Genomic DNA, 55,777 nt, shown 5'->3' with positions numbered 1-55,777 from the left:
AGCGACCGTGCCCTGTACACCCCGCAGCTGCGAGACGTTGACCGCATCGCTGTCGGCCGTGCCCGCGGCCACGCCGCTGATCTGCCGGAACTGGCCGCTGGCTGCATTGCCCACCGATACCGCCGCCAGCGTGCTGGTGGTCGCGCCGATGGCAATGCGCTGCGCGGCAGTGGCGGTGGGCGGGATGTAGCCGGCCACGCCCGCGGCGGTGGAGGCCACCGAGCCCGCGCCCAGCGCCACACCGCCGGCCTGCGTCACGCTGGTGCCCGCGCCCAGCGCCACGCCTTGCACGGCGGCGGCCGACGACTGCGTGCCCAGCGCGATGGAGTCGGCCATGTGCGAGGTCGCGCCCTGGCCGATCGCAATGCCGCCCGGCGCGCTTTGCTGCACCACCGCGCCGTTGCCGATGCCCACGCCGTTGTTGCCGTTGACCACCGTCTGCGGGCCCACGGCCACCGACTCCGCGCCGATGGCCAGCGAGTCCGCCGCGGCGGAGTTGGCGTGGAAGTACAGCGTCGGCGTCACCGCGAAGGACGTCAGCGCGCCCGACAGCTGCCGCACCGTGACCGCGTCCTGCGCTTGCGTGCCGTCGGCCACGTTGGTGATCTGGCGGTAGGTGGTTGCACTGCCGACCGACAGTGCGCCCAGCAGGGTGCGGTCGGTGGTGTTGTAGGAAATCAGCGAACTGCCGGCCGGAATGCTGCCGGTGGAAGGCGCGACCGCCCGGTCGGAGACGGCACCCGAACCGATGGCCACTGCACCGGCAACCGTTGCGCTCGCATCCTTGCCCGACGCGATGGCATCGGCACCCGTCGCACCGAGGTTGTCTTCGTTGCCGCCGCCGGTGGAGTTGACGCTGTAGTACCTGATCTTGTTGGCCGTGACCGTGGTGCTGAGGTTCTCGATCGACTGGTTGGTGGCGAACAGCTGCGAGCCGTTGATGGCATCGGTGCTGGTGCCGGAGATCCGACCGGCCGCCACGTTGGTGATGGTGCGTTCGGCACCGACCGTGCCCACGCTGACCGTGCCCACCGGGGTGGTGCCCTGGAAGTTGTAGGTCGTGCCGTTGATCGTCGTGCTTGCAGTCCCCACGGCAGCGGCCGTGGCCGAACCCGCGCCCAGCGCCACGCTGTTGGCGTCCGCGGCCGTGGCCCCCAGGCCGATGGCCACCGCCGAAGCGCCACCCGCCGCCGCGTTCTTGCCCGACGCGATGGCGTTGGTGCCGGTGGCGCCGAGGTTGTCTTCGTTGGTGCCGCCGGTGGAGTTGACGCTGTAGTACTTGGTCTTGTTGGTCGTGACCGTCGTGCTGAGGTCTTCGATCGACTGGTTGGTGGCGAACAGCTGCGAGCCGTTGATCGCATCGGTGCTGGTGTTGGAGATCCGGCCGGCGGCCACGTTGGTGATCGTGCGCTCTGCGCCCACCGCACCCACGCTCACCGTCGAAGTCGGCGTGGTGCCCTGGAAGTTGTAGGTCTTGCCGTTGATGGTCGCACTGGCCGTGCCGACGGCCGCCGTGGTGATCGAGCCGGAGCCCAGCGCCACATCGCCCGCACTGGCAGTCGCCGTCGCTGCATCGCCGATGGCCACGCTGCCGGCCTTGCCGGCCGTGGAGCCGTTGCCCAGTGCCACCGAGCCCTGGCCGATCGCCTTGTTGCCATTGCCGATGGCGACTGCACCGTTGGCCTGGTTGGCCGCGGTGGCCGAGGCCGTGCCGTCGCTGTTGGCGATGTTGTTGGCACCGCCGGTGAAGGCCCCGGTACCGCTGGCATAGCTCGGATCGCCGATGGCAACCGCCCCGTCGCCGTAGGCCGTGTTGCCCGAGCCGATCGAGATGGCCTTGCCGCCCGTGGCCTTCGCGTTCTTGCCGATGGCCACCGCCTCCGCCGAATCGGCCGTCGCAGTGCTGCCGATGGCGATGGTGTCCGCGGCGCTGGCGCGCGCGCCGTTGCCCATGGCAATACCGCTTGCACCCGCGGCCAGGGCGTTCACGCCGGCAGCCAGGGCATTGATGCCCGTGGCGCCGTCGTTCGCATAGTTCCCCTGCTGCGTGCCGTTGTCGTTCACGCTGTAGTAGTGGATCTTGGACGCATTCACCTGCGTGGTCAGCTGGGTCACGTTCACCGCATCGGTGGGCGCCACGCCGGGCGCCACGTTGGTGATGACCGTGTTGCCGGCATTGATGCCGGTATTGGTCACGCTCGGTCCGCCCGTGATCGTGAGGCCGTTGTTGTTCAGCACCGTGCCGCCGGTGGTCACGCTGGTGAAGTTGGGCGTTGCGCTGGTGGCGATCTGCACCTCCGAGCCGTTCTGCGTGATGGCGACGTTGTCTCCCGCCGTGTAGGTGGCGGTGCCGCCCGGTGCGATGTTCTGCACGCTGGTGCCCGTCGCCGTGCCCGTGCCCGTCCGGGCCGTGGTCATGTTCCAGCCCTTGCTGGCCGTGGAGCCGATGTTGGCCAGCTCGGCGTTGGTGGCGAACAGCTGGCTGCCGTTGATCGCGTCGGTGCTGGTACCGGAGATCCGGCCGGCCGCGACGTTGGTGATCGTGCGCTCGGCGCCCACTGCGCCCACGCTCACAGTGCTCGTCGCGGCGGTGCCCTGGAAGGTGTGGACCGTGCCGTTGACGGTCGCGCTAGGTGTGTTGACCACGGCCGCCGTGACCGAGCCCGAGCCCAGTGCCACGTCGCCCGCGTTGGTGCCCGCCGACGCGCCGGTGCCCAGTGCCACCCCGTTGACGACGCTGGCCGCGGCGCTATTGCCCATGGCCACGCTGCCGGTGGCTGCCTTGGTGGTGCTCGCGCCCACGCCCGCGGCGATGGAGTTGATGCCCAGTGCGCCGTCGTTGTTCACGTTGGCACCGGCCACCCCGTTGTCGTTCACGCTGTAGTACTTGGTCTTGCTGGCTGCCACCGTGCTGGTCAGCTGGGTCACGTTCACCGCATCGGTGGGTGCCACGCCGGGCGCCACGTTGGTGATCACCGTGTTGCCGGCATTGATGCCGGTGTTCGTCACGCTCGGCCCGCCCGTGATCGTGAGGCCGTTGTTGTTCAGCACGGTGCCGCCGGTGGTCACGCTGGTGAAGCTGGGTGTGGCGCTGGTGGCGATCTGCACCTCTGCACCGTTCTGCGTGATGGCGATGTTGTTGCCCGCCGTGTAGGTGGCGGTGCCGCCCGGGGCGATGTTCTGCACGCTGGTGCCGGTGACCGTGCCGGTGCCCGTCTGGCCTGTGGTCACGTTCCAGCCCTTGTTGGCCGTGGTGGCCACGTCGTCGATCGCGGCGTTGGTGGCGAACAGCTGGCTGCCGTTGATCGCGTCGGTGCTGGTGCCGGAGATTCGGCCGGCCGCGACGTTGGTGATGGTGCGCTCGGCGCCCACCGTGCCCACGCTCACCGTCGAAGCCGGCGTGGTGCCCTGGAAGTTGTAGGTCTTGCCGTTGATCACGGTGCTGGCCGTGCCGACCGCAGCGGCCGTCGCGGAGCCGGAGCCCAGTGCCACGCTGTTGGCGTTCGCAGCCGTCGCGCCCAGGCCGATGGCCACTGCCGAGTTCCCCGCCGCCGTCGCGTTCTTGCCCGATGCAATGGCATCGGTGCCCGTGGCGCCGAGGTTGTCCTCGTTGCCGCCGCCGGTGGAGTTCACGCTGTAGTACTTGGTCTTGTTGGCCGCCACCGTGCTGGTCAGCTGGGTCACGTTCACCGCATCGGTGGGCGCCACGCCGGGGGCCACGTTGGTGATGAAAGTGTTGCCGGCATTGATGCCGGTATTGGTCACGCTCGGCCCGCCCGTGATCGTGAGGCCGTTGTTGTTCAGCACCGTGCCGCCGGTGGTCACGCTGGTGAAGTTGGGCGTGGCGCTGGTGGCGATCTGCACCTCCGCACCGTTCTGCGTGATGGCGATGTTGTTGCCCGCCGTGTAGGTGGCGGTACCGCCCGGGGCGATGTTCTGCACGCTGGTGCCCGTGACTGTGCCGGTGCCCGTCTGGCCTGTGGTCACGTTCCAACCCTTGTTGGCCGTGGCGGCCACGTCATCGATCGCGGCGTTGGTGGCGAACAGCTGGCTGCCGTTGATCGCGTCGGTGCTGGTGCCGGAGATCCGGCCGGCCGCAACGTTGGTGATCGTGCGCTCGGCGCCCACCGCGCCCACGCTCACCGTCGAAGCTGGCGTGGTGCCCTGGAAGTTGTACGTCTTGCCGTTGATCACGGCGCTGGCCGTGCCGACGGCCGCAGTCGTGGTCGAGCCGGAGCCCAGTGCCACGTCGCCTGCATTGTTGGCGACCGAATTCGAGCCCAGCGCCACGCTGTCCGCCGCCTTGGCGCTGGCCGTGTCGCCCACGGCGACGCCGCCCGCAGCCGCGACGGACGAGGCATTGCCGAGCGCCGTGGCACGCGCTGCCGCGGCGTTCGCGCCGGGGCCGACGGCCGAGGCGTTCACGCCGGATGCGCTGGCAAATTCGCCGACCGCCAGGCTGTTGGTGGCGCTGGCGGTGGAGAAGGCGCCCACCGCCGTGGAGCCGCTGACGCCCGATGCCACGGCGTTGACGCCAATCGCGGTGCTGCTGACCGCCGACGCCTTGGTGCCGGTGCCGATCGCAATGGCGTCGCCGGCCGATGCGCTCGACTGAAAGCCCTGCGCCACGGACTGATCGCCCGAAGCCGACGCGGCGACGCCCGCTGCCAACGAATTCGCTCCGGTCGCGCCGTTGTTCGTGTAGTTCGCCTGCTGCGTGCCGCCGTCGTTCACGCTGTAGTAGTGGGTGGGCGTGCTGGCCGCGATGGCCTGCACCGCCTGGTTGGTGGCGTAGAGCTGCGAGCCGTTGATGGCATCGGTCGAACTCGACGAGATCCGCCCCGCCGCCACGTTGGTGATGGTCCGCTCGTTGCCCCCGCTGCCCACGCTGATCGTGCTGGTTGGCGTAGTGCCGGCGAAGTTGTAGGTGGTACCGCCGATCACCGCGCTGGCCGTGCCCACCGCAGCGGCCGTCACGGAGCCCGAGCCCAGCGCCACGTCCCTTGCATTGTTGGCAATGGCCGTATCGCCGAGGGCGACGGCGCCCGCCGCCAGCGCCTTGCTGGTGCTGCCGAGCGCGACGCTGCCCTGGCCGACCACGATGTTCTGGAAGCCGATGCCCACCGCGCCGCGCGCCGCCGTGCCGGCAGTGCCGACCGCCTGGCCGCCGCCGCCGACCATGTTGGTGTTGCCCATGGCCACGGAGCCGTCGCCCGTGGCTGTGTTGTCCAGGCCATTCGCAATCGCGCCGTTGCCGGTGGCGGTGTTCGGGTCGCCGATCGCCACGGCGCCATTGCCGTTGGCAACGTTGCCGGCGCCGATGGCCACTGCTCTGCCGCCGGTGGCCGTCGAGCCGGTGCCGATCGAGACTGCATCGCCGGAATTGGCGATCGCGCCGTTGCCCATGGCGATCGCATTGAGCGCCGAGGCCTTGGCGCTGCTGCCGATCGCGATCGCCTGCGCTGCAGTTGCACTGGCGAGCGCGCCCAGTGCGGTGGCGTTCTGGTCGGACGCCAGTGTGCCGAACCCCAACGCGGTTGCGCGTGCGACAGTCGCCGTGGCGTTGTTGCCCATTGCCACGGTGCCGTCGGCCGCGGCATTGGCCCCCGACCCTGCCGCGACCGAACCCACGCCACCCGAAACAGCCTGATTGCCCATGGCCAGCGAGAAGTCGGCCGAGGCATTGGCGAGGTTGCCGAGCGCTGCTGAACTGATGCCTGCCGCGTTGGCCCGTGTGCCGATGGCCGCGGAATCGGTGCCTCCCGCCTGAACTCCCCAGCCGCCGGCGAACGCACGCGCACCGGTGGCCGTCGAGCTGACGCCGACCGCGGTGGAGTTCGTGCCAGCGGCATTGGCGAAGGTGCCCAGGGCGCTGGCGCCGGCAGCAGTAGCTTGCGCGGCGGCGCCAAGCGCGACTGCGTTGGTGTTGCTCGCGACTGTGCCGGAGCCAAGCGCCACTGCTGCGGCGCCCGAAGCCGCGGCGTTCGGGCCGAGAGCTGCCGAATTCGCCGCGGTTGCTCTGCTCTGGAAGCCGAGGGCGGTAGTGTTGGTCTGGGATGCCGTCACGTCGGTGCCGATGGCAACGGCACCGACCCCTGTGGCCCCCGTGCCCGCAACCGTGCGCGAGCCGAGGTAGAGCGAATTCAGCTGGGTCGCGATCGACTGGAAGCCGATGGCAACGGCATTCTGGGCTGTCGCGGTGGCGGAAGTACCTTGGGCGACGGTATCCAATGCGGCCGCGTTCACCTGGTACCCCAGGGCGACGCTGCGCAATCCGGCCGCACTTGAGCCTGCGCCCAAGGAGACGGCGTTGGCCCCGCTGGCAACCGCAAGCGTGCCCATTGCAACGGCATTGCCGCCGCTGGCGGTCACGTCCGTGCCAATTCCGATGGCGCCGCCGGCGAGTGCACCTGTCGTGGGTCCGGTACGAGCGCCCAGATAGATGGAGTTGATGGCCGAGGAATAAGCCTGAAAGCCCAGGGAAATGGAATTCTGTCCGGAGCTCAGGGAGGCATATCCCACTGCGAGCCCGCCGAGCAATTGGGCTTGCGCGCTAGCACCCAGCGCGGTGGCTCCGATCCCCGATGCCGCGGCGCCAAAGCCCATGCATGAGGCGGTGCTGTTGTACGCGTTGTAAGGCGCTGGAGTGCAAGTCACCGACTGTGCCAGCGCCAGCGAAGACCACCCGATCCCGCCTAGCGCCAGCAGCGCGCTCACGATCCCGGCCCTCAAGTGTCCCGATGCGGGCGATGTCAGCGCGCCGGTCGCGCCGGCGGCCGCCACGGAACTCCCGCTGCGCTTGCCACAGGCCCGTGTGTTTTCCGACGCGGCGACCCAGGCGCCAAGGGATTCATTCCAGAGTGAGCGATAAGTTCTATTCATGACCCCATCCATCCAATTAAAAAAACAGTGATCGGTCCTAGGACCTTGTCCCTGCGCACTATTTGTTAGTTATTGCAAACAAATGTTAATTGGAGGGTGGGCGATTGCAATCTGCCTTGTCGCTTTTAGGAGGCAGTTTGTCGAATTGATTTAAATTTTCAAACGCAGATTATTTATTAATAGTAATAACAAGTTACTAAAGAATTGAATGTTTACCATGGAAACTTCCTTTGTCAATCGTAGATTTTGGTGGTAATGAATATCTGTTTCTCGCAGGAGAAAAGGAACCGATAGCTCTTTTTAGTGCATCGTTCTACTTGCGAGATATTTATGGAAACGATGTTCCATGGCAGTCATGCCGCTTGACAAGGCCCGCGATCGGCCTCGTGCGAAATTTGGAAGACCGTTCCGCCCCGGGGAGTCAACCGACCGGCGACCGGCGCGTCACCGCGCTCTGGAACTCTTCGACCGAGGCAAGCAGCGGCGATGCCTTCCAGCACACGAGTTGCACGCCTTCCTCCGGTTGCATGCGCTCCAGGCAGAGGGCGACGGCATGCGCGTTGTCCGGCTGGAGCTGCCAGAACTGCCAGCGCGCAGCTGAATCGTCGAGGTCGTCCTCGAAGCCGATTGCCACCTCATGCGCGCCTTCGAAACCGAAGGAGAACCGGTCCAGCGGAAGCGACAACCCCATGCCGCGCGCCTTGATGTAGCTTTCCTTGAGCGTCCAGAGATCCCAGAACCGGGAGGGCTGAAGCTCGGCCGGAAGCTGCTGCAGCGCCTGCGCCTCGTGGGCGGAAAAGAACTGCTGCGCAACCTCCAGCGGGGCGGCCCTGGCCGTGTGCTCGACGTCCACGCCCACTTCGCGCTCGACCGTCAGCGCCACCACGATGAGCGAGGCGCTGTGCGAAATGTTGAAGCGAAGACGCTGCGCCTGCGGCAGCGCATTGGCGATCCGCGGGCGCCCATAGGCGTTGGTTTCGAACCGCCAGTCGCGCGGCGCGATGGGTGCGTAGCGGGAGAGCAGCGAGCGGATCAGCCACCGCGTCATGAGGTACCGGCGCCTGTCGCGGGCGAAGTGGAAGCGCCCGTGCTTTTCGCGCTCCTCGGGCGTCAGCAGGGCCATGCCTTCTTCGTGGGCGGGGTCGTCCTGTTCGGGAACGTACAGGTGCCACAGGTGGACCTGGCGCGAGTCGATCTGCAGTTGCATTCGCAATTCTTGCTTGATTTTTCAACTCGTCCGGCGGGTTCTTCAGCTGGGCTTAAGGTGGCCCGCCCATACTGGTGTCGACGGTCTGCTGGCGTTGGTAGAGGTCGCTCAGGCACCCACCCATTGGGGGTGGTTCCTCGAGGCCGGCGATCGTCACATTTTCAGGAAAAGGCCCTTGGCACCGCTGGCTGGAACATTGAGCCGCGGCTCCCGGAGAACTATTCTTCGATCTGCCATGGCCCACAAATTCTCCGACTTCGATCTCCCCGAAGGCTGGACTTGCCAAGTGGACCTCAAGAAGGCCCCGGAAGGCACCTGCGCCGGCAAGGCCGAACTCCGCCAGGGGCGGGTGCAGCGCTGCGTGTTCGTGCTGGCGCAGCAGCCTTCGCGCGAAGCCGCGCTCGAACGGGTCAGGTTCCGTGCACGGTTTTTCGTGGACGAATGGATGACCCGCCCTGGGGGGCGTGATCCTCAGGCCTGACACGCCCGCGGAAAGGCGTTGTCCGTCAGCAATCCGCGCCTGCCGCTGGCGCACCCCGCCCGCGCGCGCGAAAAGACTCGGGCTCTTGCCAAAGACCTCCAAGCACCCCTCCGGACGGCTCCATGCCGACCGCCTCATCGGCGACTACGCGCTCATCGGCTCGACCCACAGCGCGGCGCTGGTGCACCGCGGCGGCGACATCGAATGGCTGTGCCTGCCGCGCTTCGATTCCGCGGCCATGTTCGCCAGCCTGCTCGGCGACGAGCGCAACGGGCACTGGACGATGCGTGCCAAGGACCGCAATGCGCGCATCACCCGGCGCTACCTGCCCGGCACCGTGGTGCTCGAGACCACGATCCGCACGGCCAAGGGCGTGGCCATCGTCACCGACTTCATGCCCCGCCCCGCCATCGACGGCACGCACGAGGTGGTGCGCATCGTGCGGGGCGTGCGCGGCATCGTCGCCATGCACACCGAGTTCCGCATCCGCTTCAACTACGGCGAGTGGTGCCCGTGGATGGAGCGGCGTGACGGCGCGGTGTTCGCCACCGCCGGGCCCGACTCGGTGCGCATCAGCTCCGGCGTGCCGCTGACCAACGAGAACTTCGCGAGCTTTGCCGACTTCTCCGTCTCGGCGGGGCAGTCGATCGCGTTCAGCCTCGACTGGTTTCCGTCGCACCTGAAGCCGCCGGTGACGCGCGACGCCAGCGCGCTGCTGGCGCGCACCGTGATCGAGTGGAGCGCATGGACCGGGCGCTGCGGCTACGGCGGCGAATTCCACGAGCCTGTGATGCGCTCGCTGCTCACGCTCAAGGCGCTCACCTACGAGCCCACCGGCGGCATCGTCGCCGCGCCGAGCACTTCGCTGCCCGAGCGGCCCGGCGGCGAGCGCAACTGGGACTACCGCTTCTGCTGGCTGCGCGACGCGGCGCTCACGCTCTACGCGCTGATTGGCTCGGGCTACGTCGAGGAGGCCAGCGCATGGCGCTGGTGGCTGATGCGGGCGGTGGGTGGCTCGCCCGAGGAGCTGCAGGTGATGTACGGCCTGCACGGCGAACGCTCGCTCACCGAGCTCGAGCTCGGCTGGCTGCCGGGCTACGAGAACAGCCGGCCGGTGCGCATCGGCAATGGCGCGCACGGACAGCGGCAGCTCGACGTGTACGGCTCGGTCATCGCGGCCTTCCATGCGGCGCGCAAGGCCGGGCTGGCGGACATGGACAAGGTGTGGCCGCTGGAGCGCGCCGTCGCGAAGCAGCTGACGGCGCTGTGGAAGGAGCCCGACTGCGGCCTCTGGGAAGTGCGCGGCGAGCCGCGCCACTTCGTGCACTCCAAGATCATGTGCTGGCTGGCCTTCGACCGGATGATCGCGAGCGCGACGGAATACGGGCTCGAAGGCCCTGTCGAGCGCTGGCGCGAGGTGCGCGACGAGATCCACGCCGAAGTCTGCGCACGCGGCTACGACGCCGGGCGCAATTCTTTCGTGCAGTTCTACGGCGCTGACACGGTGGACGCGGCGCTGCTGTGGATGCCGCTGATCGGCTTCCTGCCCATTCACGACGAGCGCGTGCAGGGCACCATCGCGCGCATCGAGAAGGAGCTGATCTTCAACGGGCTGGTGTACCGCTACCGCACCGAGAAGGGCGTGGACGGCCTCGAAGGCGGGGAGGGCGCTTTCCTCGCGTGCAGCTTCTGGTTGTCGAACGTGTACGTGGCCATGGGCAGGATGCGCAAGGCGCGGGCGCTGTTCAAGCGCCTGCTGGCGCTGGGCAACGACCTGGGCCTGTTCGCCGAGGAGTACGACCCCGTCGCACAGCGGCAGCTCGGCAATTTTCCGCAGGCGTTCTCGCACATCGGGCTGATCAACAGCGCGCATGCGCTGGTGTCGGCGGCCGGCGGCGTGTGGGAGTTGGCGGACCTCGACGGCAAGGCGCAGCCGAAGAAGCCAAACAAGACGGCGAGGAAGAAGACGCCGCTCAGGCGGCCGCGAGCGCGAACTCCTCGGCGCTGAACACGGTGTGGAAGACCGTGCCGTCGAACATCTCGAAGAGCTTCTTCGAGACCTCGCGGCTCTCGTAGCGCACGGGCGAATCGAGCGCGATGGCGATGTCCTCGCGGCTCGCATAGCGGATCGACAGCACCATTGCCAGTTCGGGATCGCTCACGTCGCTTTCGAGCTGGCGCAGCACGCGCACCTCGAGCGCGCCGGGGAAGCGGGTCCACAGCGGCACGAGCTTTTCGTGCACGTGGCGGTCGAATGCTTCTTCCATGCCGGCCTTGACCCGGCCCCTGAAAAACGCGCAGCGGATGAACATGGGTTTTCTTCTTTCCTGGTTGAAATCCGTGGGTGCGGCCGTTTCAGCCGCGGGCGTAGCCGTCGAACTGCCGCATCATGGCCGCCGTGTCTTCGGCACCGAGCCCGGCCGCAACGAAGCTGCGGTGCAGTTCCGAGACGGCGCCCGCCAGCGGCATCGGCAGGCGCTGGCCCTGCGAGAAGGCCTGCACCGCCTCGAGGTCCTTCAGCATGTTGTCGATGCGCCCGGTAGGCGTGTAGTCGCGCGCGGCCATCTTGGGGCCGAACTCGCGCAGAATCTGGCTGTCGGCGCGGCCGCCGGCCAGCGCGGCGGGCAGCTTCGAGGCATCGACGCCGCCGGCCTCGGCCAGCCGCACCGCCTCGGCCACGGCCTGGAAGCCGATGGCGCAGAGCAGCTGGTTGACGAGCTTGGTGGTCTGGCCCGCGCCGCTGTCGCCCATGCGGGTGTAGTTGGCGCACAGGCTGTCCATCACGGCGCATGCGCGCTGCACGTCTTCGGCGCTGCCGCCGGCCATCACCGTGAGCTGCCCGAGCAGCGCCTTGGGCGCGCCGCCGGAGAGCGGTGCGTCGACGAAGCCCATGCCCGTGCGCTCGCGCAGCGACTGCGCGAGCCGGCGCGTGGACGGCGGGTCGATGGACGACATGTCGATCAGCAGCCGCTTCGCATCGACCGGCGCAGTGGCGATGCCGGCCTCGCCGAAGATCGCGCGCTCCACCACCGCCGCCGAGTTGAGGCTGGTGATCACGAAGTCGCTGGCCGCTGCTGCCGCCTGCGCGGTGCCGGCGGCCTGCGCGCCATGCGCCTGCAGCGCCGCGACCTTGGCCGTATCGAGATCGAACACGTTCACCCGGTGCCCGCATTCGAGCAGCCGGCGCGCGATGGCCGTGCCCATGATGCCCACGCCGATCACGGCGACGCGCTGGCTGGGGGCAGGTGCGGTCGTCATGCGGAGGCTTTCATCATGCAGTGCACGGTGCTACAGGCTCGCGGTGATGCCGCCATCCACATACAGGATGTGGCCGTTGACGAAGCTCGACGCCTCCGAAGCCAGGAAGATGGCCGCGCCGCCCAGCTCTTCCACGTCGCCCCAGCGGCCGGCGGGCGTGCGGCCCGAGAGCCACGCCGTGAAGGCCTCGTCGGCCACCAGCGCCTGCGTGAGTTCGGTCTTGAAGTAGCCCGGCCCGAGGCCGTTGACCTGGATGCCGTGCTTGCCGAGGTCGATCGCCATGCCCTTGGTGAGCATCTTCACTGCGCCCTTGGTGGCGGCGTAGGGCGCAATGCCCGGGCGGCCCAGCTCGCTCTGCACCGAGCACACGTTGATGATCTTGCCGCGCTTGCGCTCGATCATGCGCTGGGCCACGAAGCGGCCGACCAGGAACACGCTGTCGATGTTGGTGGTGACTATCTTGTGCCAGGCATCGACCGGGAATTCGGCGAACGCGCCGCGGTGCTGCATGCCGGCGTTGTTGACGAGGATGTCGATGGCGCCGATGTCGGCCTCGATGGCGGCCACGCCCGCCTCCACCGCGGCGGCGTCGGTCACGTCGAAGGCCATGGCCTCTGCCGCAATGCCCTTGGCGCGCAGGGCGTCGCGGGCGGCGGTGAGCGCCGCTGCGTCGCGTGCATTGAGCACCACGCGCGCCCCGGCGTTGCCCAGCGCCGCGGCCAGCGCGAAGCCGATGCCCTTGCTGGAGCCGGTGATGAGGGCGGTGCGCCCGGAAAGGTCGAACAGTTTCAAGGGAGGCTCCTGGTCCATGACAGCCGGAGAAGTTACCGGTATCTTTTGGAGTCGTCAATGGGTAAAACCTGCGCTGGCGTTATCTCTTGCGGGCGATTAAAGTTACCGGTATCTAATTGAATCGACACCCGCAGGAGAGACCCGTTTGAACGCTACCGCTACATCCCCGCACGTGCTGATGCCCGGCGCCTACCCGGAATGGGACATGGCGCCGATGCAGGCCGCTTACACGCTGCACCGCCTGTGGGAAGCGCCCGACCGGCAGGCTTTCATCGCCGAGCACGCGCCGCACATCCGCGCGGTCGCCACGCGTGGCGAACTGGGCGCGAATGCCGAGCTGATCGCCGCGCTGCCGAAGCTGGAGCTGATCGCCTGCTACGGCGTGGGCACCGACGGCATCGACCTCGCCGCCTGCCGTGCACGCGGCATCCGCGTGAGCAACACGCCCGACGTGCTCAACGGCGACGTGGCCGACCTCGCCGTGGGGCTCACGCTCGCGCTGCAGCGCCGCATTCCGGCGGGCGACCGGTTCGTGCGCAGCGGCGCATGGGCCAACGGCGGCATGCCGCTGACCAGGCGCGTTTTCGGCCAGCGCATCGGCATCGCGGGCTTTGGCCGCATCGGCAGCACCATCGCGCGCCGGCTCTCGGGTTTCGACGTGGAGCTGGGCTACTTCAGCCGCACGCCGAAGCAGGACAGTCAGCATCGTCACTTCGCCAGCTTGCCCGCCATGGCCGACTGGTGCGACGTGCTCATCGTCATCCTGCCGGGCGGCGAAGCCACGCGCGGCATCGTCAATGCCGAGGTGCTGCAGGCGCTGGGCCCCAAGGGCTGGCTGGTGAACGTGTCGCGCGGCACCACCGTCGACGAAGGCGCGCTGCTGCAGGCGCTGGAGGCGCGCGCCATTGCCGGCGCCGCGCTCGACGTGTTCCTCAACGAACCGCGCATCGACCCGCGCTTTGCCGCGCTCGACAACGTGGTGCTGCACCCGCACCATGGCAGCGGCACCGAACAGACGCGCCGCGCCATGGGCGAACTCGTGCGCCGCAACCTCGAGGCCCACTTCGCGGGCCAGCCCCTGGTCACTCCCGTTGCCTGAAGGAAGAAACATCATGCGTTTGCGTTGTATGTGCCTCGTGATCCACGCCCCCGACGACCTGCGCCTGGACGAACAGGACGCCGGCGAGATCGGCCCGGGCCAGGTGCTGGTGAAGGTCGGCATGGGCGGCATCTGCGGCTCCGACCTGCACTACTTTCACAACGGCGGCTTCGGCACCGTGCGCATCAAGGAGCCGATGGTGCTGGGCCATGAAGTGGCCGGCACCGTGGTGGCGGTGGCGCCCGGCGTGGAGAGCGTGCGCATCGGCGACAAGGTGGCCGTCAACCCGAGCCGCCCGTGCGGCGCCTGCAAGTTCTGCCTCGAGGGCCTGCCCAACCAGTGCCTCGACATGCGCTTCTACGGCAGCGCAATGCGCACGCCGCACGTGCAGGGCGCGTTCCGCAACATGCTGCTGTGCGAGGCCACGCAGTGCGTGAAGGTGGCCGAGCACGTGCCGCTGCGCCTGGCTGCGCTGGCCGAGCCGTTCTCGGTCGGGCTGCACGGCGTGTCGCGTGCCGGCCCGCTGCTGGGCAAGCGCGTGCTGGTGTCGGGCTGCGGGCCCATCGGCGTGCTGGCCATCGCGGCGGCGCGCGCGCACGGCGCGGCCGAGATCACCGCCACCGACGTGGTCGACGAGCCGTTGGCCATCGCGCGGGCCATGGGTGCCGACAACGTCATCAACGTCGCGAAGGAAAAGGCCTGGGTGTCGCGCCATTCGGCCGACAAGGGCACCTTCGACGTGATGCTCGAATGCTCGGGCAACGAGCGCGCGCTGCGCGACGGGCTCGAGGTGATGCGCCCGCGCGGCGTGGTCGTGCAGCTGGGGCTGGGCGGCGATGTGAGCATTCCGCAGAACATGGTGGTGGCCAAGGAGCTCAGCATCTGCGGCTCGTTCCGCTTCCATGCGGAGTTCGCACTGGCGGTGCGGCTCATCAACGAAGGGCGCGTCGACCTGTCGCCAGTGGTGACGCACACCTTTCCGATGCTGCAGGCGCGCCAGGCCTTCGAGCTGGCGAGCGATCGGCAGAAGGCGATGAAGGTGCTGATCGATTTCGCGGATGCGGGTGCCGAGGCTGTTGCGGCCTGACGGGGTCTTCCGCTGAAATCCTGAAGGAAGCTGTTTCGGGCATCGCTATTCCTACGTGAACTGGCGCAAGAGGCCGGCGGCGCGGTGCGGGCCACAGGCTCAGGTTGCTGCATATCGACGTTCAACAAAACGGAGGTATACAGATGTCCAGACTCAACGACGAATGGAAGGTCGAGAAGCACGGACCGCTCGAAATGCTTGGCGAAGGCTTGCACACCGTGGCGGGCGAAATCGTCATGCCGCTCGGCCATTTTCCACGCCGGATGACCGTGCTCACATTGCGGGGCCGGCGACTCGCCGTATGGAGCGCCATTCCGCTGAGCGAGCCGCAGATGGCGCAGCTCGAAGCGCTGGGGTCGGTCGACTTTCTGATCGTGCCCGGCGCATCGCACCGCCTCGATCTCAAGGCCTGGAAGCGGCGCTATCCGACCGCGAAGGTTGTCTGCCCGCCCGGCGCGCGCGAAGCCGTGGCCGAGGCCGCGCCGGTGGATGCGACCACGGACGTGCTCGACGACCCGACGGTGGCGTTCCAGACCGTGCCGGGCGTCGGCGACAAGGAGGCCGCCCTGGTCGTCCGGCGCGCGGACGGCACCTCGCTGGTCGTCAACGACATCATCGCCAACGTGCACCATCCCGACGGCCTGGGCGCCAAGGTGATGGCGCGCCTGATGGGCTTTGGCGTCAACGAACCGCAGATGCCCTGGGTGGGCGAAAAGATGTTCGTCAAGGACCATGCGGCGCTGGCGGCTGCACTGCGTGCCTGGGCGGCCGAACCGGCGCTGGCGCGTATCGTGGTGAGCCATGGCGACGTGATCACCGAACGACCGCGCGAGGTGCTGGAGAAAATCGCGGCCGACATTGCACAGTGAGGCGCGAAGTGCCGCGGCGCCCCTTCAAGCCCCGGTCGCCCCTTGACGCGTCATCAACGTATTCGACGGCAGCGTCTCGTCCAGCAGCTTGCGCGCTGTCTCGATGCCCGCCACCGGCAGCAGCTTGGCGTCGAGCAGGCCGACCTGCACCAGCACGCTGGCCTGGTCCCAATAGATGTGCTCGTGATAGAGCTTGTTGCCGCGGAACTTGATGACGGCGAGCAGCGGTATCTCCACGCGCTTTCCGGTCGGTTCGACCCCCGGCAGCATCCACGGGATCTCGGTGGTGTGCGTGAAGCAGAACAGCATCTCGTCGACCACCTGCGTGGCGCCCACCGTGCGCGAGATGGGCACCAGAGAGGTGTCGGGCGGATTGCTGTTGACGAAGTGGTTCGTATAGAACGCATGCAGCGCCTTGTAGCCCACGCCGCCGGTCATCGTGGGAATGTGATTGACGTACGGCTCGGCCACCATGGTGCTCATCGTGTCGTCGACGTTGCGCGTGGCGAACTCGTATTCGCAGTGCTTGTCCCACAGCGCCGAGAGGTCGTAGTGCGGGCCGATGGCGTCCTTCAGCGTGGCGATGCTGCGCTCGTGCGCCATCAGCGCGGAAGGCTTGTGGAAGTGCTCGCCGCCGGCGCGCGCGAAGGCGTGGTCCATGCCCGGATACACGTACAGGGAAACGCCGGGGCGGCCCTTGAGCGTGGCGACGATGCGGTCGCGCGCCTCGGGCGGGCAGAACTTGTCGAGCTCGGCGATGTGCAGCGTGAGCGGCCGCTTGATCCGGTCGGCCTCGTCGAGCGCGGCGTCGATGCCCACGCCGTAGTAGCCGACTGCTGCATCGGCATCGGTGCGGCATGCGGCCAGGTACGCGAGCTTGCCGCCGAGGCAGAAGCCGAGCACGCCGACCTTCTTGCCGGGCACCTCGGCGCGCGTGCGCAGCGCATCGATGGCGGTCTGCATGTCTTCCATGCCCTTGGCTTCGTCGAAGCCGCCGTAGAGCGCGAAGGCGCGCTGCCAGTCGGCTTCGCTGTAGCCAAGCTCCACGTTCGGCTCCTGCCGCCAGAACAGGTCGGGCACGAGCGCCACGTAGCCTTCCTCGGCGTAGTAGTCGGCCACCTCGCGCATGGTGTGGTTGATGCCGAAGATTTCCTGGGCGATCACCAGGCCCGGGCCCGTACCGGCCGCAGGCAGCGCGAGGTAGCCGCGGAAGGTGCCGCTGCCGTCGGCGGCTTTCATTTCGATGTATTGGCCTGAAGCCTGAGCTCTCTCTTGCATGTGGTTCTCCGTGTGCGTTCTATTGCAAACATTCCGGGTGCCGCGTCGTCACCTGGTAGTAGCCCGAGTGAAAGACCAGCGGCTCGCCATCGAAGCGGTCGTACCGCTCTACTTCGCCGATGAAGATGAGGTGGTCGCCTCCATCGTACTGCCGCACGTTGCGGCAGACGAATCGCGCGATGACGTCGTTGAGCAGCGGCACGCCCGCCGTGCCCTCGCAGCAATCCACGCCGCCGAACTTGTCGGCCTGCGGCGTCGAGAACTGGCGCGACAGGTGATGCTGGTGCGCCGCCAGCACGTTGATCGCGAAATGGCTGGCGCCGGTGAAATCCGCCACGCTCGGTGCGTTGCGGGCCAGGCTCCACAGCACGAGCGGCGGGTCGAGCGACACCGACGAGAACGAATTGGCCGTCATGCCCACGCGGCGCCCGTCGATGGCGCGCGTGGTGATGACGGTCACGCCGGTCGAGAACTGGCCCAGCGCCTTGCGGAAGTCGCGGCGGTCGAACCGGTCGACTGCCGCCTCGCGGGCCCTGGCTTCCAGGAAGCGGTCGGCCTCCGCGGCATCGAACCACCAGGGCGCGAAGGTGCGCGGATCGTCGAAGCCGTTGACCAGCGTGCTCGCCACCGGGGGCATGTGCGTCGCGCTCTGCAGCAGCTTGTGCACGTGGGGCAGGGGCGGCGCGAGCAGGCTGTGGGTCCATGCGGTGGCCCAGCGTGCGTAGCCTTCCCAGTAGCGGTCGAAGGTCTGCTGCATCCACGCGGCATCGAATGGCGCGTCGCCGTGCTCGAGGATGCGCTTGAGATAGATGTCGGCGCTCTTGGCCGCGTTGTTCGAGCCCTGCCCGGTGATCGGGTCGTTGAGCACCACCACGTCGGCCAGGCCCAGCACCTTGCGCCCGGAAGGCAGCGTGGCCACCGGCTTGCGCACCGTCGGTGCGAAGCTGCCGACGAGCACGCCGTTGTCGTCGGCCAGCTCGATGTGCCGGCAGCGCTCGGCTTCCCAGGGCAGGAAGGTGTCGAGGATCCACTTGCTGCGCGCGAGGTGCTCCTGCGGCGTCTTCACGTCCGCCCAGCAATCCATCGGACCGCCCGGCACGCCTTCGAACACCATGATCTCGCACGGGCCGGTGGTGGTCAGCGCAGGGAACACGAAGTACTCGCCGACGCCGGGAATCAGGTTGAAGCACACCCGCGCATACGGCTGCGCCGGCAGCATGCCCTTCACGTAGGTGAGGGCCAGCACGCGCTGCGGTGCATCGAACGGGGAGCGCTCGGCATCGCGCTCGAACAGCTTCGAGATCTCGCCCTTGCCGCTGGCCACGACCACGAGGTCGTGCGTCTGCGCGCATGCCTCCAGGTCGCCGAGCCCCACGTCCTGCAGCACGAGGCGGCCGCCTCGCTGCTCGAACGCATTCATCCATGCGGGGATCTTGATGCGCTGGTCGACCGACTGCGCCGGCCCGTCGAGCCTCGCGCTCCATTCGATGGCCTTGCCGCCCTGGGGGTTGCGCACCGTCATGCCGATGCCTTCCACGCACGGGCATTCACCGGCCCAGAAGTCCAGCCCGAGCTCGCGCTCGGTCTGCAGCGCGGTCTCGAACATGCACTGGCTGGACATGACCGGCCCTTCGAAGATCTCCCGCGCCGTGCGGTTCGAGAAAACCGTCACCTCGTGCCCGGCCCGCTGCAGGCCCAGCGCGAGTTGCATGCCGGACTGTCCGGCGCCGACGATGGCCACGCGTCTTGTCATACGCTGTACCCGCGTCAGGCGGCGGCCGCCCAGGTCTCGATGTAGCGGTCCGCCTCCACCGAGTCCGCGAACCACGGGAAGAAGGTGCGCGGATCGTCGAAGCCGTTGGCGATCGCGCTGGCCAGCGGCGGCATCGCACCGGCGCTGCCGAGCAGCTTGAGCACGTGGGGCGGCGGCGGCGCGAGCAGCATGTTGGTCCACTGCGTGACCCACTGCGAGTAGCCGAACCAGTAGCGGTCGAAGGTCTGCTGCATCCACGCCGCATCGCCGGGACCGTCGCCGCGCGCGAGGATGCTCTTCAGGTAAGAGTCGGCGCACTTGGCCGCGTTGTTCGAGCCCTGGCCGGTGATCGGGTCGTTGAGCACCACCACGTCGGCCAGGCCCAGTACCTTGCGCCCCGAGGGCAGGGTGGCCACCGGCTTGCGCACGGTGGGCGCGAAGCGGCCTGCGAGGATGCCGTTGTCGTCGGTCAGCTCGATGTCCCTGCAGCGCGCGGCCTCCCACGGTGTGAAGGTGTCGACGATCCACTTGCTGCGCGCAAGGTGTTCCTGCGGCGTCTTCACGTCCGCCCAGCAGTCCATCGGCCCGCCGGGCACGCCTTCGAACACCATGATCTCGCAGGGCCCCGTGGTGGTCAGTGCGGGGAACACGAAGTACTCGCCGACGCCGGGAATCAGGTTGAAGCAGACGGCCGAGAAAGGCTCGCGCGGCACCATGCCATTCACGTAGGTCAGCGCCAGCGCGCGCTGCGGCTTGTCGTAGGGCGACTTGTGGGCATCGCGCTCGAACAGCTTCGAGATGTCGCCCTTGCCGCTCGCCACCAGCGTGAGGTCGTGGCTTTGCGCGCAGGTCTCGAGCTCGTCGATGCCCGCGTCCTTGAACACCAGTTCGCCGCCCTTGCGCTGGAACTCCGCCATCCACGCGGGGATCTTCACGCGCTGGTCGACCGACTGCGCGCTCGAATTCAGCCGGGCCGCCCAGTCGATGGCCTTGGCTCCCTTCTGCTCGGGATGCGGCACGGCCAGGCCGATGCCGTCCACCGTGGGGCATTCCTTCGCCCAATGGTCCAGCCCCAGGTCGCGCTCGATCTGCAGCGAGGTGTGGAACATGCACTGGCTCGACATCACCTTGCCGTGGCGTATGTCGTCTGCCGTGCGGTTGCTGAACATCGTGACCTCGTAGCCCGCGCCCAGCAGGCCTAGCCCCAGTTGCAGGCCCGACTGGCCCGCGCCGACGATTGCGATTCGCTTCATTGCCTTGCTCCTTGTTGGCTTGCTTGCTAGCTTGCCGGTCAGTCCATCAACCTGGGAATGGCGGGCACGGCCTGCTCCGGGCCCATGGCGGCATAACCGCCGTCCACCGCGTAGTCGGCGCCCGTCACGAAGCTCGCGTGGTCCGAGCACAGGAACAGCACCACCTGCGCCACCTCGTCCGGGTCGCCGACGCGCCCGAGCAGATGAAAGGGCGCGGCCACGCGATCGGTCTTGGCCCGGTCGCCGCCGCTGAGCCGGTCCATCACGGCCGACCACGTCCAGCCCGGCGAGACGCTGTTCACGCGGATGCGGTCGGGCGCAAGGTCCATCGCCATGTTGCGCGTGAGCTGCGCCATCGCGGCCTTGCTGACCGGGTAGAGCCATCGCCCCGTCTGCGCCACGCGCGACGAGATGCTCGTGAAATTGACCACCGCGCCGCCGCCCGCCGCGACCATGTGCGGATGCACCGCCTGCAGCATCGCCACCGCGCTCGCCACATTCACGTTGAACGATGCGAGCCAGTCGGCGCGCGGCGACTTGAAGCCGTCGTCCACGTACGAGCACGCGAGGTTCACGAGAAAGTGCACGCCGCCGTGCCGCTGCACCGCCTGTGCCACGCACGCCGCCACCTGGGCGTCGTCGGTGATGTCGGTGTGCACGAAGCGCGCGCCGGTGCCGAGCGAATCGGCCAGCGCCTGTCCGTTGGCGGCGTCGATGTCCGCGATCACGACCTTCACGCCGGCCGCGTGCAGCGCACGCACCACGCCGGCCCCTATCAATGTGGAGCCACCGGTGACGATGGCGCTCCTGCCTTCGAGTCCCTTGAACATGACGCTTGCTCTCCTTGGTGGATCGACCGGGCCGGGCTGGCCCGTGGGTCGTACCTTAGGAGGCGAGGGGGCGCCGGCGCATCCCGCAAGCGCAGGCCCTGTCCCTGGCGCGCATGTTTTTGCCAAGGGGCGATCCGAATTGTGGGCTGGGATGCTTTTTGCTAGGGTGACCTGGCCCCATGGAAACCGCTGCCATGATCCCCCGGCTGCCGCTGCAGCGCTATCGATTGTTCGAGAGCCACGACATGGACGAGGCGCGCGAAAGCGTGGCCCGCGTGTTCTGCCCGCACGGCCTGACCATGCTGCGGCCCCGCACCGAGCTCGACGCCTGCCACCACAGCGCGCGCCTGCACCGCGACGTGAGCCTGAACTACGTGCAGTACGGCCCGGGCGTGCAGATCGAGCCGGGCTATCTGCAGGATTTCTTCCTGTTGCAGATTCCGTTGCGCGGCGGCGCCGAAATCCGCTGCGGCGCGCAGCAGGTCGACGCAACGCCGAGCCTCGCCTCGCTGCCGTCGCCGACCAAGCCGCTCTCCATGCGCTGGGCCGACGACAGCCCGCACCTAATCGTGCGGCTGGCCCGGGCGGCACTGCTGTCGCGGCTCGAGTCGCTGCTGCAGGCGCCTGTGCGGCAGGCGCTGGTGTTCGACCTCGGCGTGCCGCTCGACAACCCCGCGCTCGCGCCGCTGGTGCACTTCATCGACTACCTGCGGCTCACGCTCGACGCTGGCGGCAATGCGCTACAGGCGGGCAACCGCCTTGCGGAGCACGCCGAGGAATACCTGATGTCCAGCCTGCTGATGTCGGCGGGCCACAACCACTCGCGCGCCCTGGCCAGCGATGCGCAGCGCAGCCTGCTGCCGCGCGTCGTGCGAAGGGCGCAGGAATTCATGGCGGCGCATGCCGAGCAGCCCGTGTCGCTGGCCGACGTGTGCCGCGAAGTCGGCTGCAGCGCGCGTGCGTTGCAGCTGGCGTTTCGCCAGCACGCGGACCAGGGGCCGATGGAATTCCTGCGGGAGCTCAGGCTCGACAGGGTGCGGGCCGAACTGCTCGTGTCGGCGGCAAGCAATGACGGCGGTGTGCGCGAAGCGGCGGAGAAATACGGCTTTCTGCACCTGGGCCATTTCGCTGCGCAGTACCGTGCGCGCTTTGGGGAGCGGCCGTCGGAGACTTTGGCGCGCGGAGCGCTCGCTCGCGACTAATGCCCAACCTGCGCTGCTTATTTCAAACCGCTTCTCCAGCGTGAGCCGTCAACTGCGCCTCGGATCGGAGGAGCCGCTGTTTATGCACACATTTCTGTACCGCTGCGCACCAGTCGGCCGACGGGCGGCCTGGCCTATTCAACGCTGCCGGTAAGCCGGATATTGCCCTGCAGCCTGCCCTTCGGGCGCCTCGTCGAAGCGCTTCTGCGATTCCGCGATGGTCGACTTGTTCTGCTCTGCCCAGACCACCAGCGCCATCACCGGCTCCAGAAGCGTCTCTCCCAGCTCCGTAAGCTGGTAGTCCACGCGCGGCGGAATGGTCGGAAACATCGTCCGGGTGACCAGGCCGTCGCGCTCGAGCCCACGCAATGTCAGCGTCAGCATGCGCTGGGAGATGCCCTCGATCTCGCGTCGCAGTTCATTGAACCGTCGGGTTCCGCTGCGCAGCGTGGCGATGATGTACAGGCTCCACTTGTCGCCGATGCGGTCCAGGATTTCGCGCGTTGTCTCGCATGCGCGATCGGAAGGCTTGGGAATCTCGGAGAGGTCGATGTGACTCGGTGACATATTTGTACCTTCTTGTGGAGCTTCGGTAGGAACCATACCATCCTTTGTACCGATGGGTAATCAAGTTCTTCTTGATTATCTGGTTCCTTTTTTAGCCCTCAAGAAGTTCATGAGTCACATCCTTCTCGTCATCTCCAGCCCCCGCGGCTCGGAGGCCCTGTCCACTCGGTACGCGACCCAATTGGCGAAGCAGCTTGCAGCGCGGCGCCCAGGCACCACGCTCACCGTCCGCGACCTGGCAGCGGCCCCGCTGAACCACATCGGCGAGGCCTACGTGGTGGGCCGCGCCACGCCTCCCGACGCCCGAACGGCGTCGCAGGCTGAGGCCGTCCAGTTGGCCGAAAGCCTGGTCGCCGAACTGGCTGCAGCGGACACCATCGTGATCGGCTCGGCCATGATCAACTTCGGGCCGCCCACGCCCTTGAAGGCCTGGTTCGACTACGTGACCTGGCCCGGTGTCACCTTTCGATACGCGGGCGGTTCGGTCGAAGGCCTGCTCAAGGGCAAGAAGGTCTACCTGGTCACTGCCAGCGGGGGCGACTTCTCCAAAGCGCCACTCGCCGCCTGGGACTACCAATCCGGCTATCTCAAGCACCTGCTCGGCTTCATCGGCTTGACCGACATCGAGCACCTGCGCGTCGAGGGCATGGCCTACGGGCCCGAGGCGGCCCAGGCCGCCCTTGCTTCGGCGGACGACGCCTTGCAATCCCTGCTCAAGCAGGCCGCCTGACCCGGAGCACCCCATGCCGAACGTTCGATTGATCAGCCTGCCCCCCTCCGCATCTCGGGCATGGCGGATCGGACCCTGGACCGCGCAGATGCCCGGCCTGAAAACTAGCGCGACCCTTGGCACCGAACGCGGCTGCCCGTTGACCGCACATCCCGACCGCGTGGAGGCGACGCGATGAGGATCGTCCTCTTTGGCGCGACCGGGCCCACCGGCAAGTTCGTGATCGAGGAAGCGTTGCGACAGGGGCACAGCCTGTCGGTCTACACGCGCGACGGCAGCAAGCTTCAGGCGTTCAACGGGCGAATCGACGTTGTCGTGGGCGATCTGCAAGACAAGGGCGCGATCGCCAGGTGCGTGCACGGTGGCGACGCTGTCATAAGCGCGCTTGGCCCCAACGGCCTCAAGGTGCAGGGCGACCGGCCCGTGATGCACGGCCTGTCCAACATCATCGCGGCCATGAAGCAGTCGAACATCCGCCGCCTGATCCAGATCTCCACCGCGGCCTATCGCGACCCGAAAGACGGATTCGCCTTCAACGTGCGCGCCTTCGCGCTGCTGTTCAAGGTCATCGCCCGCAAAGGCTTCGAGGACATCAGGGCCACGGCCGAACTGATCGCGCAGTCGGACCTCGAATGGACGCTGGTGCGGATCCCGAACCTCAAGGACGGCCCCGAGGCGGGCGCGATCGACATCGGTTGGTACGGCAAGACCAGGCTCGGCATGAAGCTGTCGCGAGGCAACCTGGCCAAGTTCCTGGTCGACCAGGTCGACGACACCCGGTTCATTCGCTCGGCCCCTGGCATCGCGGACCACTGAGAAGGAAAGGCAATCATGCTTCACATCGACCTCTACGCCGAGATCACGTGCCCGTGGTGTTTCGTCGGCCTCCATCGGCTCGACAAGGTACTGCAGGAGCACTTCTGCGATGTCCGCGTGGCCATCCGGCATCGTCCGGTCGTGCTGCTGCCCGACGCACCCGCCACGGGACTCTACATTCCCGAATTGCTTCATTCGCGCTATGGCGTGACCGATCCGAAGACGGCGTTTGCACGACCCGAGGCCGCGGCGCGCGCTTCCGGCTTCGGCCTCGAACTCAGTCGACAGTTGTGGACATATCCGACCCAGCCGGCTCACGCCCTCATCCTTGCCGCCGCTGAGCGGGGGATCCAGCATCAGCTCGCGATCGCCATCACCGACGCCTACTTCCTCGATGCGCGCAACATCGGCGACGTCGATGTCCTCGCGGACGTTGCCGTACACCATGGATTCGATCGCCAGGAAGCCCGTGCGGTCACGCTCGATCCTGCGGCGCGCAAACAGGTCGAAGAAGAAGTCGCCAGGGGCGCCGCTGCGGGCATCCGATCTGTCCCTCACTTTGATTTCGGTTCTGGAGTCGCCATTAGCGGCGGCCGGAGCGAAGAAGAAATAGCGGCGGCAGTTCGCGAAGCCATCTATCGCCGAGCTTCGGGGCGGCCGCATTCTGCCCGTCGGACGCTTCATCCCACATCAACATCGCGGGCGCTCCATGGCGGTCGTTGAAGCGCTGAAGCCTAGCTTCGCGAAGAACTCGGCGGCACCTTCTCTTCCTGCTCGAAGCACCCATGTGATGCTCGGTTCAGACCCGACGAGCCGCTCGACGAGTGCCCGTCCGATGCCTCGCGTGCGATGCGACTCAGCGACCACCACCATAGACAAGTACCCGTTTGAAATTCCATCGGTGATTGCGCGGGCGAAGCCGACAATCTGGTCATCTGCCACCGCAACCAGCGCTCGCTGCGACGCCGATATCAGTCGGCCGAGATCCTCAACGTCACCGACCCGATGGGCCCACCCGTTGCTCACCAGCAAGTGATGGACTGTGTCGAAATCGGCAGGGGTAATGCTGCGAACTAGCATCCCTGCTCCTCGTGAAAACTTGCGCGATTGCGCCGTTGTTGGGACGGTTCGGTCCTGGCCGGAACGAGCCTGTCGACGTCAGGCGCCGATGGGCGAGCAAAGCTCAACAAGTGCACCATCCGGGCAGCGCAAGTAAGACACCACCTGTCCCCAGGGCTTAGTACGAGGCGGGGCCAGTTCTATTGCACCAGCCGCCAGCGCTCGCGAATGCGCAGATTCAACATCGTCGGTGACAAAACCAAGCTCCATCCCCAAAGGCTTTGTCGATTCCGAAGCGGAAACATGACCGCCTTCGAAGTTCGCGGACGCCAACTCGTGTGCGGCAAATGCAAGGGTCGTCCCCCCACTCTCCAACTCACCATACGTTCCGGATTCATGCAGGAAGCGCTTGGAGAAGCCAAATGCCTGCTCAAAGAATTGCAGCGAAGCATCGACGTTTGGCACGTAGATGATGGTGTATCCGAACTTCATTGATGATTTGACTGTTGGTTCGCCTACCAGCCCGATGCTGCGGCGCACAGTTCGATCTTGCCACGTCACTATCGGTAAGGATGCCTCGAACGTCCGGGCGGCCTCCGTCAACACTTCCGCCAGTGACTCCGCCAGCGGCCGGCCTGGCAGCAGGATCTGTTGCAGCGGAACGGCCCCGTCTCGAAGAAGACCGTGCTCAACAGGCGCACTGCCAACGATCTCACTCAGCGCAGTTCAGCATCCACTGAACACCGAAACGATCGGTCAATTTGCCGTAGTAGTCGCCCCAGGGCTGGATGCCCAAGGGGGTCGTGATTGTCCCGCCAGCTCCCAGGGCCAGGAAGAGCTTGTTCGTGGAATCTCGGTCGTCCATCGCGAGCAAGTGCGCGGAGCCCCGCATCGGCTCGGCGTCTTCGTTGTCTGAGGCATAGAAGAGCAGGCCTGGTCCCTCGAACTTCGCGTGCATGACCTTGCCGCGCATGGCCTCGTTCTTCACGGGCATGCCATCGACTCCGTAGCGAAGCACCTCGACGACACGGCCGAGACCGCATTGCGTATAGAAAGACAGGGCCTGATCGCAGGTTGTGGTGAAGAACAGATAGTTCGAGAGTTGCATGATGGCGTAGTTGATGTGAGTGGGGCTACGACACGGTCCGCACCAGTCGGGGAGACCGCGTTGCTGCCCCCCGGATGTGTCAGGCCGAAGCGGCCCCTTCGCCGAGCTGCGCATTGGTGAGGGCCATCCCGGCAATGCCCCAGGCCCCGTCCACCGCGTGCACCACGTTGACCCAAATGCGCTCCTTCGGGTGGTGCGCGCCAGACAGCTCATGAATGATGCCCGTGGCCTCTTCGATGTAGCCGACTTGCACATCCCGACTGGCGAACGCGAAGGATGGGACCTTCCATTCGACGAAGGCCACGGAGGCCTCCTTTGATCCGGAGTACGTTTGCTCCTTCGGCAAGACGTGAATCGAGCCAACGATGTTGGGCGTCAATGCCTTGTTTCCTGCAAGGCCGTGCCACTTGAGCATGGCATCGGACAGGCGGCTGAACGCGACTTTCTCCTGGCCTTTGGGGAGAACGCCCTCGGTGAGGGTGAGCGTAAGTGGCATGGGTACTCCAAGTAGAAGGAACGGCGTCGACTCACACGCTGCGATCTGCAGGGCATTTCAAGTAACGACCGTTATTCGATAATACATAACGATCGTGTTTTGAACAACTACAATCGTCGACTTCACATGTCGAAGGAGTTCCTCGTGTCAAGGTCCGAACAGAAGGTGCAGACGCGGCAACGCATCCTTGAGGGCGCAGGTCGCGGGTTTCGCAAAGCTGGATTCGGCGGGATCGGGGTGGACGGCCTGGCGAAGGAGGCAGGCCTGACATCGGGTGCCTTCTACGTTCATTTCGACTCGAAGGCTGACGCATTTCGAGAATCGGTCGCACAAGGCATGGCCGAATTGCGAGGTGGCGTGCTGTACTTTCAAGAAAAGCACGGACGCGCTTGGTGGGCGGAGTTTGTGCGCTTCTACCTCAGCGCGAAGCGCACCTGTGACTTGTCAGAGAGTTGCACGCTGCAGACGATGCCGGCGGAAGTGGCGCGATCGGACGAAGCCTCCCGTACGACGTTTGAGGAGGCTTTGCGCGACGTTGCGCAGGCGATCGTCGATGGTCCCACCTCACCCAGTGCGCCACGGGACATTGGAGCCGCTTGCGCCGCCCTCTCTTCGCTGGCGGGCGCTGTCACGCTCGCACGTGCCGTTGGAAGCGGCGCCTTCGCGGAACAGATCGCTGCGGGGACGGAACACGCATTGCTCGGCGCGTCAGGCGGAAAGAGTCGGTCAAAGCCAGTTTCTTGAGAGTCGCTTGCTGAGCCTCATTCACCATGAAATATTTTCGCCATCTTCTTGTTCTTTTCGCCGCGGTCGCGTGCAACCACATTGGCGCTCAAACGACGGGCGCCGCGTCGCATGGATCCATTTCTGAATCCAATGCCGCCGTGTTCAAAGCTTGCGCCGTCGCTCCGACAGCGCATGGAGCGTGTCCGCTCGATGCGGTCTTCGGCCTCTTCAAACTCGCGCCGAACAACGACGTGCTGGACTTCAAGGTTTCGAACACCGTCCCTCGGGTCGTCAACCAAAGCTACGGTTGGATCCTGAGACTCAACCAGAAGACTGGCAAGGTCCGCGTTCTCGAACGCATGACATTGCCGGAAACCCCGAAGACGTGGGGCGCCGGTGGCCAGCCTTATGGCATGTCAACGGATCGGAAGACTCTTTCGCTGGACGTGACCCTGACCATCTACGACGGCACCATTTCGAAGTCTTGGGAAGTGGCCAATGGCGACCCTCCCGGCCACTACCTGATCACCGCCTACGTCGAAGACTCCGCCCCGGTGCAGTTCGAGTTCGACGTCATCGATCCAAGATGACCAACAGCCGTAAACCTGTGGGTTGAACTCGTTTCAACTGTCTTCCCGCCCCTTGAGGGCCCTCTTCGATGCCCCACAGATTTCCGACTGGGTCGGGGCCGGGCTACGACGCGGCAATGGCCTGCTTGACGAAGTCGGCGTATTTGCGCAGAGGACGGCCGAGCATGGCCTGCAGGCGATCTGCTGTGCCGTCCGCGCCGTGCATGCCGAACTTCTGAATCCCCGCCATCATCAAGCGCATGTCGTAGGCAAGCCAGGACGGCGCCATCGAGGCCATCTGTCCTTCGAAGGCGGCCACGTCGTCTCCGCCGTAAGTCACTTCGCGACCGAGCGCGGCACTCCAGATCCTGGCCACCGATGCTCCGGTCAGCCGCTCGGGCCCGACCAGCTCCAGCGTCGCGCGTGATAGCGGCGCGGGTGCGCGGTCGCGGCGCAGCAGTTCGGCGACAGCGATGTCCGCGATGTCTCGCGCATCGATCATCGCGACGCCTGTCGAGCCGATCGGCATCGGGTAGACGCCGTAGCCCTGGATCACCTGCTGGACCATGCGCTCGTTCTGCATGAAGTAGGCAGGGCGAAGGATGGTCGCCGGAATGTCGAGGCTCTCGATCATTCGTTCGACCGTGTGCTTGCCGGTGAAGTGCGGCACGTTGGTGAACTTGTCCGCGTGGATGACCGACAGGTAGACGACGCGCTCGATACCGGCCTCGCGAGCCAGGTTCAGCGCGACGAGGGCTTGCGTCACTTCGTCGGGCGTGACGGCGTTCAGCAAGAACAGTGTGCGCACCGACGACAGTGCCGCGCGCAATGAGGCCACGTCGGTCAGGTCGCCGACGATCTCCTTGACGCCCGCCGGAAAGCTTTGCTTTCCGGACGTGCGAACGAACGCACTGACTTCGGCGCCGGCGGCAGCCAAGCCTTGGACAACGAGGGAACCGATGGTGCCGGTGGCACCGGTGACGAGAATGCTCATGGAAGTCTCCAGGGATGGTTGGGGGTAAATCAAAGTGAAAAGTCCGCGACGACCTTGCCGATGCGAGGGTCTGTGCGATTGCGTTCGATGGCCGCGGGGATGTCGTCGAAGCCCACGACTTCGCCGAGCTTCGAGATCAGCGCGCCTTGGGCGATCTCCGCCGCCAGCCGCTCCAGGAGGGCAGCGTCCGACTTGTTCACGAACCACAGTCCGCGGCGGCCGGGAGGCGTGCGTGCAAGGATGTCGGGCGAGGTCGTGCCGACGATCGCGCCGTCCTTCGTCAGCACCTGCCACGAGCGGTCGAGCACTTCGCCGCCGACATAGTCGAGCACCAGATCGATGTCCCGCGCGATCGACTCGAAGCGTTGAGTCCGGTAGTCGATGACGTGGTCCGCGCCCAGGCTGCGCACATATTCGACGTGTGCGGTCGATGCCGTTGCGAAGACTTCGGCGCCGGCCTGCTTGGCGTACTGCACGGCATAGCCGCCCAGCCCGCCCGCCGCACCGTGGATCAGGATCCGCTGGCCTGCGGCGATCGGACCTGCGTGGTGCAGGCTTTGCCAGGCTGCCACGGCCGCCACCGGGACGGCGGCCGCATGGACGTCATCCATGCCCTGCGGCGTGCGCACCAGGTTCGCCTCGTCGACGGCCACGACATCGGCATAGGCACCGAGGCCGCCCAATGGTCCCATGACGCGATCGCCCACCCGAAAGCGCGAGGTGCCCGGGCCGAGCGCCTCGACGGTGCCCGCGAGTTCGATACCCAGCACGGCGGGCAACTGAAGCGGGAAAGCCTCCCGGACGAAGCCTTCACGAACCTTCCAGTCGAGGCCGTTTACACCGGCGGCCCGAACGCGGACCAGGACCTGGCCCGGTCCGGCTGCGGGCCGCGCGATCTCGGCGATCTCGGCGGCGGCAGCACCGCCATAGGCCCGGATCAGCACAGCGCGTTGCGTGGTGGTGGTCATTTCAATTTCCTCATCTCGAAGTTGCGATGAGGAGAAGATAGGCCGTTGCATCGGTAAAACGAAGATGCAAAAATGAAGACACCTCGTCTCAAATCCGGAACACATGGACCTGAACGCATTGACCGACTTCGCACTCGTCGCAGCGAATGGAGGCCTCGGAAAGGCAAGCCGCGCGAGCGGGAGGTCTAAGGCCACCCTGTCCCGGCGCATCGCGGACCTGGAAGAGCAGCTCGGTGTGCGGCTCATCGAGCGCAGCGCCCGCGGGCTCAAGCTCACGGAAGCGGGCCAGATGCTGATGGATCGCACCGAGGGGCCGATGCACGAGGTGGCCGACGCCATGACTTCCGCTCGCGAGGGCTTGTCGGTACCGCGCGGGCGCCTGCGTGTCGCTTCGCCGGTGCTGTTCTCCCAGCTTGCGATGGGGCGCATCTCCGCCGAGTTCTGCGCGGCTTACCCCGACGTCACGTGCGAGGTGGTGGCGGACGATCGCCTCGTCGACCTCGTCGAGGAGCAGTTCGACGCCGCGATCCGGATCAATCCAAGCCCTGACAGCAGCCTCGTAGGTCGGTGCTTCGCCAAGGACCGGCTGGTGGTCGTGGCCGCGCCATCCGTGCCCATGCCCAAGCCAGGCAAGGGCAAGGTCAGCCCGGTTCCCAGCGTCGTTTCAACAAGCTTTCAACCCACGAATTGGACACTCGACGACGGACGCCTTGTCCTGGAGCCGATCCCGAGGCTGAGGCTTTCCTCGTTCCTGATGATTCGCGACGCTGCGATTGCAGGTGCCGGCGCCGCCCTGATGCCGCAGTCCATCGCGTGGAACCAGCTGACCCGCGGAGATCTGGTTCAGTGGGGCACGGTTTCGGGCGTGGAGGTCGCGCTCTGGGTCCTGCATACATCGCGGCGGCTTCCCGCGCCGAAGGTTCGCGCGTTTGTCGAATTCATGTGCGGGCAATATCCGGAGGGGTCTCTCGTACTGAACGGCTAGAAGACCGGTCGGTCGAATTCGCGAGGGAAGTGATGGACCTGGTACAGGTCTGCGCGCTGCGAGAGCGCTGGGCCTACGAACTCTCCCGCTGCTCGATGTGGAACGGAATCAGCACCGTCTCCGCAGGCGGCCGATGTCCTTCGCGCGCACCGTCGATCACGCGCAGCAGCAGCTCTCCGGCCGCCTTGCCGATACCCACGCAATCCACCGCCACGGTGGTGATGCGCGGGTGGCAGGCGCGCGCCACCTCGAAGTCGCCGAAGCCCGCGATCGCGATTCGGCCCGGCACGTCCCAGCCGCGGCGCTGGCATTCCATGAGTGCGCCGAAGGCCGAGAGGTCGGACACGCAGATCACCGCATCCACGTCGGGCCACTGCCGGATCAGTTGCGCCACCGCCTCGCCGCCTTGCGCCATCGAAATGGGCGGCTGGCCGAAGCTGATGACGTGGCCGTCGGGCAGCCCCAGTTCGCGGATCGCCTGCGCGTAACCGCGCTGTCGGTCGGCGCCGCGCGTGTCGCGGTTCGAGGTGCCGCCGATGAAGGCGATGCGCCGGTAGCCCTTGCTGTGCAGATGTCGCACCATCGAGGCCGCGGCCTCTGCGTTCGAGAAGCCGACCGTGTGCTCGATGGGTGTGGCGGGCAGGTCCCAGGTCTCGACCACCGGCACACCGGCGGCCTGCAGCATCGCGCGTGCGGCGGGCGTGTGCGAGCCGCCCGTGAGGATCACACCCTCGGGCCGGCGCGCGAGCATGGCGCGCAGCAGGCGCTCTTCGGTTTCCACACGGTAGTCGGTGTAGCCCAGCAGCACCTGGAGGCCGCGCGCTTCGACGGCCGCGGTAATGCCCTGCGCGGTTTCCGAAAAGTTGGAGTTGTTGAGCGAGGGGATCAGCACCGCGATGAAGCCCGAGCGCTTGCTGGAGAAGGTGCGCGCCGTCTGGTCGATGACGTAGCCCATTTCCTCGCAGGCCTGCAGGATGCGCTGGCGCAGCGCCTCGGAGGTCACGCGGTCGCTGCTCGCGCCCCGGTTGAGCGCGCGCGACACCGTCATCTTCGACACGCCGACGCGCGCGGCCACGTCGGCCATCGTCGCAGGACGGGCGAGGGGGGCGGCGGTGGCTTTGTTTGGAGGCAAGGGGCTTCTTTCTCTCTCGGAAATGCGGGTTCGAGGATATGCGACGCAAGAGCGACCTGGAATCAGATACCGATAACCCATGATGGGCCAAAATCGATGAACAAAAGAATACGGCGAATCAGGATTTTCTAAGAGTAAAAAAGGCGAAACCGGCATACGGGAAAAGCCTAAGTTACCGGTATCTTTTTGAGTGCCACACTGCGAGCCCCAAGTTCAGGGAAACCAGCGCCGTGGCCATGACCATCGAAGTCTTCGACCCCCGTTTTGCCTCCGTGGCCCGCGATGCCGGCCCGCTCGAATGCCTGTGCACCGGCGCTGCCTGGAGCGAAGGCCCGGTGTGGATGCGCGAAGACGGCGCGGTGCTGTGGAGCGACATCCCCAACAACCGCATCCTGCGCTGGCATGCCGAGGCCGGCATGAGCGTGTGGCGCGAGGGCGTGGAGTTCACCAACGGCCACACGCGCGAAGCCGATGGCGCCTTGCTGCACTGCTCGCACGGCCGGCGTGCCATCGTGCGCACGCGCTTCGGCTCGGGGCTGCCGCCGCAGGACGACGAGGTGGTGGTCGACCGCTACCAGGGCCGCCGCCTCAACTCGCCCAACGACATCGTCGTGAAGCGCGACGGCAGCATCTGGTTCACCGATCCGCCGTACGGCATCGTGTCCGACCATGAAGGGCACAAGGCACAAAGCGAGCTGGGCCGCAACCACGTGTTCCGCTTCGATCCCGCGAGCGGCGCGCTGCGCTCGGTGAGCGACTTCGTCGAGGAGCCCAACGGTCTGGCCTTCTCGCCCGACGAAAGTCTGCTCTACGTGAGCGACACGTCGGCCGCGTTGCGCACCGACGGCTCGGGGCATCACCACATCGTCGCCTTCGACGTGATCGGCGGGCAGGACCTCGGCAACCCGCGCGTGTTCGCGGTCGTGGCGCCGGGGCTCGCGGATGGCTTTCGCGTCGACGTGCACGGCTTCGTCTACACGAGCAGCGCCGACAGCGTGCAGGTCTACCACCCCGACGGCACGCGCATGGCGCGCATCGCGGTGCCGGAGAAGGTGGGCAACCTGACCTTCGGCGGCAGCGACGGCAACGAGCTGTACGTGTGCGCCTCGACCTCGCTCTACCGCATCCGCCTGAACACCCGCGGGGCGGTCGGCGCATGAGCACCGCTTCTCCACTGCTGCAGTTCCAGTCGATCAGCAAGCGCTTCGGCGGCACGCAGGCCGTCGACAGCGTCACGCTCGACGTGCGCGCCGGAGAAATCCTCGCGCTGCTCGGCGAGAACGGCGCGGGCAAGTCGACGCTCATCAAGCTGCTCGCCGGCATCTATCCCGCCGACCAGGGCGAGATTCTTTTCGACGGCAAGCCGCAGGCCGACTGGCGGCGCAGCGACCGGCGCGAGCAGCCGGTCGCCTTCATCCACCAGGACCTGGGCCTCGTCGAATGGATGACTGTCGCCGAGAACGTGGGCCTGGGCACCGGCTATCCGCGCCGCTTCGGGCTCATCGACTGGTCGGCCGCGAACGACACCGCGCGCCGCGTGATGGCGCGCGTGGGTTGCGACATCGACCCCGGCCGCCGCGTGTTCTCGCTCACGCGCGCCGAGAAATCGCTGCTCGCCATCGGCCGCGCGCTCGAGGTGAAGGCGCGGCTGCTGGTGCTCGACGAGCCCTCGGCCAGCCTGCCGATGAGCGACGTGGAGCGCATGTTCGGCGTGCTGCGCGAACTGCGCCGCCAGGGCATGGCGATGCTGTACGTGTCGCACCGGCTCGACGAGGTGATGGCCATTTCAGACCGCGCGGCCGTGATGCGCGACGGCAAGCTGGTGGCCGTGAAGACCACGGCGCAGACGAACGAAGGCGAACTCGTCGGGCTGATCGTGGGCAAGGCGCTGTCGGCTTCGGTGCAGAAGGCGAAGGCCCCGGCGCTCAGCGAGCCCGTGCTGCAGCTCGATGGCGCGGCCAGCGGTAACGCCGGCCCGCTGAGCCTTGCGGTGCACCGCGGCGAGGTGCTGGGCCTCGTCGGCCTGCGCGGTGCGGGCCACGAGGCCATCAGCCGCGCGATCTTCGGCCGCGAGCCGTTGTCGGCCGGCCGCATGCAGCTGCTCGGCAATGCATGCGATTTCACCTGCCCGGCCGACGCCATCCGCGCCGGCGTGGCCTACGTCGCAGGCGAACGCCTCGAGGAAAACCTCGCCGGCTCGATGACCGTGCTCGAGAACCTCTTCCCCAACGCCGCGTTGCACGGCGACCGCGGCCTGGCCTTCGATCGCCCGCGCCGCGAGACCGGCCATGCGCTCTCGCTCATCGCGCGCTTCGACATCAACCCGCCCGCGCCTTCGGCCGAAGTGCAGCAGCTCTCTGGCGGCAACCAGCAGAAGGTGGTGCTGGCGCGCTGGTTCCATCTCGACAAGCCTCTGGTGGTGCTCGAGGAGCCCACCGCCGGCGTGGACGTCGGCGCCAAGCGGCAGATCTACGGCGTGCTGCGCGAGCGCGCCGAGGCAGGCACGGCGCTGGTCGTCGTCTCCACCGACTTCGAGGAAATCGCGACCGTGTGCACGCGCGTGCTGGTGTTCCGCGACGGCCTGATCGCCGCCGAACTCGCGGGCGAGGCGATCACGGTCGAAAGACTCCTGGCATTGGCAGCAGGCGCGGCAACGCGCGAGGAAATATCAGCATGAGCAGTTCGATCAAGTCCACGGCGCTGGAGCCCGACAAGTCCCTCGACGGCGAGGCCATCTCCCTCGCGCAGGGCATCGGCCGCGCGATGCCGGTCTACGGGCTGGTGATGCTGATGGTGGCGCTGGCGCTGCTGTTCTCGCTGCTGCTGCCCGACACTTTCCCAACGCTGTTCAACCTGCGCGCGATCCTGGCCGACAAGTCGGTGATCGCGCTGCTGGCGCTGGCCGCGACCATCCCGATGATCACCGGCAAGATCGACCTCACGGTGGGCTACGGCATCGTGCTGTGGCACATCCTCGCGATCAGCCTGCAGACGCAGCTCGGCCTGCCGTGGCCGGCGGCGGTGCTCGTCGTGCTGCTGTGCGCGGCGCTGTTCGGCGTGCTCAACGGGCTGCTGGTCGAACTCGCGCAGATCGATTCGTTCATCGCCACGCTGGGCACAGGCACCGTGATCTACGCGGTGGCGATGTGGCACAGCGGCGGGCGGCAGGTGGTGGGCGAACTGCCCGACGGCTTCGTGGGCATCGCGGGCGGCAGCCTGCTGGGGCTGCCGGTGGGCGCGTTCTATGTGCTCGCGGTGAGCGTCACGCTGTGGATCGTCACCGAGTTCACGCCGCTGGGCCGCGCGCTGTACGTGATTGGCGCCAACCCGAAGGCGGCGCAGCTCAACGGCATTTCGGTGCGCAGGCATGTGATGGGTGCGTTCGTCGCCTCGGGGCTGCTGTCGGGCTTCGCGGGCGTGCTGCTCGCATCGCGGCTGCAGATCGGGCAGGCGAGCGTGGGGCTCGAATTCCTGCTGCCGGCGCTGGTCGGCGCCTTCCTCGGCTCCACCACCATCCGGCCCGGCCGCGTGAACGTATGGGGCACGCTGGTCGGCGTGGCCATTCTTGCCATCGGCATCTCGGGCATCCAGCAGTTCGGCGGCGCCTTCTATGTGGAGCCGCTGTTCAACGGCCTGACGCTGCTGGTGTCCATCGGCATCGCGGGCTGGGCGCAGCAGCGGCGCAACCGCTCGATCAAGCGGCGCATCGCCGAGCGCCAGCTCGACCACGCGCAGCCCGTTCCCATCACAACCACCGGAGACAAAGCATGAAGAAGAGTGTTCACGCACGCGCGGCCGCCGCCGTGCTGGCCCTGTGTGGCGCCACGCTGGCGCACAAGGCGATGGCCGACGACTTTCTCGCAGCGGCGAAACAGAAGGTCGAGGTCGCGACCATGACCAAGGAGAAATGGGACGGCCCCACCGCCGGCCCGAAGGCCGCCGCCGGCAAGACCATCGTCTTCGTCGCGGGCGACATGAAGAACGGCGGCATCGTCGGCGTCAGCAAGGGCGTGGAAGAAGCGGCCCGCGCCATCGGCTGGACGGTGCGCGTCATCGACGGGCAGGGCACTGTGAGCGGTCGCACCGCCGCGCTCAACCAGGCGCTGGCCGTGAAGCCTGCGGGCATCGTGGTCGGCGGCTTCGACACCACCGAGCAGAAGGCCGCGTTCTCGGGCGCGGCCAAGTCGGGCATTCCGCTGGTCGGCTGGCACTCGGGCGAGCAGCCCGGCCCGAACGACAAGGCGGGCCTGTTCGCCAACGTGACCACTGTGACCGACGACGTGGCCGACGTTGCCGCCTCGTGGGTGGTGGCCGACTCCAACGGCAAGGCCGGCGTGGTGATCTTCACCGACTCGCAGTACGCGATTGCGCTCTACAAGGCGCGGGCGATGGAGGCCGTCATCAAGAAGTGCGGCGGCTGCACCGTGCTGAGCTTCGAGGACAGCCCGATTGCCGAAAGCTCCACCCGCATGCCGCAGCTCACCACCTCGCTGCTGCAGCGCTTCGGCGACAAGTGGACGCACTCGCTGGCCATCAACGACCTGTATTTCGACTTCATGGGCCCGTCGCTCACGGCGGCCGGCAAGAAGGGCGACGCCAACCCGAAGGCCGTGTCGGCCGGCGACGGCTCCGAGGCCGCGTACCAGCGCATCCGCACGCAGCGCTTCCAGGCCGGCACCGTGCCGGAGCCGCTGAACATGCAGGGCTGGCAGATCGTCGATGAGCTGAACCGCGCCTTCGCCAAGGAGAAGTGGTCGGGCTACGTGCCCAAGGTGCACCTCGTGACGGTGGGCAACGTGGGCAAGGACGGCGGGCCGAAGAACGTGTTCGATCCGGACAACGGGTACCGCGACAAGTACAAGGCCGTCTGGGGCAAGTAGGGCGCGTCGCTCGATGTCTTTCGCCTGAGCGCGAAGGCGCTCAGAGCCAGTTGCCGCTCTGCGGCATCTGCACCTTCTCGGCCGGGTCGCTGCCCGTGACGAACGAGCCGATGAAGATGCTCAGCAGCGAGATGAAGATGCTCGCGAACAGCGCGGTCCAGAAGCCCGACACCCGGAAGCCTTTCACCAGCGCGGCCACCAGCAGGATCATCAGCGCATTGATGACCAGCAGGAAGAGGCCGAAGGTCACCAGCGTCAGCGGCAGCGTGAGCACGATCAGCAGCGGCTTGACGATCGCGTTGGCCAGGCCCAGCAGCAGCGCCGAGACCACCAGCGCACCGGTGCTGTCGAACTTGAGCCCGCGAAAGAGGTGGCTGGCCACCCACAGAGAGAGGGCGGTGATGGCCCAGTGGATGAGGAAGGGGGTCAGGTTGTTCAGCATGGGGTTCGGGTTGCACAAGCAGATGCCATGTTAGCCGGGTGCCCGTGCCCACCCCGTCCACCGGCAAGGGCATGAACTCTTCCTGCTTAAGGGCCGGATTGGCGGGTGCCGTTTTCGAAGGTTACGTGGTGAAACGATGTCGGGCGGCCCGTTAAGATCCCCGGTCTTATGGCCAATGCGTCTATCGCCAGCATGACCCCCGCCCCGGCTTCGGCCGACGAAGCCGAATCATGGGTGCGCGGCGAACTCATTCGCAGCCTCATGCGCTCTGCGAAGGGCTCGTATTTCGTTTCGGGTGCGCTGATGCCGGCAATGGTCGGCCTGAGCTGGGCCTACGTGCCCCGCTGGGAGCTGCTCACCTGGCTGGTGGCAGGCTTGCTCGCCACTGCGTGCCGTGCCTGGGGCGCACAGGTCTATGCGGTGCGCTATGCCGGGCGCAGTGCGGCGGCGCAGCAGCAGTTCACCGAACGCTATGGCTTCGTCTGGAGCACCAGCGCGGTGGTGTGGGGCCTCTCGGTGCTGCTGTTCTTCGAGCGCACGCCGCAGGTCAACCAGTTCATGAGCTGGCTCATCGTGGCCGGCGTGGGCACCTTTCCACTGAACGGGCTGGCGCTGCATCCGCCGCTGCTCAAGCGCTACGTCAACACGCTGTTCATCACGATGCTGGGCGCGGTGCTGATCCGGCTGGTGTCCATCACGCTGCAGCATCCGCAGTTCCAGTTCGGCTACCTGATGCCGGTGCTGCCGGTGCTGCACTGGTTCCTGCTGCTGCGGGCGGGGAGGCACATCCACGAGACGGCGCGCAACAGCCTGGAGCTGCTGTTCCATAACCATATCCTGATCAAGTCGCTGACCCAGCAGCGGCAAGCGGCGGTATCGGCCGTGGCCATGAAGAACCGCTTCCTGGCCAGCGCTGCGCACGACATGCGCCAGCCGGTACTGGCACTTTCGTTGTATGCGGATTGGCTGCGCAACGAGCCTGAACTGGTGCTGGAGCTCGCGCCCAAGATCGTGCGCGCCACGCACGCAGTGAATGCGTTGTTCGACTCGATGTTCGACCTGGCGCGCATCGATTCGGGCCAGGTGCGCCTGCACGTCGAGCGGGTCGACATGTCCGAGCTACTGCACGACCTCGAACTGCAATACCGCCCGGTAGCCGAGAGCCGCGGGCTGGACTTCCGCGTGCACGTGTGCGAAGGCTCGTTCCTGACCGACCCGATCCGCGTGCGCCGCATGATCGGCAACCTGCTGGCCAATGCGATCAAGTACACGACGGAAGGCGGCGTGCTGCTGGCTGCGCGGCAGACGCGCGACGGCCTGCGCGTGGAGGTGTGGGACACCGGCATCGGCATCGCGCCCGAGCACCTGCGCGATGTGTTCCTGGAGTTCTACAAGGTGGCAGACCATGCCGGCACCTCCGACGGCTTCGGCCTCGGGCTGGCCATCGTCGCGCGGCTGTCGCACGTGCTGGGCCACCCTGTCAGCGTGCGTTCGCGCCTGGGCCGCGGCAGCGTGTTCCGGGTGGCGCTGCACGACGCCGACGAGGCGGTGGCACAGGCGCGGGTGAGTGCGTCGGGTGGTTGAGCAATCGTCCTCCAGCGCCCTTGCGCCGCCTATAAAAAAACCGCGCAGATGCGCGGTTTTTCATTTCCAGAAACACCGAGGAACCGGCTCCGCCGGGCCTCAGGTGTTGCCCCCTGCAAGGGGGTTGGCGCAGCGACACGAAGTGCGCGAAGCCCTGGGGGTTAACCAGACAGCAAACCGTTCGTGCGCGCGTAGTGCAGGGCTTGGGTGCGGCTCTTCACGCCCAGCCTGCGGAACAGGCGCCACAGGTGCACCTTCACCGTGTGCTCGCTGATCTCCAGGTCGGTGGCGATGTCGCGATTGCTCATGCCCTTGTCGAGCATGGCGATCAGCTGCGTCTGGCGCTTCGAGAGCTTGCCGCTGTTGGCGGCCGGCATCTCGTCGGCTTCGTCTTCCGAGCCGGCCATCAGCAGGCCGCGCAAGGCCGCCGCCAACTCGTTGGAGCTGGCCGACTTCTCGATGTAGGTGTCGGCGCCGGCCTCGATGCAGGCGTCCTCCATGTCCGCGGACGGCGCCGCCGAATACACGGCGATCGGCACGTTCGGATAGACCTGCTTGACCGCGATCACGCCCGACACGCCATTGGTGTCCGGGAGCTTCAGGTCCAGGCAGAAGAGGGTCGGCGCGCCACGCTGCTGCACAGAGCCCGCGAGCTTGTCGAGGCGCTCGAGCTCGACGATGTTCTCGGCCGGGCGCAAGCGCCGCAAGACCATCACGATCGCGTCGCGCATCAGGGGGTGGTCGTCGATGACATAAATGCTCATGTTTTCTTCCTTTGTGATCGCACCGTCTTCTCTCGTCCTGCCCACCGGCAGGTAAGCCGATGGGTTTGCCGGATCAACTCCCGCTGGTCGTGGGTGTTGCCTCCGCCAGTGCCTCAAGCGCCTCGGTGACGGCGCGTGTTTCTTCTGTCCCGATGGGTTCCAGCTGGCCTGCCAACGCGGCCAGCGTGGTGAGCGTCTGGCCGCGCTGCGCCTGCAAGAGCGCGATGGTACGACCCGCTTCCTGCGGCGACGTGAATCCACGGCTCTGCAGCAGGGTTTCGCCGCGCGCATCCAACAGCTTGAAATAGAAAAGCCCGTCCGCCTTCTCGCGGTACTGCTTGAAGCTGGGCTTCGCGACCTTGGCCGCCCGAGCTTGCCCGGCGTCCTTGCCGGCCGCGAGATTGCGCAGGCCGACCGCATGGCGCAGGCTGGCCATGAAGGGCTTCGACAGGGCCTGCGCCTTCGCGGCGCCGGCGAGCAGGATGCGCTCGATTTGCGCCGGGTCGTTCATGAGTGCGTCGTAGCGTGCGCGCAGCGGCGCCACTTCCTGGTCGATGCGCTCGAACAGCAACTGCTTGGCGTCGCCCCAGCCGATGCCGCCGGCATATGCCTTGCGCAGCGACTCGGTTTCCTCGGCGCTGGCAAAGGCCTGGTAGATCTGGAACAGGGCCGAGCCCTCGGTGTCCTTGGGCTCGCCGGGGGCGCGCGAGTCGGTCACGATGCTGGCGATCTGCTTTTGCAGCTGTGCGCGCGGCGCGAACAGCGGGATCGTGTTGCCGTAGCTCTTGCTCATCTTGCGGCCGTCGAGGCCGGGCAGGGTAGCGACGGCGTCGTCGATCTCGGCTTCGGGCAGCGTGAAGTGCTCGCCGTACTGGTGGTTGAAGCGCTGCGCCATGTCGCGCGCCATCTCGATGTGCTGCACCTGGTCGCGGCCCACGGGCACCTTGTGGGCGTTGAACATCAGGATGTCGGCGCCCATGAGCACCGGGTACATGAAGAGGCCGGCCGTCACGTCGGCGTCGGGGTCCTCGCCCTTGGCCACGTTCTTGTCGAGCTGCGCCTTGTAGGCATGCGCGCGGTTGAGCACGCCCTTGCCGGTGACGCAGGTGAGGAACCAGGTCAGCTCGGGGATCTCGACGATGTCCGACTGGCGGTAGAAGGTGACGCGCTCGGGGTCGAGCCCGCACGCCAGCCAGCTGGCGGCGATCTCGAGGGTGGAGCGCTGGATCAGCGCCGGCTCCTGCACCTTGATAAGTGCGTGGTAGTCGGCCAGGAAGAAGAAGCTCTGCACGCCGGTCGCGACGCTTTGCCGCACCGAGTGGCGGATCGAACCGACGTAGTTGCCGAGGTGCGGCGTGCCCGACGGCGTGATGCCGGTCAGGACGCGCAAGGGAGCTTTGGAGGACGGGGCCATGGGACGAACAGGACTTAGAGCAGCAATGCCTTGAGCGGCGTGATGAGCAGGTTGATGACGAAGTAGCCCACGTCCATCAGCGGGCGCAGCCAGTAGGTGCTGACGACGCCCGCGATGACGAGGCCCATCACGATGAAGAAGCCGTACGGCTCGATGCGCGCCAGGAACATCTGGGCCTGCCCGCTGGGCAGCAGGCCCGCCAGCACGCGCCCGCCGTCGAGCGGGGGCAGCGGAAACAGGTTGAAGGCCCACATCACGAGGTTGACCAGGATGCCGCCTTGCGCCATCTGAATGAAAAAGTGTTTACTGTCGAAGCCGGCCGCGACCAGCACTATGAACAGCACGGCCCACAGGATCGCCTGGATGAAATTGGAGACGGGCCCCGCCAGCGCCACCCAGATCATGTCGCGCTTCGGGTGGCGCAGCCGCCCGAAGTTGACAGGCACCGGCTTGGCATAGCCGAACAGGAAGGCGCCCGAGGTTGCGAAGTACAGCATCAACGGCATCAGGATGGTCCCGATGGGATCGATGTGCTTCATCGGGTTGAGGGTGACGCGTCCCATGACCTCGGCCGTGTCGTCGCCGAAATGGCGGGCTACATAGCCGTGTGCCGCCTCGTGCACTGTGATCGCGAAGATCACCGGCAGCGCGTAGATCAGGATGGTCTGTATCAGGTTGGAATCCACTGGGCGATTGTGTCAGATGGGAGTGGTTATCAGCCCGATTTCAGAGGCCGAGCACGGCCAATGCGCCGCGCCCCTGCCGCACCACGACCGGGTCGTCGCCCGTGCCCATGGGCGTGAGGTCGACCACGGTGGTCGGTTGCGAAGGGCAGGCGCCGGCATCGATGACCGCGGCGATCTGCTTCTCGAAGCGTTCTCGAATCGTCTGCGCGTCGTTCAGCGCTTCGGTCTCGCCGGGAGCGATCAGCGTGGTGGCCAGCAGCGGCGCGCCGTGCAGCGCAAGCAGCTCCAGCAGCACCTTGTGGTCGGGCACGCGCAGGCCGATGGTCTTGCGCTGCGGATGGCTCACGCGGCGCGGCACTTCCTTGGTCGCTTCGAGCAGGAAGGTGTAGGGGCCGGGCGTGGCCGCCTTCAGCAGGCGGTACTGCTTGTTGTCGACGCGTGCGTAGTTGGCCAGCTCGCTGAGGTCGCGGCACAGCAGGGTGAGGTGGTGCTTCTCGTCGACCTGGCGGATGCGGCGCAGCTGGTCGACCGCGTCCTTGTCGTCGAGGTGGCAGGCCAGCGCGTAGCTGGAGTCGGTAGGCACGGCCACGATCTCGCCGCGCCCCAGCAGCGCGGCGGCCTGCTTCAGCAGCCGCTGCTGCGGGTTCTCGGGGTGGACTTCGAAGTACTGGGCCATGAAAGAACAATCTCCTGATCAGGATTCGGTGGGTTCGATCGGCACGCGGCGCTCGCGCACCGTGAGCCACGCACCGGCCGCGCCGCAGACTGCGATCAGCGCCATGCCGATGAGCGAAGAGCGGTCGGGCATCTGTGAAAAAACGAGCCAGCCGCCCAGCATGGCAAAGGCGATCTGGGCATAGAGGTACGGCGTGAGCGTGGAAGCCGGCGCGCGCTGGTAAGCCAGGATCAGGATGAAGTGGCCCGCCGTGCCCATGAAGCCCATCAGGCACAGCAGCGCCCACCATTCCCACGAAGGCAGGGCGGCCCATACGAAAGGCAGCGCAAGCGACGCGAGCAGCGTGCCGACCCAGCCCGTGTAGAAGTGCATGGTGAGCGGGTTCTCGGTCTGCGCCAATTTGCTCGTGAGCACCTGGAACCACGCGTTGGTCAGCACCAGCCCGATGGGCAGCAGGACCGCCCAGCCAAAAGCCTCGCCGCCCGGGCGCAGGATGACGAGCGTGCCGATGAAGCCGCCCGCCACCAGCATCCAGCGCAGCGGCGAGACCTGCTCCTTGAGCACGGTGGCCGCCAGCAGCGTGATCACCAGCGGCGCGATCAGCACGATCGAAGTGAACTCGGCCAGCGGCATGTAGCGCAGGCTCAGGAAGGCCAGCGTGCTCGACACCAGCAGCAATGCGCCGCGCAGCACCTGGTAGCGCGGGTGCCGCGTGCGCAGCAGCGCCGCGCCGTGCAGCGGGAGCAGCACCGCCGTGGTTGCCACCGCCTGGAAGGCATAGCGAAACCAGACGGCCATCAAGATGGGCACGCCGGCGGTCGAGAACTTGGTGGCGGTGTCGAGCGTGGCGAAGCAGGCGCTCGCGACCAGCACCATGCCGATGCCCGCGAGGATGCGTTCCGATTCCTTGCTGCGGCTGCGCTGCTGCGCCACGCGTGCATTCGCCAGCGCAACAGTAGCCGCGTTGTCGATACCGGGCCCGGAGCTCTGCCTCACTGCTGGATGCGATCGCCGAGCAGTTCCCACACAGGAGTGAGCGCACCGGGCAACGGCGGCAGCTTGCCGAGGTCGCAGTGGCTCTCGTCGGGGCTGTGGAAATCGCTGCCGCGCGAGGCGGCGAAATCGAACTCGAGCGCCTTGTCGGCGTACTCGACGAACTCGGCCGGCGTGTGGCTGCCGGTGACGACCTCGATCGCCTTGCCGCCGTGCGCCTTGAATTCGAGGAACAGCGCGTACTCCTCGTTGGCCGTGAACTTGTAGCGGCCCGGGTGCGCGATCACGGCCATGCCCTTGGCGCCGGTGATCCATTGCACCGCGTCCTTCAGCGTGGCCCAGCGGTGCGGCACGTAGCCGGGCTTGCCTTCGGTGAGGAACTTGCGGAACACCTCGGGCGTGTCGCGGCAGTGGCCCTTCTCGACGAGGAAGCGCGCGAAGTGCGTGCGCGAAATGAGTTCGGGGTTGCCGACGAACTTGAGCGCACCTTCGTACGCGCCGTGGATGCCGACCTTGGCCAGCCCCTCGGACATTTCCTGTGCGCGCTTGCCGCGGCCGCCGCGCGTGTCGTAGAGGCCTTGCGACATGGCCGCGTCGTCGGCATCGAAGCCCAGGCCGACGATGTGCACCGTTTCGCCCGCGAAGGTCACGGAGATCTCGGTGCCGGTGAGGTAGCGCATGCCATTGGCACGGGCCGCGGCGGCGGCGCGATGCTGGCCGCCGACCTCGTCGTGGTCGGTGAGGGCCCAGAGTTCGACCCCGTTGGCGGCTGCGCGCGCGGCCAGTTCTTCGGGCGTCAGTGTGCCGTCGGAGACCACGGAGTGGCAGTGAAGATCGGCATTGAGGATGGAGGACACCCCGCCATTCTAGGGGGTCTGGAACATCGATGCGGGCGCATGGATGCTGCGCGAGACGCTACTAAATAAATAGCATTACTGCGCCGTGGCGCGGGGCTCAGCGCTTCTTGCGGAAAGCCGCCCAGGCCGCCACCGCGGTGAAGCTCGCGACGATCGCCACCACGATCCAGAAGCCGTGCTTGTGGTCCGCCAGCGGAATGCCGCCCACGTTCATGCCGAACAGGCCCGCCAGGATGTTGATCGGCAGCGCCAGCACCGTGACCACCGTCAGCACGAACAGGCTGCGGTTGTTGTCCTCGTTGACGTTGGCGGCAATTTCTTCCTGCAGCAGCTTGATGCGCTCCTGCAGCGCCTGCATGTCGCGCAGCACCACCGAGAACTCCTCGGTCGAGCCGCGCAGCGCCTGCGCGTCGGGCTCGGACATCCACGCGGGAGGCCCCTGCAGCAGGCGGAAGAGGGCGGCCGGCTCGGGCGCCAGCAGCCGCTGCAGCCGCACCAGCAGCCGGCGCAGCACGCCCAGCCGCGCGCGCTTGTGGTCGAGGCGGCCGGCGAGCAGTTCGTCCTCGATGCGGTCGATGCGCGAGGTGACGCCGCGCACGATCTTCACCAGCACATCGGCCTGCGCACGCAGCAGGTGCTCGAGCAGCTCGGTGCTCGAGCGCGGCGCGTCGCCCGCCTTCACGGCAGTACGCAGCGTGTCGACCGAGCGCAGCGGCTTGGTGCGCGCGGTGACCACGAGGCGCGGGCCCACACTGATCCACAGCGTGGAGATGTCCGAAGGCTCGAAGCTGAACTCGAAGTGCACGTCGTTGATGACGGCGATCAGCGAGTCGTCGTCGCGCTCGATGCGCGTGGAAGGCAGGCCTTCGTGCAGCGTCTCGTAGAAGGTGTCGGACAGGTTCGCGTGCCGCAACAGCCAGCGCTCCGCATGCGCGTGGCTCAGGTTGAAATGGAGCCAGACGTACGCCGGGTTTTCCTCGGTGCATTCACGGTCGCGCTCTTCGGCCAGCCATGCGGCGGCCTGCGCCGAGTCGATGGCCTGCGCGGGCTCTGGCGCCGAGGCGTCGAAGAGATAGCCGGAGATCAGCCCGGCTTCGTCGCCGCCATAGGACTGGGCGGCGAGGTCATGGAGTGCCGACAAGATGCGTGGTCAGAAGATGCGGGTGAACAGCCAGTAGAGCGACCCCGACAGCAGCATCGCCACCGGCAGCGTGAGCACCCAGGCCAGTGCGAGGTTGCGCAGCGTGGACATCTGCAGGCCCGAGCCGCTCGCCGTCATGGTGCCGGCCACGCCGGAGGACAGCACGTGCGTGGTCGACACAGGCAGCCCGTACATGTCGGCCGCACCGATGGTGATCATCGCCACCACCTCGGCCGAGGCGCCTTGCGCGTAGCTCAGGTGCGTCTTGCCGATCTTCTCGCCCACCGTGACGACGATGCGCTTCCAGCCGATCATCGTGCCCAGGCCAAGCGCGATGGCGACCGCGACCTTGACCCACAGCGGGATGAAGCGCGTTGCATCGTCCAGCTCCTGGCGGAACGCGCCCACGCGCAGCTTCGTCTCGCCGTCGAACCTGGCGGCGCCGCTCTTGTCGAGGTGGCGGATGGCTTCGGAGGCCAGGTACATGTCGTTGCGCACGTTGGCGACGGCCTCGGCCGGCACCGCTGCGAGCGAGCCGTGCCTGCGCACCTGCTCGCCGATGCTGCCCGCGGTCGCGGCCAGCGCGGGCACCACGGCGGGACTGAATTCGCGCGTGCGCACGTAGGTAGAAAGCGTCTCGCGCGCAGCGGCGGGTTGCGGCGCCGCCTGCTGCGCGGGCAGCGAACCGGGCACGCTGCGGTTCAGCGCGTTCTGCGCCATCTCGGCCACGGCCACGAACTTCACGGTCTCGTTGGCGGGCATCGCGCGGTTCAGCGCATAGGCCATCGGCACCGTGCCCACGAGGATCAGCATGATCAGCCCCATGCCCTTCTGGCCGTCGTTGGAGCCGTGCGCGAACGACACGCCCGTGCAGGTCAGGATCAGCAGACCGCGGATCCACCACGGCGGCGGCTCGCTGCCCTTGGGCTCTTCATACAGTGCGCGGTTCTTCACGAAGGCGCGCAGCGCCAGCAGCAGAAGGGCGGCGCAGCCGAAGCCGACCATCGGCGACAGCAGCAGCGAATAGCCCACCTTGGTGGCCTGCGCCCAGTCGACACCGCTGGTGCCGTCGCGGCCATGCATCAGCGCATTGGCCACGCCCACGCCGATGATCGAGCCGATCAGCGTGTGCGAGGAAGAAGCCGGCAGCCCCAGCCACCACGTGCCCAGGTTCCAGATGATGGCGGCGATCAGCAGCGCGAACACCATGGCGAAGCCCGCGCCCGAGCCCACCTGCAGGATCAGTTCCACCGGCAGCAGCGCGATGATGCCGAAGGCCACCGCGCCGCTGGACACCAGCACGCCCAGGAAGTTGAAGAAGCCCGACCACACCACCGCGAAGTTGGGCGGCAGCGAGTGCGTGTAGATCACCGTGGCCACCGCGTTGGCCGTGTCGTGGAAGCCGTTGACGAACTCGAAGCCCAGTGCAATCAGCAAGGCCACGCCCAGCAGGATGTAGGGCACCCAGGTGGTGACCGGCGCACCCGAGGCCGTGACGTCGCCGACCAGGCTCCAGGCCGTGAAGAGCAGGCCGGCGGCCAGCAGGCCCACGAAGGTGATCAGCGTGAGCGGGCCGGGCTTGGCGTCGAGCTTGGGCCGGTGCGCGGCGGACGCCGGCGGCAACTCGGCATGCGGGGCTGCGAGCGTGTTCATGGACGATTCTGGGGTGTTGGAATGGCTCCAGATGGTGTTCGCGCCGTGTGACAACGGCGTGTCAATCGGCCTCGAACCGTCACGCAGCCGTCATATGGGGCGAGCAGCATGCTTTTTCCGACCCTTCCACCTTCTTCTTGCCCACCATGCTGACGAGCGCACTTCCCGACCACGAAGACCTGATGCAACGCATCGCCCGCGACCTGATCGACAGCTACGACGAAGAGCTCGAACTGGAGATCGAGGACCGCAACATCGACGGCCTCGATCCGTCAGCCACCGCGTCCGCCGACAAGGCCACCCGCCAGGCCTACTTCAAGGAGCTGTTTCGCCTGCAGGGAGAACTGGTCAAGCTGCAGGACTGGGTGCAGCACAGCAAGCAGAAAGTCGTCATCCTGTTCGAAGGCCGCGATGCGGCGGGCAAGGGCGGCGTCATCAAGCGCATCACGCAGCGCCTGAATCCGCGCGTGGCCCGTGTCGCCGCATTGCCCGCGCCCAACGACCGCGAACGCACGCAGTGGTACTTCCAGCGCTATGCCGCGCACCTGCCGGCCGCGGGCGAGATGGTGCTGTTCGACCGCAGCTGGTACAACCGCGCCGGCGTCGAGCGCGTGATGGGCTTCTGCACCGACGACGAGTACGAGGAGTTCTTCCGCACCGTGCCCGAGTTCGAGAAGATGCTGGTGCGCTCGGGCATCAAGCTCATCAAGTACTGGTTCTCCATCACCGACGACGAGCAGCACATGCGCTTTCTCGGCCGCATCCACGATCCGCTCAAGCAGTGGAAGCTGAGCCCGATGGACCTCGAAAGCCGCCGCCGCTGGGAGGAATACACCAAGGCGAAGGAAATCATGCTGGAGCGCACCCACATCCCCGAGGCGCCGTGGTGGGTGGTGCAGGCGGTCGACAAGAAGAAGGCGCGGCTGAACTGCATCAGCCACCTGCTGGGCCAGCTGCCCTACAACGAGGTGCCGCATCCGCCGGTGGAGCTGCCGGAGCGCGTGCGCCATGCGGACTACCTGCGCCAGCCCGTGCCGGCCAACATGATCGTGCCGGAGATCTACTGAGGCGCCGGATGGCGGGAGGGCCGGCATTTGGCCGCCCGGCGCTTTGCCTTCACACTGCGCGCCATGGCCCGTCGTTCCGCTGCTTCCGTCTTCGCCCGCGCCTACGAGCGCAACCTCAAGGCACTCACCAAGATCACGTTGAGCAACAGCAAGCGCGTGGCGGGGCAGGTGCAGCGCGCCACCGCCAAGCGGCTCAAGCCGCCGCCGGGCCGTGGCGACTGGCTCAGCGGCATGGCGATGGGGCCGGGCGGCGCGCGCGGCTATCACCTGTTCCGTCCGGCCGGCCTGCAACTGCAGCCCGGCGAGAAACTGCCGCTCATGGTCATGCTGCACGGCTGTGGCCAGACCGGGCGCGACTTTGCCGCGAGCACGCGCATGAACGCGCTGGCCGTGCGCCAGCGCTTCCTGGTGCTCTACCCCGAGCAGGACCGCATCGCCCACCCGCAGGGCTGCTGGAACTGGTATGAGCGCCGCTCCGGCAAGGCCGACGCCGAAGCAGCAACGCTGATGGCCGCCATCGATCAGGCCTGCATGCTGTATCCCGTGGACCGCGACCGCGTGGCGCTTGCCGGTCTCTCGGCCGGCGCGAGCATGGCGGCCCTGCTTGCGACGCGCTATCCGAACCGCTTCCGCGCCGTCGTCATGCATTCGGGTGTGGCGCCCGGCGCAGCGAAGTCGTCGGCCACCGCCCTCGGCGCCATGCGCGGACAGAACGTGCCGCCGATGCCCGCCACGGCGGTCGGCAAGGCGATGGGCGCCGCGGCCGTCTTCACCACCTTGCCGCCGATGCTGGTGCTGCACGGCGATGCCGACGCGGTGGTCGCGCCGAGCAATGCCGTCAGCAGCGCCGCGGTGTGGGCCACGGCCGTGGGCGCGCGGCCCGGACTGCCGCGCGACATGCAGCGCGGCAAGCGCCGCCCGATGCGCGTGACCGACTTCAGGCGCAAGGGCCGCGCGCTCGTCACGCTGTGCGAGATCGCGGGGCTGGGCCATTCGTGGAGCGGCGGCGCGCCGAAGCTGCTGTTCAGCGACCCCGAGGGGCCCGATGCCACGCGCATGGCCTGGGCCTTCGCGGCGGCGCAGTTCAAGGCCGCAGTGCCGTAGTGAAGGCCTGAAGAGAGGAGCCGCTACGCCGTGGCGCCTTCGCGCGCGGCGGCTCGCCACGCACCGGGCGCAATGCCCTTCTCGCGCTTGAAGGCCTTGCTGAATGCGGCCTCCGATTCGTAGCCCACCGCGCTTGCGATCGCACCCACCGCGGCATCGCCCTGGCCGAGCATGTTGCCGGCCTTGAACATGCGCCATTGCGTGAGGTATTCCAGCGGCGACTGCCCCACGCGCTCGCGAAAGCGCTGCGCGAAGGCGGAGCGCGACAGGCTCGCGGCACCGGCCAGCGCCTCCACCGTCCAGCCGCGTGCGATGTCCTTGTGCATCGCGCGCAGGGCCGGGCCGATGCGCGCGTCGGCCAGCGCGGCCAGCCAGCCCGTCTGCGATTCGCCATTGGCCGCGACGTGCGCGCGCACCGCCTGCACGAACACGATGTCGGCCAGCCGGCTCACGAGCAGGCTGGAGCCGAGACCCGGCTCGCCGGTTTCCATCGCCAGCAGCTGCAGCGTGCCCTGCAGCGCCAGGGCGCGTGCCTGCTCCATCTTCACGTGCAGCAGCACCGGCAACAGCGCCAGCAGCGGCTGCGCGGCGCGCTGGTCGAAGTGAAACCAGCCGCAGATCACCGAGGCGGCGGTGCCCGTGCCGCCCAGCTCCACCAGCCCGCCGATGCGGTCGCGCACGACGGAGGTGCAGCTCACCGTGGGCGTGTTCGGATGGTCGCGCAGGATGTAGGGCGTGCCGTGCGCCAGCACATAGCAGTCGCCCGCCGCCAGCGCCACCGGCTGCGCCACGCCCTCGACCTCGAGCAGGCAGCCGCCGCGCACCACGAGCCCGAAGCGCGCGCTCTCGCCGCCGGCCAGGCTCAGGCCCCACGGCGCGCCGGCCTCGAGGCGGGCATACAAGGCGCTGCGCACGCGCATCGCGGCAAAGACATCGTCGAGCGGGTCCATGGGCGGCTCCTGTGGTGTTGGACGAATGGACAAGAAGGACGGATTTTCAGGCATTCACTGTCCAGCAGTCGAGACCGAAACTGCGGCTTCACTCTTGCAGCACACCGGAGCAGACCATGAATGAAAGCAATGAATCCGCCGAAGAACTCGCCGAGCGCTACGTCGCCGCCTGGAACGAGCCCGACGCCACCGCCCGCCGCACTGCGATCGCCGGCCTCTGGGTGCCCGAGGGCGAGCACTACGTGCGCACGCTGCAGGCCAAAGGCTACGAGGCGCTGCACCAGCGCGTCACCGGCTCGCACGAGAAGAACGTGCGCGATGCGGGCTTTCGCTTCGTCCGCGCGGGCGATGCCCAGTTCCTGCGCGACGCGGTGATGTTCCATTGGCACATGGTCCCGGCTGCCGGCGGTCCCGTGGCAGCACTGGGGCTGCAGTTCCTGGTGCTGGCCGGGGACGGCCGCATTGCCGTCGATTACCAATTCATCCTGCGACGCCTTCCGTCTGAGCGGCCGGCGCATCGGCCATGACCTCGCAGGTCATTGTCGTCGCGCCCCTTTCTCCCAACACTGGTTACCACCATGACTCAGTCGAACATCGCTGCCTCGGCAGCATCGCTTTCTCCATCGGGCGGCCAGCAGAGCGCAGGCGCGACCGGGCCCGGCCGGCTCGGCCTGTGGGTCATGCTCAGCGGCACCTTCCTGGTGGTGCTGGATTTCTTCATCGTCAACGTCGCGCTGCCGTCGATGCAGCGCGAACTGCTGGCGAGCGCCGGCACCCTGCAGATGGTGGTGGCGGGCTACGGGCTGGCCACCGCGGCGGGACTGATCACCGGCGGCCGGCTCGGCGACCTGTTCGGCCGGCGCCGCATGTTCATGCTGGGCCTGCTGCTGTTCACGCTGGCCTCCGCGGCCTGCGGCTTCGCACCGAATGCCGAGCTGCTGGTGGCCGCGCGCGTGCTGCAGGGCCTGGCCGGCGCGCTGCTGCAGCCGCAGGTGCTGGCGATGATCGGGCTGGCCTACAGCGGCGAAGGCCGGGCGCGCGCCTTCGCGGCCTACGGGCTCACGCTGGGGCTCGGTGCCACGCTCGGGCAACTGGTCGGCGGCCTGCTGATCCACGCCGATCCGGCGGGGCTGGGCTGGCGCAGCTGTTTCCTCATCAACGTGCCCATCGGGTTGCTGGCATTGGTGCTCGCGCCGCGCGTCATTCCGCCGCTGGCGAACCACGGCAACAGCAGGCTCGACCTCGCCGGCATGCTGCTGGCGGCCGCGGGCTCGGTGGCCGTGGTGCTGCCGCTGGTGGAAGGCCGCGAGCAGGGCTGGCCGCTGTGGAGCTGGCTGTGCCTTGCGGCTGCGCTGCCGTTGCTCGCCGCATTCGCTTTTCAGCAGCGCCGGCTCGCCGTGCGCGGCGGTGCGCCGCTGGTGGCGCCGGCGCTGCTGGCCAACGGCCGCTTCGTCACCGGCCTGCTCACCACGCTGGCCTTCTACGTGGGCAACGCCTCGCTGTACTTCGTGCTGGCGCTGTACCTGCAGCAGGGCCTGGCGCTGGGCCCGTTGACGTCGGGCATGGTCTTCACTTCGCTCGCGGTCGGTTTCTTCGCGACGTCGATGGCCGGTGCGCGCCTCGCACGGCGTTTCGGCGGCAAGCCGCCCATCGCGCTCGGCGCCCTCGTGCTGGCGGCGGGGCATGCGCTGCAGTTCGTCAACGTGGCGGGATGGGCGGGCCATTCGCACGTGGTCGCCTGGATGGTCCCGCTGCTGCTGGTGCAGGGCGCGGGCCTCGGCATGGTGATGGCGCCGCTGGTGTCCACCGTGCTGGCCGGCCTGCCGCCGCAGCATGCAGGCGTGGCCTCGGGCGTGCTGTCGATGGTGCAGCAGGCGAGCAACGCGCTGGGGGTGGCGTTGATCGGGATCCTGTTCTATGGGCGGCTGGGAGATGCGGCGGACACCGCTGCGTATTCGGGCGCGTTCGGGGTGGCGCTGGTGTACCTGATGGTGTCGGCTCTTCTCGTCGCGATGTTTCACTGGCGAGGCACCCGGCCCTCGGCGCCCCGGTTGTGACGTCTTGCCCAATCTGGGTATGTGCATGCCCGGATTGGGTTTCTTCCCTGGAGCCGTGCCACACTCGCCGCCCGACGACTGGTGTGCCATGGAATCCGATCTGACCTCACTCACCCAAGCCTTGCGCGACTTCGCCCAGGCCCGCAACTGGGAGCAGTTCCACTCCCCCAAAAACCTCGCTTCGGCGCTCTCGGTCGAAGCCGCCGAGCTGCTCGAACATTTCCAGTGGCTCACCGAAGCGCAGAGCCGCTCGCTGCCGGCCGACAAGCGCGCCGAGATCGGCACGGAGATCGCCGACGTCTTCCTCTACCTGCTCCAGCTCGCCGACAAGCTCGGCATCGACCTGGTGGAAGCGGCAAGAAGCAAGATGCTGGTCAACGCCCGGAAGTACCCGGCACCGCCGCCGTCCGCCTGAGTACCTCCGTGTACGCCACCCGGCGTATTTCCCCGTCCTGGTGCATTCCGCAAACTCCCTCCCACGCCAGCACAGCGCTGGCGCCAAGGTCAACCAACCCCGGAGCAGGAGTCCACATGCAACGTCGTTTCACACTCAAGGCGCTTACCGCCGCCGTCGCGCTGGCCAGCATTTCTGCTGCGCCCGCATTTGCCGCCGACACCATCAAGGTCGGCGTGCTGCACTCGCTGTCGGGCACGATGGCCATCTCGGAAACCGTGTTGAAGGACACCGTTCTGATGGCCATCGACGACATCAACAAGAAGGGCGGCGTGCTGGGCAAGCAGCTCGAGCCCGTGGTGGTCGACCCGGCTTCCAACTGGCCCCTGTTCGCCGAGAAGACCAAGCAGCTGCTCGGTCAGGACAAGGTCTCGGTGATCTTCGGCTGCTGGACCTCGGTGTCGCGCAAGTCGGTGCTGCCGGTGGTCGAGGAAATGAACGGCCTGCTGTTCTACCCCGTGCAGTACGAGGGTGAAGAGCTCTCGAAGAACGTGTTCTACACGGGCGCGGCGCCCAACCAGCAAGCCATTCCGGCCGTCGACTACCTGATGAGCAAGGAAGGCGGCGGCGCCAAGCGCTGGGTGCTGCTGGGCACCGACTACGTGTACCCCCGCACCACCAACAAGATCCTGCGTGCCTACCTGAAGAGCAAGGGCGTGAAGGACACCGACATCGACGAGAAGTACACGCCGTTCGGCCACAGCGACTACCAGACCATCGTTGCCGACATCAAGAAGTTCTCGGCCGGCGGCAAGACGGCGGTGGTCTCGACCATCAACGGCGACTCCAACGTGCCCTTCTACAAGGAACTGGGCAACGCCGGCCTGAAGGCCAAGGACGTGCCGGTCGTCGCCTTCTCGGTGGGCGAGGAAGAACTGCGCGGCGTGGACACCAAGCCGCTGGTGGGCCACCTTGCCGCATGGAACTACTTCATGTCGATCAAGAACCCGACCAACACGGCTTTCATCAAGCAGTGGAGCGAGTACGCCAAGGCCAAGAACATCGCCGGCCACAAGGACAAGCCGCTCACCAACGATCCGATGGAAGCCACCTGGATCGGCATCCACATGTGGAAGCAGGCGGTGGAGAAGGCCAAGTCGACCGACACCGACAAGGTGATCGCCGCCATGGCCGGCCAGACCTTCACGGCGCCCTCGGGCATCGTGTCGAAGATGGACGAGAAGAACCATCACCTGCACAAGAGCGTGTTCATCGGCGAGATCAAGGCCGATGGTCAGTTCAACGTGGTGTGGAAGACGCCGGGTCCGGTGAAGGCGAAGCCTTGGAGCCCGTACATCGAAGGCAACGACAAGAAGCCGGATCAGCCTGCTGGCAAGTCGCTGTAAGTGTGCTTTTCTCCCTCCCCCGCTGGGGGAGGGCAGGGGTGGGGGCTGGCGGCGGTCGATTCGAGCGCTGCGCTTGTGCAGGTGCCGCGTGCCCCCACCCCAACCCTCCCCCGGAAGGGGAGGGAGCCAACCCCAACCCCACTTTCATGATGCTTCGACGAACCCTTCACAGCGCCTTCGCCGCCATGCTCCTCATGGCATCGGCCGCCCACGCGCTGACCGCCGACGAAGCAAAGGCCATCGCCTCCGGCGAATCCGAAGCCCGCATCGCCGCGCTCAACAAGGCCGTGCTCACGGCCGACGAGAAGACCGCCGCCTTCATCCAGGCGATGTCCGACGACGCGGTCAAGTACACCGAAGACAAGGTCTTCGTGATGAAGGACGACAAAGGCTTCGACCCCGTCACCGGCGCCGAGCTGAAGGTGCCCGACACCGCCGAAGACGTCGTCAACAACAACCTCATGCGCGGCGCGCTCGATGCCGCGCAGGCCGCGCTCAAGCTCACGAGCAAGGACGACGCGGTGCGCGCCGAAGCCGCACAGGCCCTGTTCAAGGAGCCTGACGAATCGCGCATCCCGATGGTCGAGAAGGCGCTGGCCGCCGAGACCAACCCGAAGATCAAGGCGCAGCTCGAGCTGGTGCGCGCCGCCAGCATGCTCACCAGCGCCGACAAGGCCAAGCGCCTCGTGGCCGCGAAAGAACTGGGCAACAACCGCAACCCCGACACCAAGCTGCTGCTCAACCAGCGCCTGACCGACGAAACCGAAGCGGACGTCAAGGCCGCCATCGTCGCGTCCATTGCCAGCATCGACGGTTCGCTGGTCTGGGGCGACCGCATCAACGCCGTGTTCAGCGGCATCAGCCTGGGCTCGGTGCTGCTGCTCGCCGCGCTGGGCCTCGCCATCACCTACGGGCTGATGGGCGTCATCAACATGGCGCACGGCGAGCTGATGATGATCGGCGCCTACGCCACCTACGTGATGCAGGGCATCTTCCAGAAGTACCTGCCCGAGTCGATGTTCGGGCTGTACCTCGTCGCTGCGATCCCGGTGTCGTTCCTCGCATCGGCGCTGGTCGGCGCGGTGCTCGAACGCGGCGTGATTCGCTTCCTCTACGGCCGCCCGCTCGAGACGCTGCTCGCTACCTGGGGCATCAGCCTGATGCTGCAGCAGCTCGTGCGCACGCTGTTCGGCGCGCAGAACGTCGGCGTGGAAAACCCCGGCTGGATGAGCGGCGGCTTCTCGATGCTGAGCAACGTGACGCTGCCATGGAACCGCATCTGCATCATTATTTTTGCGGCGCTGGTATTGCTCGCGATGGGCTGGCTCATCGGCAAGACGCGGCTGGGCCTGTTCGTGCGCGGCGTCACGCAGAACCGGCCGATCGCCTCGTGCATGGGCGTGAACACGGCCCGCATCGACACCTACGCCTTCGCGCTCGGCTCCGGCATCGCGGGCCTCGCGGGCTGCGCGCTGAGCCAGATCGGCAACGTCGGCCCTGATCTCGGCCAGAGCTACATCGTCGACAGCTTCATGGTGGTCGTGATGGGCGGCGTCGGCCAGCTCGCG

Annotated in this window: 51 protein-coding genes and 2 pseudogenes (2 of these 53 running past the window's edge); 24 read left to right on the top strand and 29 right to left on the bottom strand. The window is 67.2% G+C overall.

Annotation, left to right across the window (positions count from 1 at the left end; all coding sequences use genetic code 11):
- From ASD05_RS15200 to ASD05_RS15195, 3 genes and pseudogenes are all read right to left on the bottom strand, one after another.
- On the bottom strand, positions 1–6,372 hold the 5' portion of the coding sequence (locus tag ASD05_RS15200) for an adhesin (RefSeq protein ID WP_414930048.1). Its footprint begins 456 nt before the window's first position; 6,372 of the gene's 6,828 nt are visible here — the first part of the coding sequence; the start codon lies at positions 6,370–6,372; its stop codon lies off the left edge, out of view.
- A gap of 384 nt (positions 6,373–6,756) precedes the next feature.
- A pseudogene (locus tag ASD05_RS31055) lies at positions 6,757–6,882 on the bottom strand (ESPR domain-containing protein); the annotation flags it as partial.
- Between the two features lie 421 nt (positions 6,883–7,303).
- Positions 7,304–8,089, bottom strand: a complete 786-nt coding sequence (locus tag ASD05_RS15195) for a 4'-phosphopantetheinyl transferase family protein (protein WP_056593743.1) — start codon at positions 8,087–8,089, stop codon at positions 7,304–7,306.
- 235 nt (positions 8,090–8,324) lie between these two features.
- On the opposite strand from ASD05_RS15195, the gene ASD05_RS15190 reads away from it, so the two are divergent.
- On the top strand, positions 8,325–8,570 hold the full coding sequence (locus ASD05_RS15190) for a hypothetical protein (RefSeq protein ID WP_056593739.1): 246 nt from the start codon (positions 8,325–8,327) through the stop codon (positions 8,568–8,570).
- 85 nt (positions 8,571–8,655) lie between these two features.
- Complete coding sequence (locus ASD05_RS15185) at positions 8,656–10,578, top strand: glycoside hydrolase family 15 protein (protein ID WP_082572069.1); 1,923 nt, start codon at positions 8,656–8,658, stop codon at positions 10,576–10,578.
- Here the strand turns inward: ASD05_RS15185 and ASD05_RS15180 are convergent.
- From ASD05_RS15180 to ASD05_RS15170, 3 genes are read right to left on the bottom strand one after another with little or no spacing between them, the layout of a single operon-like run.
- Positions 10,544–10,882 (bottom strand): hypothetical protein, encoded by a 339-nt coding sequence (locus ASD05_RS15180; protein ID WP_056512319.1) that lies wholly within the window; start codon positions 10,880–10,882, stop codon positions 10,544–10,546. The genes ASD05_RS15185 and ASD05_RS15180 overlap by 35 nt on opposite strands.
- Before the next feature lie 43 nt (positions 10,883–10,925).
- Positions 10,926–11,828: an NAD(P)-dependent oxidoreductase gene (locus tag ASD05_RS15175; protein ID WP_056593735.1), complete on the bottom strand. Its 903-nt coding sequence runs from the start codon at positions 11,826–11,828 to the stop codon at positions 10,926–10,928.
- Positions 11,829–11,858: 30 nt separating this feature from the next.
- On the bottom strand, positions 11,859–12,638 hold the full coding sequence (locus ASD05_RS15170; protein WP_200955432.1) for an SDR family oxidoreductase: 780 nt from the start codon (positions 12,636–12,638) through the stop codon (positions 11,859–11,861).
- Positions 12,639–12,765: 127 nt separating this feature from the next.
- Here ASD05_RS15170 and ASD05_RS15165 point away from each other — a divergent pair, with 127 nt between their 5' ends.
- The 3 genes from ASD05_RS15165 to ASD05_RS15155 all read left to right on the top strand — a co-directional run bounded on the left by ASD05_RS15165 (position 12,766) and on the right by ASD05_RS15155 (position 15,675).
- Positions 12,766–13,719 carry a 2-hydroxyacid dehydrogenase gene (locus ASD05_RS15165; protein WP_056593732.1) on the top strand — a complete coding sequence of 318 codons (954 nt, stop codon included), beginning with the start codon at positions 12,766–12,768 and terminating at the stop codon, positions 13,717–13,719.
- 13 nt (positions 13,720–13,732) lie between these two features.
- Positions 13,733–14,806 (top strand): L-idonate 5-dehydrogenase, encoded by a 1,074-nt coding sequence (locus ASD05_RS15160; protein WP_056593729.1) that lies wholly within the window; start codon positions 13,733–13,735, stop codon positions 14,804–14,806.
- 143 nt (positions 14,807–14,949) lie between these two features.
- Positions 14,950–15,675, top strand: coding sequence for a hypothetical protein (locus ASD05_RS15155; protein WP_056593726.1), 726 nt, complete (start codon positions 14,950–14,952; stop codon positions 15,673–15,675).
- A gap of 24 nt (positions 15,676–15,699) precedes the next feature.
- On the opposite strand, the gene ASD05_RS15150 is transcribed toward ASD05_RS15155, so the two are convergent.
- From ASD05_RS15150 to ASD05_RS15135, 5 genes and pseudogenes are all read right to left on the bottom strand, one after another.
- Positions 15,700–16,953, bottom strand: coding sequence for a dienelactone hydrolase family protein (locus ASD05_RS15150; RefSeq protein ID WP_056593723.1), 1,254 nt, complete (start codon positions 16,951–16,953; stop codon positions 15,700–15,702).
- Between the two features lie 19 nt (positions 16,954–16,972).
- Positions 16,973–17,434, bottom strand: a complete 462-nt coding sequence (locus tag ASD05_RS30730) for a flavin reductase family protein (protein WP_256220245.1) — start codon at positions 17,432–17,434, stop codon at positions 16,973–16,975.
- Positions 17,435–17,467: 33 nt separating this feature from the next.
- Positions 17,468–18,706: pseudogene (locus tag ASD05_RS30980) on the bottom strand (styrene monooxygenase/indole monooxygenase family protein); the annotation flags it as partial.
- A gap of 14 nt (positions 18,707–18,720) precedes the next feature.
- Positions 18,721–19,959, bottom strand: coding sequence for a styrene monooxygenase/indole monooxygenase family protein (locus tag ASD05_RS15140; RefSeq protein ID WP_056593716.1), 1,239 nt, complete (start codon positions 19,957–19,959; stop codon positions 18,721–18,723).
- Between the two features lie 38 nt (positions 19,960–19,997).
- Positions 19,998–20,789 carry an SDR family oxidoreductase gene (locus tag ASD05_RS15135; RefSeq protein WP_056593712.1) on the bottom strand — a complete coding sequence of 264 codons (792 nt, stop codon included), beginning with the start codon at positions 20,787–20,789 and terminating at the stop codon, positions 19,998–20,000.
- Positions 20,790–20,983: 194 nt separating this feature from the next.
- On the opposite strand from ASD05_RS15135, the gene ASD05_RS15130 reads away from it, so the two are divergent.
- Positions 20,984–21,991, top strand: a complete 1,008-nt coding sequence (locus ASD05_RS15130) for an AraC family transcriptional regulator (RefSeq protein WP_056594475.1) — start codon at positions 20,984–20,986, stop codon at positions 21,989–21,991.
- Between the two features lie 138 nt (positions 21,992–22,129).
- On the opposite strand, the gene ASD05_RS15125 is transcribed toward ASD05_RS15130, so the two are convergent.
- Entirely contained in the window at positions 22,130–22,558 is a 429-nt protein-coding gene (locus ASD05_RS15125; protein ID WP_056593709.1) for a winged helix-turn-helix transcriptional regulator, read from the bottom strand.
- Between the two features lie 109 nt (positions 22,559–22,667).
- Between ASD05_RS15125 and ASD05_RS15120 the strand changes: the two genes are divergently transcribed.
- The 3 genes from ASD05_RS15120 (at position 22,668) to ASD05_RS15110 (ending at position 24,827) form a co-directional block, all read left to right on the top strand.
- Positions 22,668–23,288, top strand: coding sequence for an FMN-dependent NADH-azoreductase (locus ASD05_RS15120; RefSeq protein WP_056593706.1), 621 nt, complete (start codon positions 22,668–22,670; stop codon positions 23,286–23,288).
- Between the two features lie 174 nt (positions 23,289–23,462).
- Complete coding sequence (locus ASD05_RS15115; protein ID WP_056593703.1) at positions 23,463–24,104, top strand: SDR family oxidoreductase; 642 nt, start codon at positions 23,463–23,465, stop codon at positions 24,102–24,104.
- Between the two features lie 15 nt (positions 24,105–24,119).
- Positions 24,120–24,827 carry a DsbA family oxidoreductase gene (locus ASD05_RS15110; RefSeq protein WP_056593700.1) on the top strand — a complete coding sequence of 236 codons (708 nt, stop codon included), beginning with the start codon at positions 24,120–24,122 and terminating at the stop codon, positions 24,825–24,827.
- Here the strand turns inward: ASD05_RS15110 and ASD05_RS15105 are convergent.
- From ASD05_RS15105 to ASD05_RS15095, 4 genes are all read right to left on the bottom strand, one after another.
- Positions 24,795–25,184, bottom strand: coding sequence for a GNAT family N-acetyltransferase (locus tag ASD05_RS15105; RefSeq protein ID WP_056593697.1), 390 nt, complete (start codon positions 25,182–25,184; stop codon positions 24,795–24,797). The two genes, ASD05_RS15110 and ASD05_RS15105, sit on opposite strands and share 33 nt — an antisense overlap.
- A 78-nt stretch (positions 25,185–25,262) precedes the next feature.
- Positions 25,263–25,655: a VOC family protein gene (locus tag ASD05_RS29520; protein WP_082572067.1), complete on the bottom strand. Its 393-nt coding sequence runs from the start codon at positions 25,653–25,655 to the stop codon at positions 25,263–25,265.
- A 220-nt stretch (positions 25,656–25,875) separates the two neighbouring features.
- Positions 25,876–26,271: a VOC family protein gene (locus tag ASD05_RS15100; RefSeq protein ID WP_056593693.1), complete on the bottom strand. Its 396-nt coding sequence runs from the start codon at positions 26,269–26,271 to the stop codon at positions 25,876–25,878.
- Positions 26,272–26,350: 79 nt separating this feature from the next.
- Entirely contained in the window at positions 26,351–26,767 is a 417-nt protein-coding gene (locus ASD05_RS15095) for a hypothetical protein (RefSeq protein ID WP_056593690.1), read from the bottom strand.
- Positions 26,768–26,866: 99 nt separating this feature from the next.
- Between ASD05_RS15095 and ASD05_RS15090 the strand changes: the two genes are divergently transcribed.
- On the top strand, positions 26,867–27,511 hold the full coding sequence (locus ASD05_RS15090) for a TetR/AcrR family transcriptional regulator (RefSeq protein ID WP_235507967.1): 645 nt from the start codon (positions 26,867–26,869) through the stop codon (positions 27,509–27,511).
- 26 nt (positions 27,512–27,537) lie between these two features.
- Positions 27,538–28,083: a hypothetical protein gene (locus ASD05_RS15085; protein WP_157610103.1), complete on the top strand. Its 546-nt coding sequence runs from the start codon at positions 27,538–27,540 to the stop codon at positions 28,081–28,083.
- A gap of 103 nt (positions 28,084–28,186) precedes the next feature.
- On the opposite strand, the gene ASD05_RS15080 is transcribed toward ASD05_RS15085, so the two are convergent.
- Positions 28,187–29,056 carry an NmrA/HSCARG family protein gene (locus tag ASD05_RS15080; protein WP_056593682.1) on the bottom strand — a complete coding sequence of 290 codons (870 nt, stop codon included), beginning with the start codon at positions 29,054–29,056 and terminating at the stop codon, positions 28,187–28,189.
- A gap of 29 nt (positions 29,057–29,085) precedes the next feature.
- Positions 29,086–30,024, bottom strand: a complete 939-nt coding sequence (locus tag ASD05_RS15075; RefSeq protein WP_056593679.1) for an NADP-dependent oxidoreductase — start codon at positions 30,022–30,024, stop codon at positions 29,086–29,088.
- A gap of 103 nt (positions 30,025–30,127) precedes the next feature.
- Here ASD05_RS15075 and ASD05_RS15070 point away from each other — a divergent pair, with 103 nt between their 5' ends.
- Positions 30,128–31,009 (top strand): LysR family transcriptional regulator, encoded by an 882-nt coding sequence (locus ASD05_RS15070; RefSeq protein ID WP_056593676.1) that lies wholly within the window; start codon positions 30,128–30,130, stop codon positions 31,007–31,009.
- A gap of 73 nt (positions 31,010–31,082) precedes the next feature.
- Here ASD05_RS15070 and ASD05_RS15065 read toward each other — a convergent pair whose 3' ends face one another.
- Positions 31,083–32,093 carry a LacI family DNA-binding transcriptional regulator gene (locus ASD05_RS15065; protein WP_056593673.1) on the bottom strand — a complete coding sequence of 337 codons (1,011 nt, stop codon included), beginning with the start codon at positions 32,091–32,093 and terminating at the stop codon, positions 31,083–31,085.
- Positions 32,094–32,377: 284 nt separating this feature from the next.
- Between ASD05_RS15065 and ASD05_RS15060 the strand changes: the two genes are divergently transcribed.
- Genes ASD05_RS15060 through ASD05_RS15045 form a run of 4 tightly spaced genes read left to right on the top strand, consistent with a single transcriptional unit; the run spans position 32,378 to position 37,021 of the window.
- Positions 32,378–33,301 carry an SMP-30/gluconolactonase/LRE family protein gene (locus ASD05_RS15060; protein WP_056593670.1) on the top strand — a complete coding sequence of 308 codons (924 nt, stop codon included), beginning with the start codon at positions 32,378–32,380 and terminating at the stop codon, positions 33,299–33,301.
- Complete coding sequence (locus tag ASD05_RS15055; protein ID WP_056593668.1) at positions 33,298–34,818, top strand: sugar ABC transporter ATP-binding protein; 1,521 nt, start codon at positions 33,298–33,300, stop codon at positions 34,816–34,818. Before ASD05_RS15060 ends, ASD05_RS15055 begins: the two co-directional genes overlap by 4 nt.
- Positions 34,815–35,912 carry an ABC transporter permease gene (locus ASD05_RS15050; protein ID WP_056593666.1) on the top strand — a complete coding sequence of 366 codons (1,098 nt, stop codon included), beginning with the start codon at positions 34,815–34,817 and terminating at the stop codon, positions 35,910–35,912. Before ASD05_RS15055 ends, ASD05_RS15050 begins: the two co-directional genes overlap by 4 nt.
- Positions 35,909–37,021, top strand: coding sequence for a substrate-binding domain-containing protein (locus ASD05_RS15045; protein WP_056593663.1), 1,113 nt, complete (start codon positions 35,909–35,911; stop codon positions 37,019–37,021). Before ASD05_RS15050 ends, ASD05_RS15045 begins: the two co-directional genes overlap by 4 nt.
- A gap of 40 nt (positions 37,022–37,061) precedes the next feature.
- Here the strand turns inward: ASD05_RS15045 and ASD05_RS15040 are convergent, their stop codons facing one another.
- Positions 37,062–37,463, bottom strand: coding sequence for a phage holin family protein (locus tag ASD05_RS15040; RefSeq protein ID WP_056593660.1), 402 nt, complete (start codon positions 37,461–37,463; stop codon positions 37,062–37,064).
- A 168-nt stretch (positions 37,464–37,631) separates the two neighbouring features.
- On the opposite strand from ASD05_RS15040, the gene shkS reads away from it, so the two are divergent.
- Positions 37,632–39,047: a surface-behavior sensor histidine kinase ShkS gene (shkS, locus tag ASD05_RS15035; protein WP_056593656.1), complete on the top strand. Its 1,416-nt coding sequence runs from the start codon at positions 37,632–37,634 to the stop codon at positions 39,045–39,047.
- A 161-nt stretch (positions 39,048–39,208) separates the two neighbouring features.
- Here shkS and ASD05_RS15030 read toward each other — a convergent pair whose 3' ends face one another.
- From ASD05_RS15030 to ASD05_RS14995, 8 genes are all read right to left on the bottom strand, one after another.
- The gene (locus ASD05_RS15030; protein WP_007837193.1) at positions 39,209–39,811 is read right to left on the bottom strand and encodes a LuxR C-terminal-related transcriptional regulator; all 603 of its coding nucleotides are present in this window, start codon (positions 39,809–39,811) and stop codon (positions 39,209–39,211) included.
- Between the two features lie 73 nt (positions 39,812–39,884).
- The gene (locus ASD05_RS15025) at positions 39,885–41,225 is read right to left on the bottom strand and encodes a tryptophan--tRNA ligase (RefSeq protein ID WP_056593653.1); all 1,341 of its coding nucleotides are present in this window, start codon (positions 41,223–41,225) and stop codon (positions 39,885–39,887) included.
- Between the two features lie 14 nt (positions 41,226–41,239).
- Entirely contained in the window at positions 41,240–41,911 is a 672-nt protein-coding gene (locus ASD05_RS15020) for a site-2 protease family protein (RefSeq protein WP_056593650.1), read from the bottom strand.
- Positions 41,912–41,951: 40 nt separating this feature from the next.
- Positions 41,952–42,587 carry an L-threonylcarbamoyladenylate synthase gene (locus ASD05_RS15015; protein ID WP_056593646.1) on the bottom strand — a complete coding sequence of 212 codons (636 nt, stop codon included), beginning with the start codon at positions 42,585–42,587 and terminating at the stop codon, positions 41,952–41,954.
- A gap of 18 nt (positions 42,588–42,605) precedes the next feature.
- Positions 42,606–43,583: a DMT family transporter gene (locus ASD05_RS15010; protein WP_056593643.1), complete on the bottom strand. Its 978-nt coding sequence runs from the start codon at positions 43,581–43,583 to the stop codon at positions 42,606–42,608.
- Positions 43,580–44,437 carry a 3',5'-nucleoside bisphosphate phosphatase gene (locus ASD05_RS15005; RefSeq protein ID WP_056593640.1) on the bottom strand — a complete coding sequence of 286 codons (858 nt, stop codon included), beginning with the start codon at positions 44,435–44,437 and terminating at the stop codon, positions 43,580–43,582. The genes ASD05_RS15010 and ASD05_RS15005 overlap by 4 nt, the downstream gene beginning before the upstream one ends.
- A gap of 97 nt (positions 44,438–44,534) precedes the next feature.
- Positions 44,535–45,578: a transporter gene (locus tag ASD05_RS15000; RefSeq protein WP_056593637.1), complete on the bottom strand. Its 1,044-nt coding sequence runs from the start codon at positions 45,576–45,578 to the stop codon at positions 44,535–44,537.
- 9 nt (positions 45,579–45,587) lie between these two features.
- Complete coding sequence (locus ASD05_RS14995; RefSeq protein ID WP_056593634.1) at positions 45,588–47,231, bottom strand: inorganic phosphate transporter; 1,644 nt, start codon at positions 47,229–47,231, stop codon at positions 45,588–45,590.
- A 146-nt stretch (positions 47,232–47,377) separates the two neighbouring features.
- Between ASD05_RS14995 and ppk2 the strand changes: the two genes are divergently transcribed.
- A complete protein-coding gene (ppk2, locus tag ASD05_RS14990) occupies positions 47,378–48,298 on the top strand; it encodes a polyphosphate kinase 2 (protein WP_056593631.1) in 921 nt (306 codons plus the stop codon).
- Between the two features lie 63 nt (positions 48,299–48,361).
- Positions 48,362–49,402, top strand: a complete 1,041-nt coding sequence (locus ASD05_RS14985; protein WP_056594473.1) for an alpha/beta hydrolase family esterase — start codon at positions 48,362–48,364, stop codon at positions 49,400–49,402.
- 23 nt (positions 49,403–49,425) lie between these two features.
- Here the strand turns inward: ASD05_RS14985 and ASD05_RS14980 are convergent, their stop codons facing one another.
- The gene (locus ASD05_RS14980; protein WP_056593628.1) at positions 49,426–50,352 is read right to left on the bottom strand and encodes an AraC family transcriptional regulator; all 927 of its coding nucleotides are present in this window, start codon (positions 50,350–50,352) and stop codon (positions 49,426–49,428) included.
- Positions 50,353–50,468: 116 nt separating this feature from the next.
- Here ASD05_RS14980 and ASD05_RS14975 point away from each other — a divergent pair, with 116 nt between their 5' ends.
- The 5 genes from ASD05_RS14975 to urtB all read left to right on the top strand — a co-directional run.
- Positions 50,469–50,879 carry a hypothetical protein gene (locus ASD05_RS14975; RefSeq protein ID WP_056593625.1) on the top strand — a complete coding sequence of 137 codons (411 nt, stop codon included), beginning with the start codon at positions 50,469–50,471 and terminating at the stop codon, positions 50,877–50,879.
- A gap of 51 nt (positions 50,880–50,930) precedes the next feature.
- Positions 50,931–52,409, top strand: coding sequence for an MFS transporter (locus ASD05_RS14970; protein WP_056593622.1), 1,479 nt, complete (start codon positions 50,931–50,933; stop codon positions 52,407–52,409).
- An 88-nt stretch (positions 52,410–52,497) separates the two neighbouring features.
- Positions 52,498–52,824: a nucleotide pyrophosphohydrolase gene (locus ASD05_RS14965; protein WP_056593618.1), complete on the top strand. Its 327-nt coding sequence runs from the start codon at positions 52,498–52,500 to the stop codon at positions 52,822–52,824.
- Between the two features lie 116 nt (positions 52,825–52,940).
- Entirely contained in the window at positions 52,941–54,209 is a 1,269-nt protein-coding gene (gene urtA / locus ASD05_RS14960; RefSeq protein ID WP_007837226.1) for an urea ABC transporter substrate-binding protein, read from the top strand.
- A 185-nt stretch (positions 54,210–54,394) separates the two neighbouring features.
- Positions 54,395–55,777: the 5' portion of an urea ABC transporter permease subunit UrtB gene (urtB, locus tag ASD05_RS14955; protein ID WP_056594471.1), read on the top strand. Its footprint extends 165 nt past the window's final position; only the first 1,383 of its 1,548 coding nucleotides appear in the window; it begins with the start codon at positions 54,395–54,397; the stop codon falls past the right edge of the window.

Origin of the sequence: Variovorax sp. Root434 (assembly GCF_001426595.1) — a bacterium.
Classification (GTDB): Bacteria; Pseudomonadota; Gammaproteobacteria; order Burkholderiales; family Burkholderiaceae_C; genus Variovorax.
This window is presented reverse-complemented; position numbering and strand designations above follow the sequence as displayed.

Bases quoted from the DNA above. Each gene is read 5' to 3' on its own strand.
- ASD05_RS15195 (WP_056593743.1), bottom strand. From the start codon at position 8,089: ATGCAACTGCAGATCGACTCGCGCCAGGTCCACCTGTGGCACCTGTAC.
- ASD05_RS15190 (WP_056593739.1), top strand. From the start codon at position 8,325: ATGGCCCACAAATTCTCCGACTTCGATCTCCCCGAAGGCTGGACTTGC.
- ASD05_RS15180 (WP_056512319.1), bottom strand. From the start codon at position 10,882: ATGTTCATCCGCTGCGCGTTTTTCAGGGGCCGGGTCAAGGCCGGCATG.
- ASD05_RS15175 (WP_056593735.1), bottom strand. From the start codon at position 11,828: ATGACGACCGCACCTGCCCCCAGCCAGCGCGTCGCCGTGATCGGCGTG.
- ASD05_RS15170 (WP_200955432.1), bottom strand. From the start codon at position 12,638: ATGGACCAGGAGCCTCCCTTGAAACTGTTCGACCTTTCCGGGCGCACC.
- ASD05_RS15160 (WP_056593729.1), top strand. From the start codon at position 13,733: ATGCGTTTGCGTTGTATGTGCCTCGTGATCCACGCCCCCGACGACCTG.
- ASD05_RS15155 (WP_056593726.1), top strand. From the start codon at position 14,950: ATGTCCAGACTCAACGACGAATGGAAGGTCGAGAAGCACGGACCGCTC.
- ASD05_RS15150 (WP_056593723.1), bottom strand. From the start codon at position 16,953: ATGCAAGAGAGAGCTCAGGCTTCAGGCCAATACATCGAAATGAAAGCC.
- ASD05_RS15140 (WP_056593716.1), bottom strand. From the start codon at position 19,959: ATGAAGCGAATCGCAATCGTCGGCGCGGGCCAGTCGGGCCTGCAACTG.
- ASD05_RS15135 (WP_056593712.1), bottom strand. From the start codon at position 20,789: ATGTTCAAGGGACTCGAAGGCAGGAGCGCCATCGTCACCGGTGGCTCC.
- ASD05_RS15130 (WP_056594475.1), top strand. From the start codon at position 20,984: ATGATCCCCCGGCTGCCGCTGCAGCGCTATCGATTGTTCGAGAGCCAC.
- ASD05_RS15125 (WP_056593709.1), bottom strand. From the start codon at position 22,558: ATGTCACCGAGTCACATCGACCTCTCCGAGATTCCCAAGCCTTCCGAT.
- ASD05_RS15120 (WP_056593706.1), top strand. From the start codon at position 22,668: ATGAGTCACATCCTTCTCGTCATCTCCAGCCCCCGCGGCTCGGAGGCC.
- ASD05_RS15115 (WP_056593703.1), top strand. From the start codon at position 23,463: ATGAGGATCGTCCTCTTTGGCGCGACCGGGCCCACCGGCAAGTTCGTG.
- ASD05_RS15110 (WP_056593700.1), top strand. From the start codon at position 24,120: ATGCTTCACATCGACCTCTACGCCGAGATCACGTGCCCGTGGTGTTTC.
- ASD05_RS15105 (WP_056593697.1), bottom strand. From the start codon at position 25,184: ATGCTAGTTCGCAGCATTACCCCTGCCGATTTCGACACAGTCCATCAC.
- ASD05_RS29520 (WP_082572067.1), bottom strand. From the start codon at position 25,655: ATGAAGTTCGGATACACCATCATCTACGTGCCAAACGTCGATGCTTCG.
- ASD05_RS15100 (WP_056593693.1), bottom strand. From the start codon at position 26,271: ATGCAACTCTCGAACTATCTGTTCTTCACCACAACCTGCGATCAGGCC.
- ASD05_RS15095 (WP_056593690.1), bottom strand. From the start codon at position 26,767: ATGCCACTTACGCTCACCCTCACCGAGGGCGTTCTCCCCAAAGGCCAG.
- ASD05_RS15085 (WP_157610103.1), top strand. From the start codon at position 27,538: ATGAAATATTTTCGCCATCTTCTTGTTCTTTTCGCCGCGGTCGCGTGC.
- ASD05_RS15080 (WP_056593682.1), bottom strand. From the start codon at position 29,056: ATGAGCATTCTCGTCACCGGTGCCACCGGCACCATCGGTTCCCTCGTT.
- ASD05_RS15075 (WP_056593679.1), bottom strand. From the start codon at position 30,024: ATGACCACCACCACGCAACGCGCTGTGCTGATCCGGGCCTATGGCGGT.
- ASD05_RS15070 (WP_056593676.1), top strand. From the start codon at position 30,128: ATGGACCTGAACGCATTGACCGACTTCGCACTCGTCGCAGCGAATGGA.
- ASD05_RS15065 (WP_056593673.1), bottom strand. From the start codon at position 32,093: ATGGCCGACGTGGCCGCGCGCGTCGGCGTGTCGAAGATGACGGTGTCG.
- ASD05_RS15060 (WP_056593670.1), top strand. From the start codon at position 32,378: ATGACCATCGAAGTCTTCGACCCCCGTTTTGCCTCCGTGGCCCGCGAT.
- ASD05_RS15055 (WP_056593668.1), top strand. From the start codon at position 33,298: ATGAGCACCGCTTCTCCACTGCTGCAGTTCCAGTCGATCAGCAAGCGC.
- ASD05_RS15050 (WP_056593666.1), top strand. From the start codon at position 34,815: ATGAGCAGTTCGATCAAGTCCACGGCGCTGGAGCCCGACAAGTCCCTC.
- ASD05_RS15045 (WP_056593663.1), top strand. From the start codon at position 35,909: ATGAAGAAGAGTGTTCACGCACGCGCGGCCGCCGCCGTGCTGGCCCTG.
- ASD05_RS15040 (WP_056593660.1), bottom strand. From the start codon at position 37,463: ATGCTGAACAACCTGACCCCCTTCCTCATCCACTGGGCCATCACCGCC.
- shkS (WP_056593656.1), top strand. From the start codon at position 37,632: ATGGCCAATGCGTCTATCGCCAGCATGACCCCCGCCCCGGCTTCGGCC.
- ASD05_RS15030 (WP_007837193.1), bottom strand. From the start codon at position 39,811: ATGAGCATTTATGTCATCGACGACCACCCCCTGATGCGCGACGCGATC.
- ASD05_RS15025 (WP_056593653.1), bottom strand. From the start codon at position 41,225: ATGGCCCCGTCCTCCAAAGCTCCCTTGCGCGTCCTGACCGGCATCACG.
- ASD05_RS15015 (WP_056593646.1), bottom strand. From the start codon at position 42,587: ATGGCCCAGTACTTCGAAGTCCACCCCGAGAACCCGCAGCAGCGGCTG.
- ASD05_RS14995 (WP_056593634.1), bottom strand. From the start codon at position 47,231: ATGAACACGCTCGCAGCCCCGCATGCCGAGTTGCCGCCGGCGTCCGCC.
- ppk2 (WP_056593631.1), top strand. From the start codon at position 47,378: ATGCTGACGAGCGCACTTCCCGACCACGAAGACCTGATGCAACGCATC.
- ASD05_RS14985 (WP_056594473.1), top strand. From the start codon at position 48,362: ATGGCCCGTCGTTCCGCTGCTTCCGTCTTCGCCCGCGCCTACGAGCGC.
- ASD05_RS14980 (WP_056593628.1), bottom strand. From the start codon at position 50,352: ATGGACCCGCTCGACGATGTCTTTGCCGCGATGCGCGTGCGCAGCGCC.
- ASD05_RS14975 (WP_056593625.1), top strand. From the start codon at position 50,469: ATGAATGAAAGCAATGAATCCGCCGAAGAACTCGCCGAGCGCTACGTC.
- ASD05_RS14970 (WP_056593622.1), top strand. From the start codon at position 50,931: ATGACTCAGTCGAACATCGCTGCCTCGGCAGCATCGCTTTCTCCATCG.
- ASD05_RS14965 (WP_056593618.1), top strand. From the start codon at position 52,498: ATGGAATCCGATCTGACCTCACTCACCCAAGCCTTGCGCGACTTCGCC.
- urtA (WP_007837226.1), top strand. From the start codon at position 52,941: ATGCAACGTCGTTTCACACTCAAGGCGCTTACCGCCGCCGTCGCGCTG.